Origin of the sequence: uncultured Imperialibacter sp. (assembly GCF_963974565.1) — a bacterium.
Lineage (GTDB): Bacteria > Bacteroidota > Bacteroidia > Cytophagales > Cyclobacteriaceae > Imperialibacter > Imperialibacter roseus.
The window spans coordinates 57,672-115,342 of sequence record NZ_CAXBCJ010000015.1 but is presented as its reverse complement, the minus strand read 5'-3'; the positions used below and the strand labels follow the sequence as shown (position 1 = coordinate 115,342).

Sequence of the window (57,671 nt, the reverse complement as noted above, 5' to 3'; positions counted from 1 at the left end):
TGACTTCAATGGCACTTTCTACCACCAACGTTGCCAATAATGTTCTTGATTTTGCCTCACTGGAATTCAATATGGGACTTGCTTCTTTCACGTTTTCGCCGCAGTCTGCGCTCCTTACTTTTACGGACACCCTTCAGGAGAGGGGCGAAAGCCTGATCTTGGATCGCCAGGTCGGAGGAAGTGCAAACAATTATCAGTGGTTTAAAAATGACCTATCACTAGAAGGTGCTGCCGGGTTCAATCATACAATCGATTTCCCAACATTTGCGGACGAGGGCAATTATTATGTAGAGGTTACCAGTAGTATTGTTCCGGGTTTGACGCTCACAACTAAGCCGGTAGCACTCAGGGTGAGCTCCCTTGAGCGTGATAGGTTATTGTTGGAGGAGTTGTATAGCTTAACCAGTGGCGAAGCCTGGATCAATAATTCGGGATGGAACACGGCCGATCTATCATCTTGGTTTGGTATAACCGTTGCCAGCGACAGGGTAACCGGGATTGACTTGCCCGCAAACAACCTTTCTGGTGACTTGCCGAAGTTTCTGGGAGATATGAGGAAGCTAACAAGTATCAATTTATCGGGAAATGAAATCACCAGCCTGCCAGTTTTGACAAATATCATTCAACTCACGATGCTCAATGTCTCGAACAACAGGCTACAGTTTGACGATCTTGAGCCAAATATCAACATTCCCAGCCTGAACTATAGTCCACAAAAATTGGCCGGAGTGATGTTGGAAGAACTGATACCAGTGGGGGCTGATTACTTACTCAGCGTATCGATTGGTGGCAGTGCCAATAGTCATCAGTGGTTCAGGAATGGCGTGGAGGTGGAGGAAGGCAATGCGGCAGAGTATACTATTGCTGGGATAGATTTCGCTACGATGGGCGATTACCAACTGGAAGTTACGAATGCCAGGGTACCTGGCCTGACTATCAAAAGTAGCGTACAGCAAGTTTTAGCCACAGCCAATCTTTCGGGTAAAATAACAGACAAAAGCGAGCTCCCTGTCAATGACGCCTTTGGGGCACTACTTATAGTTAAGGCGGGCGCCTACGATACCACAGGTCACTTCAGAAGCGGGCCAAACGGGACATTTGTCATCGAAGATGTGGTGCTGGGCGATTATCTGCTTTATGCTGAGCAGGATATAGAGGTCTTTTTACCAAGCTTTTACAAAAGCACCATCGATTGGGCCTTTGCCGATCTACTTCAGCTCCGTGGCAATGTTGGTGAACTTGTGCTTACCATGGAGGGTGTTCTGCCAGTGTTAACCCCTGTAGATGGAGACAATACCTTCAGTGGATTATTTGAATCTGATTTTGGCGACGATGGGGCACGGGTGTTTGATAGAAAACGGGTAAAAGGTGCGGGAGTAAGTTTGAGTCGCTCAAGGTTTAGGGCGAAGGATAACGATGAAGGCTACGAGTTGATCGCCTATGTTCAAACAGATGAAACGGGTCAGTTTGAGATGAACAACCTGCCTGATGGTGACTATCGTGTTAATATTCAGTATCCGGGTATTCCGATGGATCCTACTTCTTTTATCGATTTTCAGCTTGGCGGTGGCACAGGCGTTGAGCAGAACAGAATCCGTATCAATGCGTTGGCTACGCCAACCAGCATTGTGGTGACCAAGGTGGAAGAGACGGGCATCTATTTGGATTACTTCAAGGGGCTGACGGTGTACCCTAACCCGGCCAATAAATTCTTGACAATCCGTTATGAGAAATTAGTGAGGGGCGAAATAGTAGCCGACTTGATAGATTTGACGGGTCAGACAATAAGAAGCGCTAACCTTGAGCCGGGCTCTGATAGACAGGTTCTTCTTGACGTTGACGACGTGAAAGCAGGCATGTATATTTTGAGATTTTATGATACAACGGGAAATGGGGGGAGTGTTATTTCACTAAGAATAATAATAAGCAGATAGCTGGCATAAACCGGCTAATACCAACTTTACCACTTAGGAAGTTTAAGTGATATTTTTTATTGATAAATTCTTATATTGGGGTGCTGCCTATAGCCCAATTTGCGGGCCTTTTTTTAATTATTGTATTTTCTTGAGCCGAGTATTGGCTCAACCGATCTAATCGAACATGAAATTTAAAATTTTGGTGTTCTCAATAGTACTGGTAGGTGCTATTCAGAACTTGTATGCCCAAAACTCAGTTGGCATTGGCACAGAAACGCCCAATCAAAATGCTGTCCTTGAGTTAATTGCTATCAATGGAAATCAAGGCTTTCTTGCTCCCCGGCTAACCGCTGCCGAGCGAACAGCCTTCGCAGCCAATCTGACGGCTACCGACAATGGTATGTTGGTTTTCGACAGCGATGATGGGACATTGTATGTTTGGTACAACTCAACCTGGAACGTCATTGGATTGTCTCAACTTGTGGCTGGCAATGGCATTTCAATTTCCGGTCAGGAGATCACTAACTCAGGAGATATTGATGCGACAGATGATGTGACCATCACAACGGCATCTGCCGGTGATGTGTTGGGCCGCTTCGATTCTCTGGTAGTTTCGGGGCTCAAAGGACTGCCGCTCGACAGCATCGCCCCATCCACAGGATTTAGCCTCGTTTGGAATGGAAGCCTTTGGAAATTCGCCCTGGATTCGGCGTCTAATCAGACAGTTATTCCCAATGCAAACCTATTAGCTACCAATACGCAGGCAGCACTCGAAGAACTACAGGTGGAGATATTGTCTATCACCAGCGGCCCAAACAGCATTAGCAGCTCTGAGATAATAGATGGATCGATTGCTGACGCAGACATAAATGCGACGGCCGATATAGCAGGAACAAAGGTTAACCCAGACTTTGGTTCGCAGAATGTTTTAACCACAGGCACAGTAACTGCTGCTTCTTTCTCTGGAGACGGAAGTGGTTTAACCAATATACCAGCGACGCCAGGGCCAAATACGGTAGGTAGCCCTGAACTTATTGATGGATCGATTGCCGATGCGGATATCAACGCTGCCGCCGCAATTGCTGGTACTAAGGTTACTCCAAACTTTGGTGCTCAGAACATATCGACCACCGGATTAGTGACGGCAAGCTCCTTTTCTGGCGACGGGAGCGGATTAACGAACATTCCCGCCACCCCAGGCCCGAATACTGTCAGCAGCGCAGAAGTTGTAGATGGCTCAATCGCATTTTCCGATTTGAACACCGCTGTAGTGGATGGAGTTACACTGGCTTCGAACGGCTCGTCGTTTGAGGTGCGTGACAATGGTGTGACAACGGCTAAGCTGGTGAATGGTTCGGTGACAGACGCCAAGGTAAGCGACGTAGCGCCGGCAAAGATTACCCAATCGGGCGCAACCACAGGTCAGGTATTAAAATGGACTGGCAGTACCTGGGCGCCTGCGACTGATGTTACAGGTTTGGCTTCGCTTACCAGCGGCACGCTGCTGATTGGCGACGGCACCAATACTCCTCAGGAGCAGGTAATTACTGGCCATATCACTGTTGATAACACAGGAATAGCTCAAATCCAGTCGGCAGTTATTACGCACGACATGGTCAACGACCTGTCCTTCGTGGATGGTATTACATTGGTGTCGAATGGGTCAACGTTTGAAGTCCCGGCCGGCGGGATTTCCAGCCTGGAAATACTTGATGGAACAATTTCAGACATTGACATCAGCGATGTTGATGCGGGAAAGATAATAGGCCTGGGCACTGCGGCGACACTAAATGTTGGTACAGGGGCAAGCAATATAGTTCAGCTTGATGGAACAGGTGCTCTGCCTGCAATTGATGGCTCTAATTTGATTGGCGTTGTCCCAGTAATTGGAGCGGGCACTATTGGTGCCACGGAATTGGCAGCAAATGCAGTCACTAATGGAAAAATAGCAGATGGTAACGTCACCGGAGCGAAAATCGCCACTGACGCAATAAGCAGTGATAAAATTGTTGATGGCTCAGTCATCACAATCGATCTGGCAGATGGTAATGTGACCACTGCAAAGCTTGCAAATAATGCAGTTACTGGCGTAAAAATAGCTGATGGCTCCATTGCGGATGCCGATATTGCCGATGTTGCCGTGGGCAAAGTGACAGGCCTTGGCACAGCCGCCACGCTTGATGCAGGGGTCACTACAAACGACCTGGTTCAGCTACCATCAGACGGCATGCTTCCTGCGCTTGATGGATCAGCGCTGGTAAATATGTCGGCGGCTCAAATCTCTGGCCTGGGAACTGCTGCGTCACTTAACGCTGGCACGGCCGCCAACAACGTTATTCAGCTTGACGGAACGGGTGCCCTCCCGGCAGTTGACGGCAGTGCCTTAACTGGCATAACGGTAGCTGGCTTTACCGGCCCTTTGGCTGGTGATGTAACGGGCACTCAGGGAGCCACCGTTGTGGGGCAGGTAGGTGGTGTAACTGCAACAAATGTGGCGTTGGGGGCAAATGCAGCCAATACCGCAACTGCCCTCAACACATCAGGAACCATAGTGGCCAGAGATGGCTCAGGCAACTTCGCTGCCAACAACATCACCGCAACCAGTTTTGCTGGAGATGGTGCTGCGATCACGGGGCTCGATGCCAACGCTATCAATGACATGGAGGTTAATGCTACCGATAATGTGGTTTCACTTGGTGCAGGTGGTGGAAAAACGGCTGCACAGGGTGGGTCGGCAGGAACGGACAACACATTTTTGGGAGCAAATGCTGGCCAGGCAACCTCTGGCAACGGAAATACTTTCGTGGGATCCAATGCTGGGTTGGCTAACACAAGTGGAGCTCACAATATCTTCATTGGCGGCGATGGTGGAACCAACACAACAGGCAATTTTAACACACTGATTGGGGATAACGCCGACGTTGGCGTGGATGGTCTTACAAACGCAACAGCTATCGGTGCAAATGCCGTGGTGAGTACCGATAATTCAATCGTATTGGGTAGTGGTGGTGTGAAGGTAGGAATTGGCACGAGCAGCCCTGTGAGCGGATTACAAATCTTTGATGATTATCATTTATTTCATTTTGATAATGGCTCGACAGTCGACGGCGAATTCTTAAGTGAGAACCTCTACCCTGATGAAGGTGCCAACCTGATGAAGTACACAAATACAGGCCCGGCAAGTGCAATTTATCAGCATGCTGGCAATATTCAGTTCTTGATTGGAAGCAGCCAACCAGCGGAGACCGACGCATTGACAGGGGTTGTTCAATCCGCTCTCGTGCTGGACAATGCTGGCGACGCCCAGTTTGGAGGCGCAGTCGAAGTGGGGGATGTTAAAGGTACACCAACATCGGGAATGATCCGTTACAATGGTAACTTCGAGGGGTTCGATGGTGTCTCCTGGAATTCTTTCTCAAGCTTGGCCTATCCGGTAACCGATATAGTGGCTGATGGTGGTACCCTTATTGATATTGTCAACACTGGCGGGGGAGGAGCGGCGTCCTTTTCTATTAATAACACTTCTGCCATAAGCAGCGCTGTCAGCATTTTTAACGATTCTGATGATACTGGCTCAAATGGGCTCAGTGTTTCACATACGGGGCTCGGCGGAGGGGCGGAAGTTATTATTGGCAATGGCTTAAACAATCAGTATGGCCTGCTCGTAGAGACGGTTGGAACCAATTCAGCTGGCCGGTTTCAGGTAAACAACGTATCGAATACAGCTGCGGCATTGTCGAGCGAAGTAATTGCCGGAGCAGGTGCGGGCCTTGAGGTAACGACCAGCGGAGATGGTTATGTAGCTAACTTTAGGAACCTCAATGCTTCCAACAGCGTGCCTGCCCTCATCGTAGGCAACGATGGAACAGATCAGGTAGCAATATTTCAAAACACAGGCAATGCAACCGCACCCGCCGTAACCATCAACAACAGCGGCACTGGAGCCGCATTGGAGATACAATCAGGCAATACATCTAGAATTGGCCAGGACGCTAGTTTTGGGGGATTGGTGTCGATAGGTCACTTCGCTCCAGGCGTTTCACTCGACATTGCAGGCAACGATGCTATCAGAATACCTTCCGGTACTACCGCTCAAAGGCCAACTCCAGTGGTGGGCATGATTCGCTACAATACCACCCTCGGTACTTACGAAGGATATGATGGAAGCGCCTGGCAAGATATGGCAAGCCAGGGGATTACGGGTGCGCTTACCCAGGACTTGCAGTTTGATGGCGCGACAAACAGAACTATTCAGGTGAATGCAGCTTTGAGTGGAGTAGGCAGCGATCTGATTTTGAAGTCAGGTGATGGAGCCACTAATAGCGATGTCGGTGGCGATATAGTGCTGAGTCCGGGCGTTCAACCAGGCTTTTTAACCCCGTCGGATGTGATTGTGAACGGAGCCATGAGACTCAACGGCCCAAGTGGTTCGCCGGTGGCTTTTGCAAATGGCGATTTCCAGTTTGAAACTGGTGGCAACAGAAACCTCAGAGTGGGTACTGTTCCTTCCGGCGCTGGAAACAACTTGTCGATTCAGGCTGGCGGCACTTCGGGAGGAACTGGAGGTAACCTTGGATTAAACGCCGGCACGGGAACTGTAAGTGCCGGTTATATTTCAATGTCAGGAACAAACCTTATTTATGGGGCTTCGGATCTGACTCACAAAGTTGAGTTTACTGATGGCACGGCCGCTGGATCCGTTTACAATATGCTTTCGCTGACAAACAATAACACATCAGGAACAGGAACAGGTGTTGCCTTGTCATTCAGAGGATCAACAAACGGAAGCAACCGGTTTGACCTAGGGAAGATATCAGCCGCTAAGAGCTCTCCTACCGCCGGCGGCATGAAACTTAGCGTTCTTACCAATACAGCAGGACCTACTTATGTGGATGCGATCAATATAAATGGGTTGGGCCGAGTAGGAATTGGTAACCCAACGCCGGCAGAGGCATTGGATGTGACGGGAAATATACAAGCTAGCGGAACGGTGGACGCTGCCGACTTTACGTTCTCGTCGGCTGTTACAAGATATGCAAGCTACAGTGCTAATGTGTTTGATGTTTTGACGATGTTGGGCTCTGATACAAAGTTTGCGACACCCAATGCAGTAACCGGGTATCATTACTTTAATGGAGTTTCGGGCGCATTGGGCTACGCCGTAGCATCAATGAACTTGCCCGATGGTGCTGTGATTACTGAGCTTGCTGGCTGGGTTTGGGACAACGACGCCACGTCACCCTCAAGAATAGAGCTTGTAAGACATGAAAATGGAACTAGCAACTATTTGGTAATGGCTACGGTAGAAAGTGATGTTCCCACAGCATTGGCTTCAGTTCAAAGCGTTTCTACCGTGTCTGTTTTCTCCGGTGCGATCGACAATTCTCTGTACTCATATTTTGTGAGGTATACTGGTAAAGACGACAATACCCAGAACACCAGGCTGTATAACGCAAGAATACAGTACCAAATAACCAAACCATATTAATTGAGGCAGAATGAAAAAGCTTAGCCTTTTTATGGTAAGTCTTTGGGTGCATATAGCAGCCTCGAACTGTCTTGCCCAATTTACCACCAGCCCGGGCACCACTCTCGGTATAGCCGTAGCCACCAAAGTGGGCGTGCAAGCCAATGTGATCAACCAGGGCACCATTTCAAATACCGGCACTTTGTATCTCCACAACGACTGGAGCAACGTCGGCACTTATGGAGGCGTAGGTATCGTAAACTTGTTTGGGGCAGATCAATCGTTTGCCCACAATGGTCAGGCGCTGGCCTCTTTGTTTGTGAACGGGGGAGGGTCAAAGCAAATTTCATCCGATGTTTTAATTACTGAAGGTCTTGTACTTGCGAACGGGTTGATAGATGTAAATCCAGCAGCCAATTTTGTTGTGAAAAGCACCGCCAGTATTTCCGGCGCATCGTCGTCCAGCTACGTCCGGGGAAGAATGCAAATTTCGGGGCAGGGCAATCAATACTTTCCCATTGGCATTGGTTCTACCTTCACTCCGGTTGAGTTGATAAAAGTAAAGGGCAATGCTCCGGTAGTTTCCATGGAGGTGAAGGAACCACACCCAACTGGCCAAAGTGGCCTCGGGGTTGTGGAAATCTCACAGGCAAGGTACTGGGAGAAAACTGTTATTTCTGGCGAAATGACGGAGGGGCAAATTACCTTACCTGCAATCAACGAAAGCTTTATTGGCACGATGAACAATGCTTCGATAGTGGCATCAGATGAACTTGGTGGTACTTACGAAAGCCTGGGCCAGCAGTCTACCAGCGGCACTGTCGATAATGGCACTGTTACCAGTTTCGAAGACGCACTTTTCAGCTTTTATGCACTAGCCAGCGAAATCAACAATAGCAGGGAAGCCGACTCCGTGGCTTTGGTGAAGCTTTACTCAAGAGCAAACGGCGACGACTGGATCAACAAAACAGATTGGTTAACTACCCCGATAGACACCTGGCACGGCGTCAGCGTTCAGGGAGGAAGGGTGGTAGGCATCAACCTGGCCGACAACAACCTTACAGGCCGCCTCACAGCTGACGTTAGAAAGTTGTCTTTGGCGGCCAGTTTGAACTTTTCAAATAACCAAATCACACAGGGATTACCAGCTTCCGCAGCTCAGCTTACCAACCTTCAAACGCTCAACCTGGCCGGCAACAGGCTGGAAAATCTTCCCAACCTTTCAACACTGCCTAATATTCAGCTAATAGATGTTTCGGGTAACCTTTTGCAATTTGATGACCTTGAACCGAACATCGGTCTTTCCAATTTTAACTACGCTAACCAGGGGAGGTTCGGAACAGCGCTGGACTCCCTTCAGCCAGTACATACAGCCTTTGTCAATGATTTGCCCGTGGGGGGCTCAGCCAACGAGTACCAATGGTTTCGGAGAGGCGAGCCGGTTGCTCAAGCCAACTCATCCACCCTCACCATCGATGATTTGGTCTACGACAATATGGGAGAATATGAGCTTCGTGCTACCAGTTCGCTGGTACCTGATCTTATCCTGGCCAGTAACACACAGCGGATAAGGGCAACAGCCAGCATGCAAGGTCGAGTAACAAACGCAGATGGAGCCAATGTTGCCAACCCTACCGGTGCTGCGCTGGGCATTAGACCCGGGCGTTACGACACCCTTGGCAATTATACCGGAGGGGCTGATGGATTATTTTTTATCCCTCAGCTTGTGTTAGGAGACTATCTGCTCTATGCCAGCCAAAACAATAGTGTTTATATTCCGACTTATCATAAAAGGACGATAGACTGGGCATTTGCCGACGTGGTAAATGTAAGAGAAAACATCTCCGGGGTTGATGTAACAATGGAGTATCTTCCAAGAGAGCTGACACCTGATGATGGCGATAATGTTGTGCTGGGATTTTTGGATGAAGATTTTGGCAATGGCAAAATGCTGGACAGGAAACGGGTGAAAGGGGCAGGTGTCAGTATCAGCCGTTCAAGGTTCAGGGCAAAAGACCATGAAGACGACTATGAATTGGTGGTGTACATTCAGACCGACGAGAACGGAGAGTTTGAAATTAGCAACCTGGCTGACGGCGATTACAGGATCAATATTCAGTACCCGGGCATTCCAATAGACCCAGCGTCATTTATCGATTTCCAGCTCGGAGGCGGAGCAGGCCTGGAGCAAAACAGGATCTCACTGGAAGCACTGGTGACGGAAGAATCGCTCCTTATTACGAAGGTGAAAGAAACAGGCATCTATTTGAGCTATTTCAAAGACCTTGAAGTGTATCCTAACCCGGCTGACAAATTCGTTGCCATCAAATATGAGCAGCTGGTTAAAGGAAAAGTGGTGGCTGAGTTGATGGACCTGAACGGGAACAGCCTGAAAACTATGGCGCTGAAAAACGAAAAGAGCTACACGCAATTGTTGGACGTTGCGGATGTCAATAATGGGATATACGTCCTTCGTTTTCATGATCAACTGGTTCCTGGCAGGCCAATAATTACCTACAGAATAATTATTTCCCGGTAATTTTTGTTGACTAGCTTTACGGGGAAAAAGCAGCAAAATGTTCAATACAGAGGAATTCAACAGACTCATTAAGCACAGGAGATCAATTTACACAGGGCAATTTACCGGCGAGAAGGTGGACGAAGCTGTTATTCACCAAATGCTGGAAAATGCCAATTGGGCACCAACTCATGGGCTTACCGAGCCCTGGAGATTTACCGTTTTCACTGGTGATGGCATTCAAAAATTGGCAGCTTTTCAGGCGGAGTTATTCAGGAAAGTAACAACCGCCCAGGGCAATTTTAACGAAGGAAAATACGAGGGGCTTAAAACCAAGCCACTGTCGGCATCTCACATTATCGGCATAGGAATGAAAAGAGATGAAAGGGGAAAAATCCCCGAGATAGAGGAAATTGAGGCGGTTTCATGCGCTGTGGAGAACATGTACCTGACGGCTGCTGCCTATGGCGTTGGCTGCTATTGGGGCTCTGGAGGAATCACTTATATGGAAGAAGCAAAATCATTTTTTGGCCTTGGCGAGAATGACAAATTTCTCGGCTTTCTCTTTATTGGAGTGCCCGGTTCAAAATGGCCCGAAGGGAAACGAGGACCCGTGAAAGAGAAAACAACCTGGGTGCGCTGACCTGCTTAACAATCTTCATATTCGCAAACGTCGTCCCTTGTCTCCACCTCAAAGGTCTGATGGTTGATGCCAAAGGAAGCGGCTACTTTTCGGGCCTCCCTTTTAACAGCGGCAACAACCTGGGCTGAAGCATCATCTTCCACTACCAGGTGGCAGGAAAGTACATTGTATTGTCCGTCCATCGTCCACACATGAATATCATGAACATCGCTCACGTGATCGATGGTCATTAGCTGATCGTGGATTGCCTTCACGGATAGATCGTCTGGCACAGCCTGCAAAAATATAGTGATGGTTTCGCTCAATGTGCGGTACACGCCAAACAAAATGAAAACCGCTATGCCTATTGACAACAAAGGATCGATAAAATACCAGTCGGTAAAATGAATAACAATGGAGCCAATCAGCACTGCTACCCAGCCAAGCACATCTTCCAGGAGGTGCCACCGTACTACTTTTTCGTTGGCGGTTTTCCCGCCCCACATTTTCCACGCAGCAGCACCGTTGACCAGGATACCCAACACAGAAAAAATCAGCATGCCAAAAGTTTGCACCGGCTCTGGGTTCCAGAAACGTGGAATGGCTTCGATGATGATGATGACCGAACCGGCAAAAAGAATGAGGCCACTTATGGTGGCCGAAATAAGAGAGAAGCGCTTGTAACCGTAGCTAAAGTTTTTGTCTCTTTTTTTTCTGGAAATCCGCTCAAAAATCCAACTGAGCCCTATGGCCATAGAGTCGCCCAAATCGTGAAGGGCGTCCGATAAAATAGCCATGGAATTTGTCAGCAGCCCACCTATCAGCTCGAGAATGGCAAAGATCAGATTGATGAAAAAAACAGCCCTTAGCTTACCAGAGCTGTCGTGCTCGTCGTGGTGGTGATGCCCATGATGGTGTCCGTGCTGATGCGCCATGCTCAAATATCAGGCATATATGACTAATTCCCAACGGAACGCCCATTTCCATTGAATATCGTAGGACTGAATGCCGGCTTTGTGAAGAATATGCTCAAGGTCTGCCTTGAGAAACGACCTGAGTACCGATAGCCGGGCGTCGTATTTCACCATGGGTGAGCGGGAAAACATTCTTGTTAACCAATCGATGGAGTGGTACGCAAACCAGTGGCGGTGCAGGTCATTGTTGATAATGCCCATATTCACCTGCCCGACCCACTGTGAGTAAAAGGCAACAAGCTCTGGCTCGGGAAAATGATGTGTGAACAAGCTGGTGTGGATGATGTCAAACTTTAGTTTGGAAAATGCCTTCGAGTAAATGTCAATCTGTTCAAACCTGATTTCAGGAAAATCTTTCGTGTTCTGCCGGGCATATTCCAGCACATGAGGATTGGCATCAATGCCTATCAACTCCAGCTGTAGATTGTTTTTTCTACCCCACCCGGCCAGCAGCTTCATGATATCGCCACCTCCGCAGCCAATATCGGCAATCACTATTTTTTCCTTTCGTTTTTCGGGGTGCCGACTTAGTAGCTTTTTTAGCCCAGTCAGGCTGATATTGTTTCCGCCAAGTAATCTGTTGATGGTGTCGAGCTCTTTGAGAGTTTGCACAATAATGTCTCCTGAGGAGCTCAGGTCATCCATCCATTCTAATGCTGTTGAGCGTTGGGAGAAATCAGGCATGGCCCTCGACGTTGATTTCAAGCAGCATACTTTCAAGTGTTAGGCCAGGCCCAAATGCAAAACTCAACACCTTTTTTCCGTCATCTTTTTCCGAGAGGCTTTCCATGATCCTTTTCAGAACGAATAACACGGTCGGGGATGACATATTGCCGAACTCACGCAGTGTTTCATAAGCCGCCCAGTTTTGCTCTTTTTTTATACCGACTGCTTCTTCTATGGCTTCAAGTATCCGTTTGCCACCCGGGTGAATGGCAAAATAGTCGACTGTAGCCTCAGAACCACCGTGTTGTTGCAGAAGCTTTTGGGTGAGTTTGCTGATGCCGCCCTTAATAATGTCGGGTACATAGGAGGAAAGCTTCATCTCGAAGCCAAAGTCGCCAATTTGCCAGGCCATGTCATTTTCTCCGGTTGTGTCGACATCACAATGGAAGTTTGCCAGGGTGAGATTGACTCCGTTCTTCTTTTTTCCGGATATAAGCATGGCTGCCGCTCCATCAGCGAAAAGGGCATTGGCCAGTAGGTTGTCTTCCGTGGGCTGGTTCTGAAAGTGCAATGTGCACAGCTCCACGCAAACGACAAGTACTTGTGCCCCATTATGCGAGCGACAGATGTTGTCGGCCACTTTCATGGCATTGAATGCAGCGTAGCAACCCATAAAGTTGATGGCTGTGCGTTGCACATCACCTGTTAAACCGAGCTGTTTTAGCAACTCAAGGTCAAGCCCCGGAGCATACATGCCCGTGCAGCTAACAGTAACAAGGTGCGTTATCTCCTCTTGCCAGTTTGCCTTCAGCCCGATGGCCTTCTCAAGATTGCTCACGGCCTCTAGGCAAAGAGGAAGTGCCTCCTGCCTGTACCGCTCCATTCTTGGGCTGATAGTGGGAAATGGCTCCAGCCGCTCATTTTTGGGGTAGAAAGTGAAGTCATCTACTGCCGCACCATAGTCGTCGAGCACCGAATGGCGGTATCGAATACCGGAGGCCCGATAGAGTGCCTCCAGTCTTGTGGCATCTTTCCCGGTTAGCCCGTGCGCTTTAATCATAAACCCCAGAATCTCGCTTTGACAAAAGCGATGAGCGGGGGTAGCAGTGCCTATTCCGAGAATATTAGATTCCATAGATGGTATAATAAGCTAAATTTAGCCTTACTTGTTTAAATACTCTTGTCTTATATGTTACAAAAGTCTTATACGCTACAAAAGTCTACCTGGCTTCATCTTCGAATCCCGTTTTCTTTTTACTTATTGCCGGTATTTGTATTTGCCTGTGCAACTGTAAAGCCAAATGGCCTTTTATTGACAGGGCTTATTTTTTTAATTCTTCACCTTTTTCTTTACCCCGCCAGCAATGGCTTTAACTCCTATTTTGATAAAGATGAAGAAAGCATTGGTGGTTTGGAGCATCCACCAAAAGTATCTGAAGAACTTTACTGGACGTCGCTGATCTTCGATGCCGTAGCCCTTATTGCTGGGTTCATGATTAATTGGGTATTTGCAATGATGCTTTTTGGCTACGGACTGGCGTCGAAAGCCTACAGCCATCCGCTTACTCGTTGGAAAAAGAAGCCATTACTTGGCTGGCTTGTGGCTGGCTTTTTTCAAGGGTATTTCACGTTTATGCTGGTAGTAGTAGGCTTGAAAGACTTTTCCCCTGATTTATTTCTGAACGCCAAATATTTCGTGCCGGCTTTTTTATCCTCTGCCTTGCTTTGGGGTTCGTATCCTATGACCCAGGTGTATCAGCACGAGGAGGACGGAAGAAGAGGAGATGAGACGCTGAGCCGTAAGCTTGGTGTTTTGGGCACTTTTCATTTTACAGCCATCTGTTTCACTGCGGCGAGCGGCGGCTTTTTCTACTATTTTTTGACGAGCTACGGAATGACCACCGCATTGGCTTTTGCAGTGGCCATGGTGCCGGTGCTCGCCTACTTTCTCTGGTGGTATGCAAGTGTGCGAAACGATAGAAAGCAGGCAAACTTTAGGAATACCATGCGGCTGAACTTCTATTCTGCCATCTGTCTCAATCTGTTTTTTTCCTGGCTTTGGTTGTTTACCTAGAAAGGTCGGCCATGTGTTTGAGCGATGATGCGTTTGGCTAAAAATGGCAAGCCACCCACCAACCCCACTCCAATATTGGAGGTAAAATGAGTACCGAAAAGATTTTGTGACTGTCGGCCTACCCAAAGCCGGCCGGCAAATTGCTGCTTCCACTTCTGAGCATATTCTTTTTCAATGGCCGCCAGGCCAAAGCCATCATTCCGGCGCTGAGAGATAATTACTTCCGAGAGAATTTTAGCCGAATGAATGGCCATAGCCATACCGTTGCCACACAAGGGTGTGATCAGCCCAGCCGAGTCGCCCGACATCAGGATGCTGTTGCTGACTGTCTCTTTCTTCTCAAAAGAAATTTCGTTGATCACCTCAGGGGCGTCAAATAGGAAGTCGGAATTTTCGAAAAGCTCTTTGAGCCTCGGGTTTTGGTAAAGCACAGCCATTTCCATTTCTGATATACTTCCAAAGGCCTTCAGGTTTTGGGTGCGGCTCAGGTAGCAAACATTGTAGGTATCATTTTCAACCTTACTTATCCCGCAATATCCTCCCGGGAAATTGTGAAGGGCTATCAAATCCTTTGGGAAATCAGTTTTCACGTGGTACTTCACACCAACAAAGGGCGACCTTTTTTCAATAAAAGGCCTGTTGAGTTGCTTGTCAATTTTAGACCGCTTGCCGTGCGCCCCAATCACCAACCTGCTGCTGGCCGATTGACCATTGCCATAGCTTACGACAAAATGTTGGCCCTCTCTTGATACGTGGTCAACAGATTGATTGAGCGCAAACTCTACGCCACTCTCCAGAGCCTTCTCATAAAGGAACTGATCGAATTGAAACCGGCTGATACCAAAGCCACCCATAGAAAGGGACACTGAGGCCTGCTTGCCAGAGATGGCCGATAGGCTGAATTGTTTGAGGGAGGCTGGTTCGAAATCATCGGGATAGAGCCCGTTGCGCCGCAAAAAAGGCACCACCTCATTCGAAATGTATTCTCCGCATACCCGATGAAAGGGGTAGCTTTTTTTCTCTATCAGGAGCACGTCAAGCCCTGTCCTGGCCAGCAAAATGCTGTTGACCAGTCCTGCAAGCCCACCTCCGATAATTATTACGTCTCTCATGAATAAGAAATATAAGTTAAAATGAGCTGGCAGCACTTTTTGTTTTCGTCTTTGTTGCAGACTGACAAAAATCAGTGGATAATAAAGGCAATATCATAACCTTTCACTGTATTGTCCACGAATTTTGGAGCATGCAGACAACCCTCCCAAAGAAACCTGTTGCAGAGAAGACTTATTGCTATCACTGTGGTGATGAGTGCCTCTTTGAGCCTATTTTGGCCCACGAAAAGCACTTTTGCTGTGAGGGCTGCAAAACGGTTTACGAGCTGTTGCAGGACAATGGCCTTTGCGATTACTATGAACTGGAGCAAACCCCTGGCTTGAGCTTGAAGCAGCCAAAATCCAGCGAGGCCTACGAATTTCTTGACGAGGAGGTAATCAGTAAAAAACTGATCGACTTCACTGACGGCAAGACCACAAAAGTGACCTTTTACATTCCTGCTATTCACTGCAGCTCTTGCCTTTGGCTACTGGAAAACCTTCCAAGGTTGGAGAGTTCGGTGATAAGTTCAAGGGTTAACTTTGTGAAAAAGGAGCTTACTGTTGCCTTTCAGCAGGATAATGTAACCCTGAGAAAAATCGTAGAGTTACTGGCTTCTATTGGGTATGCGCCGCTCATTACACTCGAAGACGAAGCAAAAGAACAGAAGAAAACTTCCTCACCCAATCAGAAGCTCTACGCACAACTCGGTGTAGCGGGTTTTTGCTTTGGCAATATTATGTTGCTAAGCTTTCCTGAATACCTCGGCTTCGATGGCGACGAAGAATATCTCAAGCAATTTGTTGGCTATCTGAATTTCCTTTTAGCACTTCCCGTCGTGTTCTATTCTGCGCAGGACTATTTCGTTTCTGCGTTTAAGAGCCTGCGAAAGAAGTTTGTCAATATCGATGTGCCAATTTCTCTTGGTATTGCCGCCCTCTTTCTGCGGAGCTCCTATGAGGTGTTTTTAGGAGGAGAGGCGGGGTATTTCGATTCGCTTGCGGGCCTGCTGTTCTTCCTGCTCATTGGCAAGTGGTTTCAGAGCAAGAGCTACGACCATCTTTCATTTGAGCGGAATTATACCTCCTACTTCCCCCTGGCAGTGCTAAAGTGGGTTGACGGTGCAACCAGAAACATCCCCGTTTCTGACATTAAGAAAGGCGATATTTTGCTGATTAGAAACAAAGAACTGATACCAGCTGATGGCATTCTCATCAGCCCTGCGGCCTCAGTAGACTACAGCTTTGTTACTGGCGAAAGCGATCCGGTAAACAGGACACAGAATGACTTGCTGTATGCCGGCGGCCGCCAGCAGGGCGCTTCTATTATGGTGCTGATAGAAAAGGATGTGTCGCAGAGCTACCTTACTCAGCTTTGGAACCATAGCTCCTTTGTAAAGGAAAATGAGGAACAGTACCAGCAGCTGATCAATGTAATCGCCAGGTATTTTACTATGGCTGTCATGGTGCTGGCCACCGGAGCGTTTATTTTTTGGTGGCAGCAATCGCCCACGTTGGCGGTAAATGCTTTTACAGCAGTGCTCATTGTTGCGTGCCCCTGTGCGCTGGCGCTGGCCACACCATTTACCCTGGGCAATGCTATGGTGATGATGGGCAAAGCCGGACTCTATTTAAAAAACACGCACATCATTGAGAAAATGGCGACTATCAATCGCCTGGTTTTTGACAAAACGGGCACGCTCACTTATGCAAAGGACGGGGATGTAACGTTGGGCGGTCGCTACTCGGACGACGAGCTTCAGGCCATTTTTTCGGTGACCAGTCACTCCACCCACCCGTTAAGCCGTAAATTGCACGAGCACCTTTCGCAACGCTTTGCTCAAAAGCTGCCGGTTGATAAGTTTAAAGAAATTGAGAACAAAGGTATTGAAGCAGCCGTCAACGGGAAGGTGTATCGCATAGGCTCTCCATCATTTTGCTTTGAGGAGGCCAGGGTATCAACCACGGAAGGCAATGTTGTTTATTTGGCCATTGATGGAATTACCCGGGGTCTCTTTTCCATTCGCACAAAAACGAGGGGAGGACTGAAGGGAGTAATACACAAACTGGCACACAGTTTCGAAACTACGCTGCTTTCCGGCGACAGATCCACCGAACAGTCGTTGATGAAGGAGGTTTTTCCCGACGAAACGCCCATGTACTTTAATCAGACACCGGAAATGAAGCTGGAATATGTGGCTGGTTGCCAGGCTAGTGGTGAAAAAGTGATGATGCTGGGTGATGGCCTGAATGATGCGGGGGCGCTTCAGCAGGCCGATGTGGGCATGGCCATCAGCGAAGATGTGGCCAGCTTTTCGCCAGCCAGCGATGCTATTTTGGATGCTGGAAGCTTCGAAAAACTCCCGACGTTTCTGCTGTTCGCCAGAAGAGCCAGGCAAATTATTTTTGTCTGCTTCGGAGTGTCATTTGCCTACAATATTGTGGGTTTAAGTTTTGCCATGACGGGCATGCTCACCCCCCTGCTGGCGGCCATTCTTATGCCCGTTAGCAGCATCAGCATAGTGGCACTCAGCACTGTATTAGTTCGATTGGTAGCAGGCCGCCTTAAACTTACCTAACAGATGAAAATTATTATCCTTCTTATCAGCGTCAGTGTAGTTGTGGCGATCGTTTTTCTTATCGCATTTCTTTGGGCAATGAAAAGTGGCCAGTACGAAGACACCTACGGGCCATCTGTGAGAATGCTGTTCGACGACAACATCAAAAAAGACGAGAACAAAACCGAAAAATAGCCGTAAGGTAATCGTTAACTAAAAGTTACCTTTGCGCAACCAAGAGGTTAACGATAGACACTTTAGCAGACGGATAAATGTTGTTTTCACCTGAGGGGAGCACCCCGGTTAAGAGTTTTCTGAACATTGGAGCCTTTGTTCTCAGGATACTCTCCTTTTTCTTCATCCTCTTCTTTTTCGAGCGCTTGCTGTTCGTTGTCTTCTATTTTCCGGAGATGTCGGGCGAAGCTGGATTCCAGGAAACGCTCAGGGCCTTTTATATGCCCTTCAGGCTTGACCTTTCTGCGGCTGCTTACTTTACTATTATCCCCTTTTTGCTAAGCCTGGGTTTTCTCTTTTTCAGGCGTCAGCGGGCGAGAACCGTGCTGACCAAAGTCATCACCGTGTTAATTCTGGCATTTGCAGCCCTAACGATTCTTATTCATGTAGGTGAAACAGTTACGTACCAGGAGTGGAAGTCGAAGCTTTCTTCACGGGCCTTTGTGCACCTTGCTCACCCTACCGAGGTGGTTCGCACAGCGACTCCAGCTTACATGGTTGAGTTTGCTGCAATGGTGCTGGTATTGGGGTTTGTTGTCTGGCAGCTGTACCGCCAACTTTTGAAGAGAGCAACTCCCGTAGCTGCTCCGAGTTCCTGGTTCCGGCGTTTTGCCATTGGCCTGCCAGCACTGCTTTTTTATGCCTTTCTGCTTATTGTAGCTATAAGAGGAGGCCTGGGAAGATATCCGTTAGGCATATCCAATGGCTATTTTTCTAACTACCATATTGTCAACGATGCCTCGGTTAACACCATCTGGAACTTTGGAGATAAATGGTTGCGCTACCGCAAGGGGAATCTTGATCAGTTCTTTGGCAAATATCCGCAAGAGAAGGCGGAGGATATAACAAGAATGTTGTTGAGTGACCACGATAGCCTGACTACGAAGGTGGTTAAAAAGGACACCTTCAATATTGTATTCATTGTGCTCGAAAGTTGGTCGGCCCAAATGGTGGAGGCGCTCGGCGGAGTGGGTGCTCCCAGTGTCTCGAAAGTGGCCGGTGAAGGCATCCTTTTTGAGCGGGTATATGCTGCGTCATGGACATCTCAAAAAGGGAACGCATCCATTTTTAGCGGCTACCCCGCCTTGCCTCGCAGCCCCATCAATCAGCAGGATGAGAAAATACGCAGCCTGCCTTCTTTGCCCAGAAGCCTTGACGAATACAATTCGGAATACCACTACGGTGGCGACCTCGATTTTGGAAATATCGGTGGGTATCTGGTGAATGCCGGGTTTAACAAGTTGTTCGACGAAGATTCGCTTAGCACCTTGCAGCCACGGGGCCGATTGGGGGCACACGATGAAGCTACCCTGCCTTATTTCTACGATCAATTGGAGCGAGCAGGCAAAGGAGATGAGCCTTTCTTCTATTCACTCTTTACGCTAAGCAGTCATTCACCTTACGACATACCCGGACTGACCGACTGGCCAACCGGCGGGGAGTGGGCGGCCTATGCAGCCACAGTGGCCTATGCCGACGAGCATTTGGGCAAGTTTTTTGAAAAGGTGAGATACTCGGCCATTTACGACAATACCCTGTTTGTGTTGATAGCAGACCATGGCCGCACCAATGAATATAATCCGTTTCCTTATAATGACAAGATGTACCACATTCCCATGATTTGGTGGGGTGGAGTGATCAAAGAGGAGTTTCGGGGAGCCAAAGTGGATAAAATAGGTTCTCAATACGACCTTGCCAAAACGCTATTGAGCCAAATGGATCGGGAGGTTTCCGGCTATCAATTCAGTAAAGATTTGCTCAACAAAGGGTCGGTGGGCTTTGCCATGTATGAACACCACAATGGCTACGGGTGGGTGAACGCCAATGGCTATTTCGCTTTCGACTTCGACAGGAACAAAGTGGTGGAAAGTGAATTTACCGACGAGTCTGCTTTTGCTGATGCATACGAAAATAGCAGAGCTTTCATCACGGCGGTGTATAGGGACTTTCTTTTCTAGATCATTCGTTCCAGGCGGAAAGTGACCTTTACCTCTTCTGCGTTTCTCAGCAGCCTCAGCGTAACTTTTTTCCCTTTTTTAAGCCGCATGAGCGTGGTAAGAAAGTTGAGGCTTGTGTTACTTATGGTAAGGCCGTTCACCGTTTTGATAATATCCCCCTCCATCACACCGGCCTTTTTTGCTGGCGAATCTTCCCTCACATTAACAACCCTGATGCGATTGAGCTCTGTGCCGTGCGCCACCACTTCCAGCCCGCTCATATCGTACTCAAACTTCTTTTGGTACTCAACGCTTTTTGAGAGATAAAGCGTTTGGCTGAAGTAGTCGTAAATGTGATTGAACCTGCTGAGGATTTCACCACCTACGGTCCCATTTCTTCGCTCAGCTTCTTCGGGAACAAGGCCGTATGAACCTTCATTTGGGTAGGAAGCGATCACGTCGTCAAAGCTGTATTTACCAATCTTCACCTTGTCGACCCTGGCGACCACACCTTCGATATCTCCACCAAGTCCTTTGCCCAGGCTCGCTTCAAGTTTTTTTTCTGGTATATGAATCAGCTGACTGGTACTTTGATCAAGCAAAATAGCGTGACTGGCGCCGCTATCTACCATCAAAGCCACGTTCATTTTGGTCCCGTTTTTTTGAGTGATTTCGGCAGCCATATACGGCTTGGTGCCTCGGACAATGAGTGGTACTTTTTCATAGTATTTTTTCGGGTTGAAAAAATTAGGCTCGTAGAATTTTACCACCTTCTTGTCATAATTGACTTCGATGATAAAACGGCTGAACAGCTCATATCCTATGATACCGAATACCTCGGTGCCAAGCTGATTGCTCAGGTTGAGGTAGTCCTGATCAAGCACCAACATGGAGATGCCTTGCCCTTCAATGCCAGGGAGCTTGAGCTGCACATTTTTTGCCACGTGAGCCAAAATGCTATCCGCCTGCCCCGGTGCGGTAAAGGTGATGGTGCGGTCGTAGGTAAGGTTGAGGAGAGAGGCAACAAGTGGCTCCGTGAGGATACAGTTTTGAACACCGCTGTCGAGGATGAACTTGACGGTAATTCTCCCATTGATAGTTACCGGGATGATAATCAGGTTATTATATCGCTCGAACGGGAATTCAATCACCTTGGCACCTGTGCTCATTCGAAAGCCCAAAAATTGGGCATGGGTCTGGGCCGAAAGAACAAGCAGTAAAGAAACACACAGGATATGAGAAAAAGCTTTTCTCTTTATCATTTTCAACCAGTTCGTCAAGTAGGGTAGTGGTTTAACGTAATGTAAACATTTCTGTTTTTCAATACACCTATTGGCCCAAGTCTTATTTACTCACGGGCAATTATGACAAATATCAGTTTTGCCGGGAAGAATAGTCATTCATCCCCCGGCGCATGGCAAATAGCTTTGTCTCTGTTTCCATTTGCTAACCCTCTATAAATATGGAATTAGAAAAATTTAGCTACGACAACAAAATAGTAAAGTACTTTGCTATTGCCACGGTTGTCTTTGGTATCGTGGGCATGCTGGTAGGTCTTACTGCAGCCATTCAGCTTTTTTACCCGATATTCAATTTTGATTTGCAGTACACCACTTTTGGTAGAATCAGACCGCTGCACACCAATGCGGTGATTTTTGCATTTGTGGGCAACGCTATGTTTGCCGGGGTGTACTACTCCTTGCAGCGGCTGTTAAAAGCCAGAATGCTGAGCGACACCTTAAGCTGGATTCACTTCTGGGGCTGGCAGCTTATTATTGTGGCTGCGGCCATCACATTGCCGCTCGGCTTCACCTCTTCCAAAGAGTACGCTGAGTTGGAGTGGCCCATCGATATTGCCATCGCACTTATCTGGGTAGTGTTTGGCATCAATATGATAGGCACCATCCTCAAAAGGCGGGAGCGACACATGTATGTGGCCATCTGGTTTTACATTGCCACATTCGTCACCGTTGCGGTGCTTCACATTTTCAACTCGTTTGCATGGCCGGTAAGCCTGTTCAAAAGCTATTCAGCCTTTGCTGGTGTGCAGGATGCGCTGGTTCAGTGGTGGTATGGCCACAACGCCGTGGCTTTTTTCCTTACCACACCCTTCCTTGGCTTGATGTACTATTACCTGCCCAAGGCGGCTAACCGACCAGTTTACTCTTACAAGCTTTCTATTATCCACTTCTGGTCGTTGATATTTATTTACATTTGGGCAGGCCCTCATCACCTGCTTTATACCTCTCTTCCCAACTGGGCTCAATCGCTGGGCACCGTATTTTCAATCATGCTTCTGGCTCCTTCGTGGGGTGGCATGCTCAACGGCCTGCTGACGCTCCGTGGCGCCTGGGACAGGGTGCGTGAAGATGCAGTGTTGAAATTTATGGTGGTAGCTGTGACTGCCTATGGCATGTCCACGTTCGAAGGGCCTATGCTTTCACTGAAAAATGTGAATGCCATTGCTCACTTCACTGACTGGATCATCGCACACGTGCACATTGGTGGCCTGGGCTGGAATGGCTTCCTTACTTTCGGCATGCTCTACTGGATGATCCCAAGGATTTACGGCACTAAGCTATTCTCAGATAAGCTCGCTAATTTCCATTTCTGGATTGGCACCCTTGGTATCATTTTCTATGCTTTGCCACTCTATTGGGCCGGTATCACCCAAAGTTTGATGTGGAAACAATTCACTGAAGATGGTTTCTTACAGTACCCTAACTTCTTGGAAACGGTCACTCAGATTGTGCCCATGTACATGTTAAGGGCTGTTGGTGGCTTGCTTTACATCATTGGAGTGCTGGTAATGGCTTACAACCTTGTGAAAACAGCCTATGCAGGTAAGTTGATTGCCAACGAGCCAGCTGAAGCGCCAGCGCTTGAAAAGAGGGAAATTGTTGGAGGACATTGGCATGCTGTGCTGGAGCGCAAGCCGATTATTTTCACCAGCCTGGCACTTGTTGCCATTTTAATCGGTGGGGTGATTGAGTTTGTACCGGCATTTCTCATCAAATCTAATGTGCCCACTATCGCCAGCGTGAAGCCTTACACACCACTGGAATTGCATGGCCGGGATATATATATCCGTGAAGGCTGTAATACCTGTCACTCTCAAATGGTGCGCCCATTCAGGGAAGAAACGGAGCGCTACGGAGAGTACTCTAAGGCCGGAGAATTTGTGTACGATCATCCATTCTTATGGGGCTCGAAACGTACCGGCCCCGATTTGCACCGGGTAGGCGCCAAGTATCCCGACACATGGCATTTCAATCACATGCTTGACCCCACATCCATGTCGCCTGGCTCTATCATGCCCCGCTATCCCTGGTTGTTTGAGCAACAGGTAGATGCCGACTTAACTCCGGCCATGATCAGTGCATTACGCCATGTAGGCGTGCCTTACGAGGAAGGGTTTGAGGATCAGGCCAATGCCTTGATGAGTAAACAAGCTGCATTGATAGCCACAAACCTGAAAAAGGATGGCATAGAGATCGCTCCTGAGGCAGAGATCATTGCACTCATTGCCTATTTGCAACGCCTGGGCACTGACATCAAAGTGAAGGGAGTTGCCAATCAAAATGTATCGTCAACCCAAGAAGGAGGAAACTAGCCATGTATAAGGAAGTATTAAGATCAATCACGGGCATAGAGATTTGGCCACTAGTTTCACTGGCCATCTTCTTCGCCTTCTTTGTCGGGCTATTACTGTGGGTCTGGTTGGCAGACAAAGACTATATCGATGAAATGAGCCACCTCCCTATGGATAGCGATCAAAGTTCCACACCTAACCAGTTGAATCATGACACACTTAAATAGACTTTTGGCGATACTAAAGAAAAAGCCGAAAACGTGGTTAACACTTTTTGGACTGCTGATGCCTGCGGTGGGCTTTGGCCAGGATGCAAGTGCTTCATCAGCCACCTCCGACAGCCCTGAATTGCTGCTCTACACTGCCATGGCACTTGTGGTCATTGTGGCCGTTCTCGTACTCGTAGTAGCGCTCTATACCCTTACCATTATTAAAGTAATTATCAGGAAGGAAAAAGTGAGCGAGCGAGCTGACCAGGGGCTGACCTATGAAGAAGGCCCCAGCTTCTGGGCAAGGTTCAATCAAAAAATGACGGATGCAGTACCACTTGAAAAAGAGGACGCCGTATTGCTCGATCATAACTACGATGGCATCAGAGAGCTCGACAATCACCTGCCACCTTGGTGGAAGTACATGTTTTATTTGTCTATAGTTTTTGCAGTGGTTTATCTGCTTGCCTACCATGTCTTCGATACGCTTCCACTTCAGGAGGAGGAATATCAAAACGAGTTGGCGGTGGCCAGTGAAGAAGCCGAGGCCAGAAAGCTGCTCGCCGTAAATGAGCTGGATGAGAACAGCGTTGAAACAACCACTGTAGAGGCAGAATTAGCCAACGGCAAGAATATCTTTGAAAAAAGCTGCGCTGTATGCCACGCTGCTGATGGCGGCGGAGGCGTTGGCCCTAACCTCACAGACGTGTATTGGCTGCACGGCGGTTCTATCAACGACGTATTTAAAACCATCAAGTACGGTGTGCCTCAGAAGGGGATGATCGCCTGGCAGGCTACTTTGAAACCAACAGACATCAGAGATGTGGCGAGTTATATACTGACTATGCAAGGCACCACGCCGGCGAGCCCCAAAGAGCCGCAGGGAGACCCTTATGAGCCGGGAGCCGCAGGGCAGGAATCTGGAAACTAGAGCCAAGACGTGAGTATCCCAAAAAAGCGATGGAAGATTTATATGAATATGATGAGCTGTACCGTGATACGATTGCCACTGTAGACGAACAAGGCAAGAGAGTGTGGATTAATCCTAAAAAGCCCAAAGGGAAGTACCACACTTACAGGATAGCAGTAACAGTGCTTTTGTTGGGTTTATTATTTGGTGCCCCTTTCCTTTCCTGGAAGGGGCACCCAATGTTCCTGTTCAATATTTTCGAGCGCAAGTTTATTTTATTCGGCACGGTATTCTGGCCCCAGGATTTCATCATTTTCGGGATAGGCATGATCGCCTTCTTTGTTTTTGTGATTCTTTTTACCGTTGTATTCGGCCGTATTTGGTGTGGCTGGATGTGCCCTCAGACTATCTTTATGGAGATGGTTTTTCGGAAAATAGAGTACTGGATTGAGGGGGATGCCAATCAGCAGCGTAAACTGGCCAGACAAGGCTGGAATTTTGAGAAGATTTGGAAGAAGGGCCTCAAGCTTTCCATCTTTTTGGCGATTTCAGCGCTCATCGCCCATACCCTTATGGCCTATCTGATAGGGATTGACGAGGTGGTTACCATTGTATCGCAGCCGCCCACAGCACACATGGCGGGTTTCATTGGGCTTATTGCTTTTACAGGGATCTTCTTTTGGGTTTTTGCCTATTTTAGAGAGCAAGCTTGTATCGCTGTTTGTCCTTATGGCCGTTTGCAGGGTGTGCTTCTCGACAAAGAGTCAATCGTTGTGGCCTACAACTGGTTGCGGGGCGAGCCCAGAGGAAAAATAAAGAAAGAAGTACCCGGAGCGAAAGCTGAACCACCTAAGGGCGATTGCATCGACTGCAAGCTTTGTGTGCACGTGTGCCCAACCGGAATTGATATCAGAAACGGCACCCAGCTGGAGTGCGTCAACTGCACAGCTTGCATAGACGCATGCGATGACGTAATGACGAAAGTTGATCGCCCAACGGGCCTCATTGGTTACTACAGTCACAGTATGGTCAGTGAGGGGAAAAAGTTTTCCTTCAACACCAGGATAGCCGCCTACACTACAGTTCTTGTGGGAATTTTGGGGCTATTGGCCTTTCTGCTTACCACCCGAACAGACGTGGAAGCTACCATGCTGCGTGTTCCGGGGATGCTGTATCAGGAGAAAGAAAACGGAATGATCTCCAATCTTTACAATATTCAGTTTGTGAACAAAACCTATGAGGATATTCACATAGAAGTGAAGCTGAAAGACGCCAACGGAGGCACGATTGACCGGGTGGGGGGCGAAGGCCTGGTGATACCGGCAGCCAGCAACCTTGAGTCCGTTTACTTTATTGACCTGCCCAGAGAGAACGTGACCGAAACCAGTAATAAGCTGGTGATACAACTCTATAGAGATGGGGAGTTGCTTGATGAGATAAAGACAAACTTTTTAGGACCCTTTAAACAGAAAAAGCCATGAACTTCGGGAGCTGGATTACAGTAGCCTTTGTGCTATTTGCTGGCCTTATTATCAGCCTTGTGGTGGTTTGTGTGCGCCAGGATGTGTCGCTGGTTTCAACAGACTACTACCAGCAGGAAATCAAATACCAAACAAGGATCGACGATATTTCTAATGCACAGGAATCACGGAGGAAAGTTGAGGTAACCCGAATTCCGGGAGAGAACCGACTGGAGCTGTCATTCGGCGAGCAAGGAGCTGCGTTGACTGGCGAAGTCGTTATGTTTCGTCCATCTGATGCCAAACTTGATAAGAAGTTTTTGCTGCAGCTGGACGATACAGGAAGTTTTCAAATGGACACTTCTCGGCTAAAGAGGGGACTTTGGAAAATGAAAATTTCCTGGCAGCAGGGGGGGCAGACTTTCTTTGAAGAGAAAACAATAGTGATCTGATATGCCGCTCTGGTCAGCTTTTGTGCTTGGACTATTTGGCAGCCTACACTGTGCAGGCATGTGTGGCCCGCTTGTTTTTGCCCTTCACAAAGGAGGTAGCGGCTATGGAAAAATCACCTACCACACGGGTAGAATTCTTTCCTACGCTTTGCTGGGCCTTATACTGGGTGGCCTTGGCTTTGCCGCCCGACTCGCAGGTTTGCAAAAGTGGTTTTCTCTCCTGTTAGGCGTTGGGCTGCTTGCGTCAGTGATATTTCCCCTGATTTCTTCCCGATTTCACAGTCACTACCTTAGTACAAAAACCAGCGGATGGCTATCAGGCGGCGTGAGAAAATGGATCGGTAGAGCTGTGGCCTCCCATAGCCCGTTTCGCCAACTTTGGCTCGGCGGATTGAACGGCCTTCTGCCCTGTGGCATGGTCTACATTGCCATAGCCGGTTCACTCTCCATGGCCGACTATTTTCAGAGCAGCCTTTACATGATCTTCTTTGGCCTGGGCACCTGGCCCCTGTTGTTGGCCATTTCCTATGGCAGCACATTTGCCAATCATCTCAGCTGGCTGAACATAAGAAAGCTGGCTCCCATTTTTATAGCCTGTCTGGGCCTGTTGCTCATTTGGCGTGGGCTCAATCTTCGCATTGAATATATCCCGGGGGCATCTGGCAGCAGTCCTTTTGCTGGCATTACAATCTGTACGACTCCCTGATACTTCTACAAGCATATCTGCAGATTTACTATCTTTGAGTAAAAGGCAAGAAATGGACTCTTTCGAACTCAAATTTCCGGATAAAGTACTTGACTCCTTTACTGAGGAGGAGTTTTATCTGTTTTGCCAGCAAAACAGAGACTTGAAGTTTGAGCGAACTTTTGATAAAAGAATTATCATTATGACACCAAGCGGGGGCTTTATTGGTAATAAGGGAATGCGCATTGGTGCGAGGCTTGATGCGTGGAATGAGCAAACCAACCTTGGATACACGTTTGATTCGTCTACCGGATTCACGCTGCCAAACGCAGCCATTCGTTCCCCCGATGCATCATGGGTTGCAAAAGCCAGATGGGAGGCACTTTCACTTGCAGAGCAAGAAAGGTTTCCGCCAATTTGCCCCGATTTTATCATTGAACTGATGTCTCCTTCTGATCGGCTTTCCGAGCTACACAAGAAAATGGAAGAGTATCAAAGCAATGGTTGTCGTCTTGGCTGGTTGATCGACTCCGCAAAGAGGGCGACATACATTTATCGCTCTGAAGGAATGATTGAAACTCCATTCAACAAGGTTCTTGATGGTGAAATGGTGCTGCCAGGCTTCAGCCTGAATCTGACAAAGATATTTTAAGAGCCTCACTGGTCTTTCAATGAGGCCACCGGATTCCCCGTAGCCGCTACCAGGCTGTGGTAACCGACTGTAAGCAGCGTGACAATCAGAATGAGGCCAGCCGAAGAAATAAAAGTGATTGGGCTGGGGCTGATCCTGAATTCAAACTCCTGAAGCCAATTGCTCATGGCATAATAGGCGATAGGGAAGGCGATCAAAATAGAAACGCCAACCAGCTTCAAAAAGTCCTTCGAAATCAATAGCATGATGCTCGAAACCGAGGCACCGATCACTTTTCTCAGGCCGATTTCCTTTTTCCTTTGCTCTGCCGTGTACGACGCAAGGCCAAACAAGCCCATGCAGGCAATGACAATGGTAAAAATGGAGAACGTGGCAAAAACCTGACCTTTCGACTCATCTGCCTGGTATTTCTCGTAGAAATCCTGCTCAAGAAAGGAATACTGCAGTGGCCTGTTGGTAATAATATCTTTCCATGTTTTGTCGATAAAGCCTAGCACATCGCCAGTGTTGGCCGTGTTGATCCTCACCAGCAAAATACCGTTTTGGATGCTGTTGTGAATAATCATGGGCATGATAGGCTCCTGAAGAGCTCTCTGGTGAAAGTTCTTAATAACGCCTACCACTTTTACTTCCCGGGTTTGCAGGCCGTCACCAGTCATTACCTTGAACCGCTTGCCTATAGGCTCCGTCCAGCCCATTTCCCGGGCCAGCTCCTGGTTCACTATCACAGCGTTGGAAGTATCGCTCTTTGTACCTTCGGAAAAATTGCGCCCCTCTACCACTTCTATTTCAAGCGTTGGGAGGTAGCCAGCATCCACCTGACAGCTCATAAACCCCTTTTCCGTAAAACCTCCCTGCTCCATTTCCACAAATATGCCGTTCAGGTTGAAATCACCTCCAGGAGTAGCCCATCCAGACCCTACACTGTAAATGTCCGGGTTAGTCAAAAGCGCCTGTTTTAGCACATCGAGTTTTTTGCGTGCTTCTTGCCCTTCCAGCGGAATACGGATGACCTGATCCTTGTTGAAGCCCAGGTTCTTCTCTTTCATAAAGTTGAGCTGGTCGTATACCACCCAGGTGCATATCACCATAATGATCGAAATGGAAAACTGGAAGACCACCAGAGCTTTCCTGAGTGCCGGATTACCCGATTTGGAGGAGGCCCTGCCCTTTAGTACCTGCGCCGACTGGAACCTGGACAGGTAGAAAGCCGGGTAGCTTCCCGACACCAAACCTAAAAACACCAAAACCCCGCTCAAAGCAAGCAAAATAATGGGATCCTTGTAGAAATCTCGGGTGATTGCTTTGTCAGCAAGATCATTAAAATAGGGCAGAAGGAAGAATGCTAAAACAACGCTTAACACGACAGAAAGAAGTGTCACCACTATGGCTTCTACAGTGAACTGGATCATGAGTTGCTTGCGATAAGAGCCAAGCACTTTTCTGATGCCCACTTCTTTGGCCCGCATGGTGCCCCGTGCAGTGGCCAGGTTCATATAGTTAATGGAGGCAATAAGCAGTATGAAAATAGCTACGATAGAGAAAACATAGATATAGGTGATGTCTCCTCCAGGCTCGATTTGCCCCTCGTTTTTTGAATAAAGGTGAATACTGAGGAGCGGTTCAAGGTAAAAATCGGCCTTTGCATTGAACTGTCGAAACAGCTCTCCTGTATATTTTTCCATAAACGCTGGAGACCTTGCTTCGACTATTTTTGGATCTGTGCCGGTAGCTAATTGAAGGTATACCCAGTCGTTGATATTGCCCCACGCTGATGGGCCTTGTGCAGGCAGGCTGCTATAAGAGATGAGTGCCTTGGGTCGAAAGTGAGAATTGACTGGGGCATCTTTCATTACGCCCGTTACGATTCTTTGCCATTCTTCCGAGCCGGTTTTAATCACTTTGCCCAGGGGATCGTCCTCACCGAAGTATTTCTTTGCTATACTTTCCGTTAATACGATAGAATTTGGGGCAACGAGCGCCTTTCTTGGATCACCTGTTACCAGCTGAAAGCTAAAAACGCTGAAGAAAGAGGAATCGGCGAAATAGAACTTCTCCTCATAAAACTGCTGGTCTTCTTTGGTCACCAGTTCTCTTCCGGGGTAGTTGATACGGACAAAATTTTCAACCTCGGGAAAATCTGTCTTCATGGTAGGCCCAATCGGTGACATGGCCTGGCAGATGTCCACCTTGGTATCCTGAATGGAGGCGTGCATGCCTACACGGTATATTTGATCAGCGTTTTTGTGGAAGGCATCAAAGCTTAGTTCATCCTTTATGTAGAGCAAAAGAAACAGACTGGAAAGCACGCCGGCTGTTAAACCAAAAATATTGATGAAGCTATAAAAGCCCTGGCGACGCAAATTTCTTATGGCTACAACTACATAACTTCTTAGCATAAAGAGAAAATTTATATAAAACCAGCAACAAGTTACGTACCTGTTTGCATATCTTTCTGGTTAACAGCGCTTTATAAAAATACTCAATTAGGAGTATTGTTTAATTGTACGCTTATGAGTCAATTAGCTGTTCGACTGTGTACACAATTTGCCCCATCAGTCAAACTTTCGATGGCTTTGTGGTAAATAGTTTTTATTGTTACAATATCTTAAATTGTATTAGCGCTAGCCTGAGTATTATGCCAACCAAACCAAACACTCCCAAGACGAAGTATGCCTTTCTGGCAGTAGCAACTGTAGTTTTTTTCTTTTTGCTGATTTCCAAACCGTCGCATGTCAAGGCTCAGGCAACCTATGAGCCAGACTCACTGGTGATAAGAGAGCTATATGCCACGCTGGGTGGGGCAACCTGGACATCGGCTACCAATTGGGAAACATCGGCGAGCATAGGAACATGGCAAGGTGTCACCACAGCCTTTGACGGAGTCACAGGTTTCAACAGAGTAACCTCTATCTCCTTGCCTTCAAATAATTTGATAGGAACTCTTCCCTTTTCAATTGGAACCCTTGCAAACCTTTCAAACCTTGACCTTAGTTCTAACTCAATAAATGGCAACATTCCTGTCGAAATAGGCAACCTTACTTCATTGGCCTCATTAAACCTCGGAGGTAACCAACTGACGGGTGCGCTACCTACAGAAATTGGCAACCTCACAGCTTTGGTCGATTTCCAGCTTTGGAATAACCAGTTGTCAGGGCCACTGCCAACGTCGATTGGTAACTTAACCAATTTGACCTATTTAGATCTGGCTCCCAACCAGTTTTCGGGAACGATCCCAACTGAAATAGGGAACTTGGTGAATTTGGGCACTTTATGGCTGAATAATAACCAGTTTTCAGGAGATGTGCCGGCGTCATTGGTTAACCTTACTTCACTCACCGCCCTCTATCTGCAAGGCAATTCACTCACGAACTTACCTGATTTGTCCGGTATAGTATCACTGGCTACTTTGGATGTTAGCGACAACAATTTTCAATTCCTTGAACTTGAGCCTCATACTTCGATAGCAAGTTTCACTTATGCGCCACAAAAGGCATTTGGCGCACTTAACCCGACAGAGTTATTGTTGAGAACCACTGAGCCGCTAACACTCTCTTTTCCTGCCGTTGCAGGCACTGGCGTAACTTATCAATGGCAAAAAAATGCTGTGGACGTTGGTGGTCAAGTAGCCACTGCTCTTAACATCCCCTCCTTCACAGTGCTTGACACCGGTACGTACACTTTGCTGGCTAACCACCCCACTTTGACTTTATTGACTTTGGTATCTCAACCCAGAGAGGCGATGTTGGCCAATGAATCTTTGTTTCAGATTGATAACACCAATTCCATTTTTGGTGAAACCGTATCAGGAGTTGTTTACGGCCAGGCGTGGGCGGATTTTGATCAGGATGGGGATGAGGACTTATTTATAGGAACTCTTGACATCGGCGGCCCGGGGTCTGTAAACAAACTATACCAGAACAATGGAGACGGCACGTTCACCTCCATGTCGGCGGGCGCTATAACGACGGATTTGGCAGATGTGAGAAGCGCCACCTGGGGCGATATCGACAATGATGGATACCCTGACCTGTTTGTACCTGACCTAGGCTACAGGATAGGGGCTCCGGTGCCAGCCACTTCGGTTATATATGTAAACAATGCTGACAATACATTCACGTCGGTGCCCCTGCCTGTAGTCACCAATCTTGACAACATTGAAAGTGGGGCCTTTGGAGACTACGACAACGATGGTTTTATTGACCTTGCAGTGTTTGGTAGCTCTAATGTGTCAAGTCCTGTGACACTTTTTAAAAACAATGGGGATTTAACCTTTTCGGAGGTGCCGGGTGCATTCAATTTGCTATTAGGATCTTTGGGAACAATTTCCTGGATCGATATTGATAGCGACGGTTTTCTTGATTTGTTTCTTTCGGAAACAGCTGGCAGATATTATTTCCGGAACAATGGAGACGGAACTTTCACACAAAATACGACAAACCCACTAGTAACAGAAGCAATAACCAGCACCAGAGGCCATTCATGGGGCGACATCAACAATGATGGATTTGTTGATTTAGTGCAGTTAAGCCAGAATCCAGGATCCCAAACTACTTTTTTTATCAATGATGGTGCCGGGAACTTCGCATCTTCAGACGACCTGACGAGAACCGGAACAGAAATTATTGGGCGAACTTCCGCCCTTGAAGACATTGACAATGATGGCGACCTTGATCTAATGGTGATACAGTCAAGCAATGAACAACAGGTATATCTGAATGACGGCCTTGGTAATTTTACCCTGGTCACGCCATTGCAACAAAGCTTTTACTCTGCATATACATTTGGTAGCCTTTCTGTTTCCGACTTCAACAATGATGGTTTTACTGATCTTGTGAATTTTTCAAGCACAAATGACGATGCATTCGTGCATATTGAAGACATACCAAGGGCGTATACAAATGTTACTAATGCAAATAACTGGACGAAGGTAAAGCTGAATGGCGTGGCATCCAACCGACAAGGAATCGGAGCGAAAATAACACTAGTTTCTGGGGCAGGGTCTCGTATCAGTACGGTGAAATCTGGATCTGGATTTGCTGTATCAAACTCGATGATCACCAAATTTGGTCTCGGAGCACAAACAGCAATTACCTCTGTCACTGTGGACTGGCCTTCAGGCAATACCGACGTAATTCTAAATCCGGGGATTAATCAAGTTTTGACCGTGACCGAAAATAGCACTGTACCAAAGGGGCTATTGGCCGGTACCAAGTCGGAAAATAGCATTGAACTGAAATGGACACCTTACCAATTTGCCAATGGGGGCTCTCTCTATTTGGAACGTGCTACCAGTGATGCAGGCCCTTTTCTGACAGTTGGTATACTTAGTGACACGATATCTAGTTATTCAGATGTTGGGCTGTTTGCCAACACTGTATATTATTATCGGCTCAAGCATGAAAACGGACTTACCGTATCTGCATATTCGCCGTCCGTTTTTACAGCCACTTTCACCACCGGCCTGCCCGACACCTGGAATATCCAACAGGAGTTCACAACCCCGGGTCGGCTAACCCTTCTTGATATGGCAGTCGATAGCCTGGGCAACACCTATCTGGCTGGTAATTTTGCGGGCACTTTGTTTTTGAATGGAGACAGTATTTACTCCAACGGCGCCAACGATGCCATTGTCATTAAAGTGAATAGTACCAAAACCATCGATTGGATAAAAACATTTGGAAGCCCAGCGGTGGATCTTGCCGTAGATGTGGCTATCGGTCCTGGAGGAAGTGTTTATGTAGGGGGTTACCATCGTGGGGCCTTTACGGTGGACAGCCAGACGGCACCGGCGCCGGTTGGTGGCGCACAGGATGGCTACGTTGCCCGCCTTTCGCCGGATGGAACGGTTACGTGGATCACAACCCTGGGCGCTCCCGGAGATGCTACCGTAAACAAAATTGCTACTGATGCCGCCGGGAACGCCTACCTGGCAGGTTACTATAACGGCGACTTCACATTTGGCGCCACTACTTTTAGCGGAGGAGGAGGAGGAGCGGCTCTGTTTAAAGTGGGCCCCGACGGCAGTAAAATTTTTGCACGTTTTGGTACACTTGTGGGCAATACCCGATTTGTCAACACTTTTAACTCGGTGGCAGTTAGCGGTAGTAATGTTTATGTTACCGGTGAAGTAGACGGCCAGTGGTCTTTTGAGGGCACGCCCATCACTCCCAATGCACTTAGAGATGCGGTGCTGATTAACTATGGGACCGACGGCTCTCTCAAATGGGTAAAAACCATGGCTGGGCCGGGAGAAGTCTTTGGCAACGAGGTGGTTGTTGATGCTGCCGGTAATGTTTTTTGGACGGGAGACTTTGATGGAGGCACGGCTACTGTCGACGCTGTAAGTGTTACTAATTCCGGAACGGGATATGATATTTATCTGGCTAAGGTCAATGGCTCGGATGGAACGGTGCTGTGGGGTAAAAGTGCTGGCACGGCCAATGAAAACGACACACCATATAGCTTGACTACAGACGGAAACAGCGCATTCATAGCAGGCACCATGGGGTACGGTGCTACCAACTTTGACGCTTCCACTCTCGGCAATGGAAAGCTTTTCATAGCTTCCTACGGAACCGATGGTGCTGTGCGGTGGGTAGATAAATCAGAAGGCTCGTTCGGTCTCCCCTGGGGGCTGGAATATTCGCCTGTTGATCAGGGGATCCTAATGACAGGCTCTTTCGAATATACTCAGCGCTTTGGTGTCACTGACTTAACAGACAAGGGCAATAGAAATGGGTTTTTGGTTTTTCATAACGACTCTGGTTTGCCGATTCCGGCAGCGCCTGGTGCCTTTCAGGCATTTGCCACCTTCAATGGGCCGGTGAGCGCAAAGTGGGCCGCCGTTCCGGGTATAGCAAGTTATAGTTTGGAAAGAGCAGATGATTTCATTGGTCCATATAGCCAGATAGCATCCTTGCCTGATTCGGTGCTAACCTATTCCGATGCATCAGTAGCCTCGGGACAGACCTATTACTACCGGTTGAGATCTCTGCAAGGTGTATATTCCGACTATACCTATACTGAAGAAGTATTTACGTTTTCGAATTCTTTGGCCGATTCCTGGGACAATACGAAGTTTTTTAAGGGACGGGGCAGGGAAAACTTTCTTGATGTAGTCACTGACGCATCGGGTTCTTCCTATTTGGTTGGTTATGCCACAGACACTACCACATTTGGAGCTCTGCAAGTCACCAGCAAAGGAGCACATGACCTTTTGGCTGTCAAACTTGATTCGCTAGGCAGCCCAGTTTGGGCAAAAAGTTTCGGCAGCACTGGAACCGATATTTTAGAGGGAGTTCAGATTGATGGACAGGGAAGTGTGTATGTGACGGGTTATTATAATGGTGCGATGGCCATTGGGGCAGATTCGCTCCCTGCTCTGGGCCATACGGACATGATAACCATTAAGCTCAATGCGGCAAACGGCGACGTTATTTGGGCCAAGCCGGCCGGCGGAAGTGGCGATTCCGGGGGACTGTCAGTCGCCGTCGATTCGGTTGGAAATGTTTTTGTGGCGGGCTATTTCAACGGTAGTCTTACTCATGGGGCCACAACCTTAAACGGAGGAGGTCATGCGCTATTGAAATATGACGCCAACGGGGCACCACTGCTGGCTTTGCAAGGGGCTTTGGTCTCCGCTCAAACATCCTTTGTTAACCAGTTCCAAAGAGTAAAAGTCAATAATGCCGGAGTATATGTTCTGGGGAAATACAACAACGACTGGACTTTTGGCGGACTTCCTGCCACGGGCATTGGTGGAACAGACCTTTTTGTAGCTCACTACGACCTCGCAGGAAACATACAATGGCTTCGATCTATAGGTGGTACAGGCGACGATGAGGCCAGGGACATTGCCCTTGATGCAAATGGAGATGTGTTGGTGTTGGCCTTCCCCAAAAGCAGCTCGATTTCGATAGACACGATAACTGTAAGCCAAAATGGGCAATTAAACTTGATTGCGAAGTTGAGCGGCAGCACAGGTGCGGGCATATGGGGGAAAACTTTTGGAACGCCACAAGGAAGTGACTACCCGTATAAAATAGCCTCAGACCCCACAGGCTTTTTTGTGGCAGGTGCAATGGATATTGAACCGACACAGTTTGGAGGCCCGGTTGTCAATGGAGGCCTTTTATACCTTGCTTCTTTTGATACCAATGGCACTATTAAATGGGCAGATGCCGGTGAGGGAGAGCTATATTCCTGGGCAATGAATTACTCAGCCTATCATAATGCGGCTGTTGTGGCAGGCGGGGTGCATTTTAATGCACAAATTGGGTCAGCAAAATTTGAAGGAGTTGAAGAAAGGGATCTATTCTTCAGCATGCACGGTCAGTCGGCTACGCCACTGGCTCCTGCTATCAGCAGGGCTGTTGCCGCAAACAACACGTCTGCCTATATCGAGTGGACGCCAGTAGTTGATGCCTCTTCGTACCTCGTGCAGGCCAAGCTTTTAAGCGCAACTGCTTTTTCAAATGTCAAGGTGGTACCCTCCGACACATCACAGGTGCTCGTAAAAAACCTTTTGCCTGACAGTGTTTACAATGTGAGGGTAATTGCCTACGGACAAAGTGTGAGCCAGTCTGCCGTGTCAGCTGCCGTGAATGTTACAATGTCCTGTGGGGCACTTCCTTTATCGGATGGAGATTATCTGGTGAAGTATGGTGCAAGAAAAAGAGACGGGGTCATTATACCAAGCGAGGAGTCTTATGCCGCCATTTATTCCACAGCGCCCGGCACCTACATCGTTAATGGATTAACGGGCGGCTACTACAAGAAGTATTTCGGCTCGGCGGCGGTTATTGACACACTTAGCAGAGTATGCAACGTGGCATCAAAATCCTCCCTTACAGACCCTACCGGAATTTTGGCGTCTGTGTCCTCCGTTGTTTATGCGCCCGATACATTGTGGATGGAGTACAAAACCGCAAGTGGTGATTGGCTTAATTTGCGCTTTTTCAAGACGGCCAGCCAAATGGACTCAACGGATCGGGCGGCTATAGTTAAGTTGTATGACACTACCGGTGGCGATACCTGGACGAACAAAACCAATTGGAAGTCGGCTTTGCCGGTTGGTTTCTGGCATGGCATAAAGACCTCTAATGGCAGAGTAGTAGAAATCGATCTTCCCGGAAACAATTTGATAGGGGAGCTGCCCGCCGAGCTATTTGCCATGGATTCTCTGCGCATATTGAACCTGGGAGCCAACCAATTGACCGGATCCATTCCTTCAAGCATTACGGGGATGAAAAGGCTCGAAATGCTGTACCTGAATGACAACCGAATAGGCGGCGAGATTCCGGATGACATCGGTCTGCTTCAGTCACTCAGCGCACTTGATTTGGGGCGAAATCAGCTAATAGGTGGTCTGCCAGCATCAATTGGCAACCTCACCAAACTGGAATCTATTTTTGGAGTGATGGGCAACCAATTGGAAGGAATAATACCACCTACGATTGGGAACCTCAATAAACTGAAGGTTCTTGCGCTTGATGCTAATCAGTTTGATGGATCGATACCAGCAGAAATTGGTAATATGGCCGCCCTGGAGGCGCTGTATCTGCATCAGAACAAGCTCACTGGTGCATTGACCGACTCGATTGCCAAGCTTAAAAGCTTGAAGTCGCTCTACCTCTTCGACAATCAGCTTGAAGGTTCGGTGCCAGCAGGAGTTGCTACCATGGACAGCTTGCAGATTCTTATTTTGCAGCAGAACCAATTCACGTTCGTGCCAAACCTCACTGGGTTGGCCAGTCTCGACACGCTAAATATCTCAAATAACAAGGTTGGCTTTGGATCCATAGAGCCAAATCTGGCTGTGAATGGCTTTGTGTACAGCCCGCAAGGAAGATTTGGGCTCCCACTCGACACATTGCATAGTGCTGGAGACGCTTTTTTGTTTGAGTTAGAAATGGGCGGATCCACGAACAGCTATCAGTGGTTCAAAGATGATGTGGCGATTGCTGGGGCAGTTGAACAGGACTACTTCATTGCAAGTGCAGGCGAAATAGATGAAGGAACATACTTCTCTCGTGTTGCCAATGCCTCGGTACCTGATTTAATACTGGACACAGATGAATATGTTTTGAAGATTTCCTCCCGTAAAAGAGACAGTTTAGCCCTGGTGGCAATCTATGAGGGAACCAACGGGCCTAACTGGATAAACAAGGCCAACTGGCTGCAAGGAGACTTATCTACCTGGGGCGGGATAACGCTTAAGAATGGACGAGTGAGCCAGCTTGATTTGCCAAACAACCGCATGGTTGGTCCTATGCCTGCTGCCATCAGAGACATTGGCGAGCTAGCCGTAATTAATCTTTCTAACTCTGCTCCTTCGTTCGACCCGGCAATTGATAACCAAATAAGATTCCTTCCCAACCTGAAACGATTGGATAGCCTGACCGCAGTGGATATGACTCGCAACAGGCTTGGTTTTGTCAGCATTGAGACAAACCTGGCTGCCCTTGGAGAGAAGTTCTTATTCAGTCCGCAACGGAGGTTTGGTGAAACCCGATACGACAGTGTCCCTGTCGGGCAGGCTCACAAGGTTGCGATTGAGGTCAGCGGTCTTACCAACAGCTATCAGTGGTACTTTAACGACCAGCCTATTGAAGGTGCAACAAAGCGATTCCACATTATCGACAATGTTAACTACGATAAAATGGGGTCATATTTTGTCGAGGTGAAGAGCCCGAAAGTGCCTGATTTTAGCATTCGAAACAGAAATCAGAACGTGCTGGCCACAACAACGATCTCTGGTTCGATAAATTCAGCTTTCGATCAAAGCCCATTGACCAGCGGCGTCGCTATTGTATACAAAATCAAAGACGGCCCCTACGACTCCATCGCAGCAGCACAAGTGTCGCCTGAAGGGGCGTTTATAGCTGAAAAAATTGTGCTTGGTGATTACATCATTATTGCCAAGCCGGATTTAGAGTTGTTCCCCGACGCTCTGCAAACCTATTATTCAAGCACTATAGACTGGGTACAAGCGGATACATTAAGAGTAAGGAATACGGTTACTGGCTTAGCCATTTCTCTGTTAGGCACCCCTCCACCCCTAAACGGTGATGGTGTGATTGGCGGGTCACTTGAATCGGATTTACCTGACAATACGATTCCGGATGAGGAAGCTCGAATTCTTGACAGAAAGCGTGTGGCCGGGGCTGGGGTAAGCTTGAGCCGCCAGCGATTCAGGGCAAAGGGCAATGAGTTCGACTATGATTTTGTAGCGTATACTGTGACAGATGAAGAAGGGAATTTTAGTTTTGGCACACTGACTGACGATACATATTTGATCAATATTCAGTACCCGGGTGTTCCAATGGATCAGAGTTCTGATATTCTGCTGACACTAGGCACACAGACGGATTTCAACGAGATTTCGGTGGCTGCACTTGTGACCCCCGAAGGAATTGTAGTTGACAAAGTATCCGTAAAAGGGATTGCAGCTCCATTCCTTCGTGATCTCAACGTGTATCCTAACCCAGGCGATGACATCATCAATCTCGACTATTTCGTAAGAAGAAAGGTTGAAAGCCTTAACATGAGGGTGACGGATATGACCGGTAGAGAGCTGATGTTACATGCCCTTCCATATAGCCAAGGGCCTCAAAGAACAGCAATGGATATATCTGGACTTACACCGGGAATGTATATTCTGGTTATTTCTGATGAAGCTGGAAGCTTCACCGAGACATGGAGGATTCAGAAAAAATAGAAAAGTGATCGACTTTACCTGTTTGCATGCTGAAAAGGCATAGGTTTCTATGAGACATAATTAACAAGCAAGGCCACACAGCGTGGCCTTGCTTGTTATGCCACATGATGCAAAGTCCGGACGGGCATGGTATAGTCCATTAGCAATTGATGCAAATGGGCCGGATTAAATGGCTTCATCATCACGTCATTCATTCCAGCTGCATATACCCTGCCTTCAACTTCTTTTCTTGTGGAGGCAGTTAGGGCAATTATCGGTGTATCACAATTGAAATTACTTGTTCCCCTGATTTCGTGGCTAGCATGGTAGCCATCAATAACCGGCATTTCAAGATCCATAAGAATAATGTCAAACTTCTCCCGGTTAGCTAGCTCAATGGCTTCCTTGCCGTCGCTTGCCTGCTTGAAAGTGACGTTCCATTTTTTCAGAAAGCGATCTAGGACCAATTGATTGATTTGGTTGTCGTCAACCGTAAGAACACGGATTTCTTCCAAAGATTCGAGTAGGTGGGTCATATGCTGGTCGTTTTTAATTGATTGATTTGTCGTTTTTAGTGGGATATCGAAGTAGAAGGTAGAGCCTTGATTGTTCTTACTCTCAACCCATATTTTGCCGCCCTGCTGCTCTACAATCATCTTGCAGATGGCCAGGCCAAGGCCCGTTCCACCATACTTTCGTGACGTGGAGGCATCTGCCTGGCTGAACTTCTCAAAAATGAGCTGGAGCTTGTCTTTGCTCAGCCCGATGCCATTGTCGGCTACAGAGAACCGTATCCAAAGCTTGTTACTTTCCTGGCGCAGTAGCCTGGTGGCTACCTTTATTTGGCCGTTTTCAGTGAACTTGGTGGCATTGCCAATGAGGTTATTGAGCACCTGAACAATTCTGTGCAGGTCACCTTCAAGCAGCGTCGGAAGCTTCGTATCGCCCTCGAACTCGATAGTGTTTCCCCGTTCCTGCACTTTGAATTTCATTGAATGCACCGCCTTGGCCACTCCTTCATTGAACTTGAAGGGGATGTTTTCGAACTGGATGTTCTCCGTTGATATTTTTGAAAAATCAAGGATGTCATTAATCAGCGTGAGTAAGTTTTCCGCAGAGTAGTGGAGCGTTTGAAGAAGCTCCACCTGGTCTTTGCGAGGACCCTCATCCATAAGGATCTTGCTCATGCCAATTACAGCATTGAGCGGTGTCCGTATTTCGTGCGTCATAGTCGACAGAAACTGCTCTTTGGCCATTGACCCCTCTTCAGCATTTTTCTTTGCTTCCAGGAGTTTGGTTTCAGCAGCTTTTCTCTCGCTCACATTATTTTCGATTGATATGAATTTTATCAGCTCACCATTTTCGCTGAATACAGGGTTTATCTGTATTTCTACCCAATACGCTTCGCCTCGCTTGTTGTATTTGATGATTTCTCCTCTGAAGCTTGCACCGGAGTCGAGCGCCTCGTTCATGGCTTTTCTAACCTGGGCATCGGATTCCGGACCCTGGAGAACTTCTGCTGGCCTTTTTCCTTTCATTTCCTCCAGGCTGTATCCTGTCATTGTAATGAATGCTTCGTTGACCCATTCCACTAGCCCATTCTTGTCGCTTATAATGGTGCCGGAGCTCGAATATTGAGCCACCATAGCAAGCTCTTTAAGTGCTTCTTCGTTTCTCTTCCTTTCGGTAATATCGATTAGGCTGCCGATGACTTTATGTAAACGGCCGTTTTCTAATTTGGGCTCAGCGACTATTCTAGCCCATTTGGTGGCATGCCCTGCAACGGTGAGCTGGGCCTCAATATCGAAACTGATATTTTTGTGGTACACGTTGCTATAGGCTTTAGCAATTTTTTCGGCTGACTCTTTCGTGAACAATTTCAGTATTTCAGGCATGCCGGGAATTTCGCCGCTTTTGAACCCTAGCAGCTCGGCCAAACTGTCTGTATATGTACTTCTTCCCGACACTACGTCGGTCTCCCAGCCACCAATGTGTGCCAGCTGTGTCGTTTGCTTAAGTACTTCGTTCAGCCACTTTTGCTCGGTCACGTCTCTAAGAATGGCCTGGGTTTGAATATGCGCTCCTTTTTCGTCAGATATCTTCTGTATAGCCGCTTCCAGCCAAACGTAGTTGCCAGTTTTGGTTCTTACCGAGAAGTCGATGTTGGTACCTTCAGTAGCCAATCCTTTGGCACTGGGGTCTATAAACAGCTTGATGTTTGTACCTATTACTTCAGAGGGTTGGTAACCTAATATGGCCTCTACTGCAGGCGAAACGTAGGTGATATCTCCCCGCATTGAACAAAGCAGGATAATATCTTTTGAATGTGTAGCTAACAGTTTGTAGATGTTTTCTTGCTCCGTGATATTGTTCTTGATCAGCTTAAGGCTGCTGGTCGAAAGGCTGGAAAAAGGGTTTTTTTCCTTTGAAGATGACCTAAGCAAGGCATCCAACACGGTTTGTACCTGACGAACTTTTAAAATTGTTGACCCAAGTCCGAAGGCAATGGCAAATATTCCCAGTGTTGTGAGCACAATCCTGACGGGCAGGTGGGCAAGAGTGATGTCGCTGACAACGGCTTGAAGGGCGGTGGTCGTTAGCAGTAAAAAGGGAACAGAGAACCAAAGAATCAGGGAGTTTCTCTGTTTATTACCAAATAAGAGGGAAGAAATCCCGATGAGCAGGACGAAGAAAAGAATTTGAACAATCAGGATATCTTCGAATGCGTAGCCGATAAGTATTGCAAAGAGATTGGCATTGAATAGCGAAGTGTATCTTTTCCATATTCTTCCCTTCAGATTAGTGTAAAACGTAAGAGAAAGGTGGATCAGGCTGATCAGAAAGAAAGTAAAAGCTGGGTCGTTGTTGCCTGAAAGAAACAGTGTCAGGGCTACAAAGGTGTTAATGGCGCCAAAAAAGTAATTGATAATATTGGTGGTTACAAAGGCCTTTGAATCCTTCGCAGCCATCGGGCCTTTTTTCTCGTAACCGTTTAAAATTTCAACTAGCATAACCAGAGAGAGTAAAGTATAATCCAAAAGTAACGGGTAGCAGTCTCTCAATTTTCGGAAGCTGCCACCGCCCCTTACATGTATGTTTTTTTCTACAATTCAATCGAAAAGCAACCCTTCTATGCGGTCAAATGGTCACTATCAGCGCCTATAATTGGATTAATTCAATATTTTATATGATCTAAGTAATAGGATGAAATGTTTGGTTTTTGCTACTTTTGACATATAACTATGAGAAAACTTCTTTTTGCGCATGAAAATCTTTCCGGGCCTGTTGTGGCGGGGTTTGTATTGACCTTGATTTTCCTTGTCCAGACTGCGCTTTTCGCACAAAATCAGGTAGTTGAAAAACATTTTGGTATGATCGGGGAGGCAAGTCTTCAGCAGCTTCGCACGGCTTGCATCAAGGGTCGCTACGTCCCGCTCACCATGGAGCCGGTCACCTTTGTGGCCTACCTTAAGTTTCCGGATAAGATAAAGATTGAGTGGACACAGGGTAGAGTCAAGTGGACGGACACCTATGCCAATGGAAGGGCTGTCAGCAGGCAGGGTGGTGTTACTACGGAGTTGGAGGGAAAGGAATCATTCGACCTGTTTTGGATGCTAAGGTCAACGTCGCCTTTGCGGGAGGCAGGAAATGGCCAATTCAGTTTGTCCGCCGAAAAATGGAATAACAGGGAATTTTACAAGCTCGTAACTGACACCGAAGAATCACAATTGGAGTTTTTAGTTGATAAAGGAACCTACGAAATAGTGCTCGAAAGAATTATCAGTGTGTCAAAGTCGTCAAAAAAAGACGTGCAGGAAATCAAATACCTCAGATACATGGACCTCGGGGGCGTGAAAGTACCAGCGGTGTTTGTGATGGACACGGAAGATGGCAGTGCCGATCTGATCTACGACGAGGTGCTTTTGGGCTACCCCCTCAACGATAGCTTTTTTAACTGACAGCGGTCAAATGAAAGTAGCCATTATTCAACACGCCCCCGAGTATCTTGACAAGAAGCGGAGTTTGGAAAAAGCGCTTGTGCTTATAAGGGAGGCGGCCAGCGGTGGAAATGTGTTGGCCGTTTTTGGCGAAAGCTGGCTAAGCGGCTACCCAGCCTGGCTCGACTATTGCCCGGGTGCTGCACTGTGGAACCACGAGCCAACAAAAGAGGTCTTCGCAAAAACCCATGAAAATGCGATAGTGATCGACGGGCCTGAAATGACTGTTTTACAACAGGCTGCGTCCGACCTCGGTATAGCTATATGTATCGGAATCAATGAGAAAACCGGCAGCGGAAGCGCCAATGGAACGTTGTATAATTCAATGGCTATTATTAGCCCGGCGGGTGAGCTGGTTGTGCACCACCGAAAGCTGATGCCGACTTTCACGGAAAAATTGATCTATGGCGTCGGTGATGGAAACGGATTGCGGTCAGCTGAAGTGGCCGGTGCAAGAGTAGGCGGGCTCATTTGCTGGGAGCATTGGATGCCACTTACCAGACAAGCCATGCACGAAACATGCGAGCTGGTTCACATTGCGTTGTGGCCCACGGTACACGAAATGCACCAGGTAGCCAGCCGTCAATACGCTTTTGAGGGCCGGTGTTTTGTGCTGGCCGTTGGGCAGATACTGAGAGTCAAAGACATTCCCGCAGCCTTTGAGCTTCCCGAAGAATTAAAAGCCAACCCCGAAAGCTTGCTCCTGAAAGGTGGGAGTTGTGTGGTGGGGCCTGATGGATTTTACATGCGGGAGCCTATTTTCGATTTGGAAACTACGATTGAGGTAGAGTTGCCCTTGCGTGAGGCTATAAAGGAAAAAATGACCCTTGATGTAACGGGTCATTACAAACGAGAAGACGTTTTCGACTTCAAGGTAAACAAGAAAAGGAACCAATAGATACTATTGGTTCTCCTTCTGCTCCATTTTGTGTGAGATAAAAAGCCCGGCTCCTCCAAAGATAAAAATCATGGAAAAATAGGCTACCTCTTCGTCTCTGAAGAAGCCTTCAATAAGCCCCCCAAATAAAATTCCGCAGCCTACACCAATAAACAACAGCCCAAATTTAAGCGCAATGCTATTGGTTGACTTCCCTCTGAAAATATTGGGGTCGGCGCCTTTTTCAATGGCGGCTAGTCGCTCGTCGTTTAGAAACTTCCTCCAAAAGATAATGGTGATAGCAATGGAGGTAAACAACGCTAATGGGATTAATACTTCCGGTCCGTGCATATTATTTTAAGTTTTGATTTGCCCCTATGACGCCCCACTCTTTGCAGCGGTTACAAATGAAAACTTATTATTTTTTTCGGTAACTTCTGTACTCAAAGATGCGTCATAGGGGTGGTGTCAGAAACTAGTTATACAGAAGAGGAGCTAATCACCTTTATCAAAAAGGGCGAGTCTGCCTACTTTCGCCATTTGGTAGACAGGCACAAAAGCTATGTTTACACGCTTGCCCTCAGGGTGGTGTGCTCACATGAAGATGCTCAGGAGGTGGCACAGGACTCTTTTATCAAGGCCTACAACAATATTTCATCGTTCAAAGGAGACGCTAAATTCAGCACATGGCTTTATAGAATTGTTTTTAACACTGCTATAAGTAAAAAGAGAAAAAAGAGACTACCTGAAACAGATATTGAGAAGGCTTCTGGCGTTTTGGATGCGGACGGCATGAACTCCAGTGAACTGTTGTCGCAAAAGGAAAGGAGGGCCTGGATCAATAAGGCGATTGAACGGCTGCCTGAGGATGATGCGTTTTTGATTACACTATATTACTTTCAGGAACTGACGCTGGAGGAGATAGAAAAAATTACTGGGTTTGCCCCCAACAATGTTAAAGTAAAAATTTTCAGGGCACGAAAAAAGCTGGCCGAATGGTTGGGCAAGTGCTTGCAGGAGGAAATAACCTCATTGACCTAAAAAGAAAAGGCAATGGAAAACATGGAAAAAAGATTATTCGACTATTTAGAAAATAAACTTCCAGCCGCTGAGAGGAAAGAGCTGGAAAAGCAAATAAGCAAGGACAACGTTTTGCAAAAGCAGTTGATAAGCATGCAAAATGCCGACAAGCTCATGGCCAGGCATAACATGATGGAGCTCGATGATGTATTTTTCACCGATGGCATCATGAATAGGATAGAGGCCGGAAAGGCCAGGGCCAGTAAAAGCAATCGCCTTCTTTGGATGGCACTGGGGATTTTTGCAGCTATGTTCGCTGCTGTACTGAGCATACTGCCTTTATTTCAGGAAACGGTACAGAGCCCATCTGTAAAGCCCGATTACCTTCCTGAACTCCCAGCGTTCGACTTTGCTCCTATGCTCGAAGTAATCGACAATCCAGCGCTGATTCAGCTCGTGGTGATTGCCACGGCCATTGCTGTGTTGCTGGTGGCAGATAAATTACTAGGTGGGAAATTCAAACCTAACCTGCCGTCTCTCTTTTAGCTTCGAGCTGCCGGTTGCGGAGGGGCAGGTCAGAAAATATTACCGAAGAGCATTCATTAGCTCCCACAGCCCACGCACTCAAACTCAGAGTTGCTCGGGCGAACTCCTTCAAGTGTCATTTTGAGGTTGTGGATTTTATCCCTGATCTCCATGTCCTGAAACATGTCGCCGGTAAGCTTGCCTTCCAGTGTTGCGATTTCGCCTTCAACGGCGGTTTTTTCCTGATCAGTCATTACTAGTGGTTTTTAGGTTAATAGATTCTGGATATCTTCTTTCGAAAGATTTTTTACAAAACTCTCTTCGGTGCTAATTAATTCCGTAGCCAGCTTCATTTTCGACTGCTGAAGCGCCAATATTTTCTCCTCCACAGTGTTCTTCGTGATGAATTTGTAGGTAAAAACCTTGTTTTCCTGCCCAATTCTGTGCGCTCTGTCCACAGCCTGTGCCTCCACGGCCGGGTTCCACCAGGGGTCGAGGAGGAACACATAATCGGCCTTTGTTAGGTTGAGGCCCAGCCCGCCAGCTTTTAGGGAAATCAGAAACACCTGAATAGATGGATCATTTTGAAACTTCTCGACTTGCGCTTGTCGATCCTTCGTTGATCCATCGAGATAACAATAGGTAATTCTGTTTTCTTTCAGGTAATTTTCCAGCAAAGCCAAATGTTTCACGAATTGACTAAAAACCAAAATTTTATGGTCTTTGCCTACCGCTGTTGCCAGCATGTGGGTCACGTCCTCCATCTTTCCTGAGTCGCCACCATAGTCGGGATCAACGAGCTTGGGGTGGTTGGCTATCTGCCGGAGCTTTGTCAGGCCCTGTAGCAAAATCATGTGCGACTTGTTGACGCCATCCGTTTCTATCTGATCCATGATTTTGTTTCTGAACAGTGACTTGGCTGTTTCATACTCCTCTTCCTGCATGGCAGTCATGGTGCAATACTGAACGTTTTCAACTTTCTCAGGCAGCTCAGTAGCCACCTGGTTTTTCTTCCTCCGCAGAATAAACGGTTTTATAATGGCGTAAAGCTTCTGAACCTTCTTTTCGTCGTTCTTTTTTTCAATAGGGTTAAGGAACTCATTTTTGAAAAATGCCTGATTTCCCAAAAGTCCGGGGTTGATAAAGCTCATTTGCGACCACAAGTCCAGCGTAGTGTTTTCGACTGGTGTTCCCGTCAGAATAAGTTTGTGCTTCGATCGAAGTTTCTTCACCGACTTGGCAATGTTGGAAGAAGGGTTCTTAATGGCTTGAGACTCATCAAGTATAATGTAGTTGAAGTAAAACTTTTCCAGCAAGTCGATGTCAAGCCGCACGATGCCGTAGCTGGTGAGCACCAGGTCGTAGTCAGCAAATTTGGTTACATCTTTCTCTCTTTGTGTGCCTGTGTAGTTCAGCACTTTGAGGCCGGGAGTAAACTTTATTGCTTCTTTTTCCCAGTTGTAGATAAGCGATGTGGGCATGACAAGCAAGCTGGTGCCGGTGTTGCCGTTTTGTTCTTCTTTCACGGCTTGAAGCATTGCGAGCGTCTGCACGGTTTTGCCCAGGCCCATGTCGTCTGCCAGGCAGCCGCCAAAGTTGTAGCTGTTGAGGAACCTTAGCCAATTGAACCCAGCTTTCTGGTAGGGTCTTAACGTGCCCTTAAAATGCAATGGGGCCGGGAAGTCCTCGATCTCCTCAAAGCCCCGCAACTTCTCCAGTTTTCTGCTGAGTGTAACGGTAGCCAGGTCGCTATTGCTCAACTCCTTAACCAGCGCCAGGTGATGTTTTTTGAGTGAAACGGCACTTCCGTCAGCTTTGCCATCTTCGGCAAAATTGAAAAGCTCTGAATATTCCGTAAACCAGGCTTCGGGGATAACGGCGATTTCCCCATTGGGGAGCCTGATTTCCCTTTGCTTCCGAATGATATGCTTTCTGATGGTTTGAAACGGTATTTCAAACTCCCCGAACCGGACCGTGGCAAAAATGTCGAACCAGTCAATGTTTTCTCTTACCTCAATCGAGATTTGTGAAGTACCGATAAAGTACCGCTTGTCTCCCTTTTGGTTTTGCTGGAGCTTGACTCCAAGCTCTGCCAGCTTTGGGGCGGTAAAGGACATCCAACTGAACGCTTCCCCTTTGTTCAGGGTGGCCTTTGCATGCTTCAACTCCAGCCCCGACTCTTTCAATAGGGCGATAATTTCCCGTTCTCTTGTCAGGTCACGGTTGACCCTGTGAAATGTGTAATCGTCTCCGTTTTGCTCTACCGACACACTCACTTCTGTCAGATTTTCAGCTTTGAATTTGTACGGGCCGTATTGAAAGACGAGCTCAAAAAGCATTTTTTCATCGTTGGGATCACCTGCCACAGCCACATTGCCCTCGTCGGAAAAGAGTGATAACTCTTTTGTTGACGCAAGTTCAGAAAAAGTGATGACAGCCTTTGGAGGGAAGCTAACAGTGTTGATGGTAAAGCCTTTGGCATATACGTCAAAAGCTGCAACGAGAGGAGCGACGAATTTCCTGTAGTAAGTATCCTCCACCGACTTGGGGATCACAATAAACTTTTTGTTTAAGAACGGGAGCAGTTTGTGACCATCTACTTCTTTTTTGAAGGTGAACAGCATATTGTCCATCACCATCCAGGCAGGCTTTTTACTTACGATGTAGGCCCCCTTGTTGTTGAATTCAAGCTTTTCGCCGTTCAATTTTAATGTTGGGAAATAGTGGGTGTTGTCCTCATTCCGCCTAAAGTGGAAGAGAACAGTTGCCGGTTCGTCCTGCCATTCCAGCTTTTTCCAGGCAGGGTCACCATCTCGCCCCATTTCGTACACCTCCTTGTTCACCATCAAGGGCAGTAGTTTTCCTCTCCTTCTTTCCAGGTACTGCTCAATTTCCTGCTGTAGTAGCTTGTTTCCTTTTTCGGTGTCGTAGGTTTTCAAAAAGAATTCAGCCGGCTTGATCTTTTTTTTATGAAAGTGACTCACCACCGCATCCTGCTGCATCGAGTCCATCGTCTTTATGAGTTCGTAATCGACTTCGTCCAGCCCGGAAGCAAACTCCTGTGCGTTCTTGAAGGAAATATTTTGAGAAGCCAAAGAAAGCCTGCCTTTTTCATCTACTTGTACCACGAACGATTCCGCCAAATAGCCGAGGTACTCGTGCTGGAACAGAGAATAAATTAATTTGAATGGTTTTGCTGGTGAAACGTTCATTAATAGATTCAAAAAATTTTCAAACCTGAAAACTAACCATTATCGGTCAAATAAGCATCAAAATTCTGTAATCTGTTTGACTCTAAAATCAACGAAGTTTCCCCAATCAGTTGAAAACTAAAACATTGATAGCCTTATTCGTGAAGCACCCGAGAGCGATTCATTTTATATACGGCAAAAATGAACCGCTGATGGGTTCACAAGTCAGCGATAAACTTTGATTTGCTGGCCAGGTAGGCGGGTCTGTAGGAGGCAAGCAAGGTGACCAGGATAGAAAGCACTGCAGTAACGGCAACGTCCAGGGGATCGATGAGCACAGGATAGGCGTCTACAATAGAGCTTTGCATACCCAAAGAAACAACTCCAAACTGCTGCTGAAGATAGCTTAAAGTAAGGCCCAGCACGAGGCCGATAGAGGCACCGATAAGTCCGATCAGTGCACCTTCCGACACGAAGATTCTCCTGATAAGCTTATCTGTGGCACCAAGCGCATAGAGGATCGCCACATCTCTTTTCTTTTCAAGGGCAAGCATGGAAAGCGAGAAGAAGATATTAAATGAGGCGATGGCCACAATAAACGAGAAGGTGAGAAAAACGAAAAGTTTCTCCCACTTCAGTATTTTAAACAGATCGGAGTGTTGCTCTTCTGAAGTTTGGATTTTGAATTGGCCACCAAGTAGTTTTTGTAAAGCCGGCTTCACACCTTCTGGCGTGAAACCCTCCTGCAGTTGCAGCTCCAGGCTTGTTCTCTTGTTGCCAAACTCTGTTAGGGTAACAGCGAAATCTAGCGGAACGAAGATGTATGTCTCGTCGTACTGCTTCTCAATCGCAAAAAAGCCACCTGGCATAATGCTTTGCTTATTGAAATAGCTGGATGGGCTTAACGAACCCGGGTTTACATTTTTTGGATAATGAAGCTGTAATGCCAGAAATTCGTTGTTGGCTGAAATAGAAAGAGTGTACTGAAGACCACGACCAATGATAGCCCTTGGAGCGTTGTCTTTTTTAAGCAGGAGCTCGCCCTGAACAAGGTGCTCATCAAAGCGGTGGTTACTAATGAAATTGTCGCTAACACCCTTTATTTTGGCCACCATGTCGGTGTCGTTGTAGGAAATGAGCACAAAGTCTTCGATTACTTCCGATACTATCGACACACCCGGAACGGCCGCTATTGAATCAATCAGGCTTTTGTTGGCTACAAAACTTTTCCCCTTTGAAGCCTCTACTTTTATCTGCGAGTCGAATGTGCCGTACAGGTTTCTGAGAATATGCTCCAGCCCATTGAAAAATGACAGACCGATGATCAATGCCATGGTGCCAACGGCCACCCCCACCATAGAAATAATGGAGATGATATTGATGAAATTCTTCTTTTTCTTGGTGACGAAATACTTCCTGGCGATGAATAGAGGTAGATTCAAAGTAGTAGTTCGTTAATCTTCTGTATCGTCAGTTTCGTCCGCCGGTGGAATCTCAAGGCTGTTGATCAAACTATCCATCTTGTGAGCATGATCCTCAGTGTCATCAATAAAGAAAGCAATTTCAGGAATTATTCTTACCTGCTTGCCGATCCGTTGCCCAAGCAGCTTCCGAACCTGGCTCTTGCGTTCGTTGATCTGTGTCAGCATTTCGTTTCTGTCCTCTGCCATGAATATACTGAGGTACACTTTGGCAAAGCCGAGGTCTGGGCTCATTTTCACCAGCGTAATGGTGATAAAGGCCTTTCCAAACATGTGTTTTGTGTCACGCTGGAAAATTTCCCCTAATTCTTTCTGTATTAAGCGGGCGTATTTTTGTTGTCTGGTGCTCTCCATAAGATGGCAAATATCCGCATTATTTTGCACAATCGGCGTTATAACACGTATTTTCGTGGCAAGACAATAACCTTGAGAAAATCCGTTGCTATCTTTTTTTAGAATAAACGACCCTTACCGCCTCATTTTTGTGCTGCTACTTTTGGTGCTGGTAAGGCTGCCATTTTACATTTGGGGAATTCCACTCACGTTGCCGGAGCTGCACTGGAGGCTTATTGGGGAGGCAATGGCTCAGGGTGGCCACCTTTATCTCGATATTTGGGACGACATCGGGCCGCTGTCAGGCGTCATGTATCAGGCGATCTTCTACCTGTTTGGCGACTCCCGCTGGCCTTACTACGTCATCTCTGCTTTGCTGGTAATTATTCAGGCTGGGCTATTCAATCAGGTGCTGCTCCGGAACAAGGCCTACAAGGAAAACACCTACGTGCCTGCATTGTTCTACATGATGTACATGAACCTTTCGTTCGATTTCATCACGCTACCGCCCATTCTGTTCAGTATTACGTTCATCTTGTTAGCGATCAACAATATTTTCCGGCGCATAGACAACAATACCCGGGATGAGCTTTTTCTGTACACAGGGCTTTACTTGGGCATTGCAGTATTATTCTATCTGCCACTACTTCCCTTCCTTTTTACCACAGCTTTATCGCTGGCCCTCTTTACGGGATCCATACCACGGCGGTACATCCTGCTCTTTTTTGGTTTTTCGGTATTGATTTCTGTTAGCTATGCCTACTACTATTGGTTCGACGCCGTGGATGAGTTCCACACGCAGTTTATGAAAGGACTTTGGAGAACGAGAAAGCATTATTTGATGTCCTCGTTTCAGCTTTTGGTCATCGGCGGATCCTCACTGTTGATCCTTGTGGTCTCTCTATTTCGGATTTACACCAAAGCGAGATTTGCCAACTATCAGGTAAAATTTCAACAGGTCATGTTCATCAATATTATTGCCGGGTTCATCACGCTGGCTATTTCAAACCAAATCGTTCCGCAGCTGCTCCTGATTTTTGTGCCCCCACTAGCCTTTTTTACTGCTCACTATATATTGGAAATGAGGCGGAGAATTTGGGCTGAAATATTTACTACTTTGGTTTTTGTTTTGGTGCTCGGCTGGAGCTATGCAATGTTTAAGCTGCCTGCCAGGCTCAGTGAGACAATTACTTACGATGCATATTTCGCTCAAAAGGAGTTGTTGCCAGCCAGCTACTCAGGCAAGAAAATATGGGTAATTGGCGATAAGGAAAGCTACTACGAAAGCGCCGTATTGGGCAGTAAATACCTGAACTGGAACCTGAGTGAGGAGGAGGTAACACAACTCGATTTTTACAGCAATGTTGAAAACGTATTCAACAATATCGATCAAATCCAGCCCGAGGTAATCGTAGACCTCGAAGGCCTGATGCCTAAGTTAATAAATCGGGCACCTGCTATAGGCGAAAGATATGAGAGCGTGGAGGGGACGAACCTCTACATAAGAAGGGAGTAGTCAACAGCTTATTTTGCCCACCCTTCGTTCGTGTCTGCCTCCCTCGAATTTAACTGAAAGAAAAGCCTTAACCATTTTTTCAGCTTCTTCATAGTCAACGAATCGCTCTGGCATGCACAATACGTTGGCATTGTTGTGCTGTCTGGCGAGCGCAGCTAGTTCTTCTTTCCAGCAAAGGGCTGCTCGTATTTGCTGGTGTTTATTGGCTGTCATGGCCACACCGTTGCCACTGCCGCAAATAAGGATACCAAAATCAGATTCATGACTTTCGACGGATGTGGCTACAGGATGAGCGAAATCCGCATAGTCTATTGAATCAGCACTGTGGGTGCCAAAGTCCTTTACTATGTGACCTTCACGTCGCAAAAAGGCAAGTATCTTTTCTTTGTAACCGAAGCCAGCATGATCAGCTCCCAGGGCAATTTTTAAGCTCATGATTTCGGGTTTCGTTTCAGCGCTTCTTTTGCTTCTTCTCTCGCTTCTCTGCGTTTGATTCTCTTCGAAATATAGATACTCACTTCATAAAGCCCGACGATCGGCAGCGAAACAAGCATTTGGCTAAAAGGATCTGGTGGAGTAATCACAGCGCCAACAATGAAAATAACAACAATAGCATGTCTTCTGTAGGTGATCAGGAATTCCGGTGTTACAATTCCGGCCTTTGTTAGGAAATACATCACAATCGGAAGCTGGAAAATCAGCCCGCTTGAAAGTACCAACGTCACTACCGTGGAAACATAAGAGATAATATCAAACTCGTTGAGAATGGATGGATCCAGCTGATAGTTGGCAAGGAAGTACACTGACACTGGCGTCACTATAAAGTAGCCAAATAGCACGCCAATCATGAAAAGGAAGCTCACAAAAAAGGTGGCCCCACGGGTCAAATTTCTTTCATGTGAGTAAAGTCCAGGCGCTACAAAACGCCAAATTTCCCAAAAGGCATAAGGGAAGGCACAAATAAGCCCCACTACCAGTGAGGAGGTGATGTGCATGGTAAACTGCCCGGTAAGCTGTCGGCTTTGGATAATGAAAGGAAGCTCATTGATGCACAGGGCATCAATCTTAACAATCTCGGAGAGCTTGCAAAGCATTCTGTACGACCAAAAGTCAGTTTTGGACGGGCCAAGAATCAGCACGCCAAATATGAAGCCCTTGGAAACAAAGGCTGCCACGGAAAAAACCAATACTGATGCTACTGAACGCACCAGATGCCACCTGAGCTCTTCCAGGTGGTCGATAAACGACATTTCTTTCTCTTCACTCTCCGCCACGGCCGGTATAGTTTAATTATTTGTAAAGTGGGAAGTTGCTCATCCAGCTATTTACCTCCTTCTTGATAGCGGAAAGTTTGGACTCATTTTCATGGTTCATCAATGCGTCGTCCACCAGTTCGGCGATTTTCAGCATGTCATTTTCTTTGAGTCCTCTTGTGGTCATGGCCGCAGTTCCGAGCCTCATGCCCGAGGTTACAAACGGAGACTTGTCGTCGAAGGGAACCATATTTTTGTTGATGGTAATATCTGCTTTTATAAGGCCATTTTCAGCCTGCTTGCCGCTTAAGTTTTTAGGGCGCAGGTCGATCAGCATCATGTGGTTGTCGGTGCCATCCGAAATCACTTTGTAACCTTTGTCGACAAATGCCTGAGACATTATCTTCGCATTTTTTTGTACCTGCAGCACATAGTTCATGTAGTCGTCCGACAAAGCTTCCTGAAAGGCAATCGCTTTGGCTGCTATCACATGCTCCAGTGGGCCGCCTTGCGTGCCAGGGAAAACACCGCCGTCCAGCAGCGAAGTCATCATTCTCAAGTCGCCTTTAGGCGTCTTCAGCCCAAACGGATTTTCGAAATCCTCCCTCATCATAATCATGCCACCCCTTGGGCCCCGCAGTGTTTTGTGAGTGGTGGTAGTTACTATGTGGCAATAGTCAAGCGGATCGTTGAGCAAACCCCGGGCAATGAGCCCCGCAGGATGTGATACATCTGCCAGCAATAGGGCACCTACTTGATCGGCGATGGCCCTGAGCCTTTCGTAGTCCCAGTCTCTGCTGTAAGCTGAAGCACCACAAATCATCAACTTAGGTTTTTCCTTCTTTGCTGTAGCTTCTACCACGTCATAGTTGATGACGCCGGTTTCCTTTTCAACGCCATAGAAATTGGCCCGGTACAGCTTGCCTGAAAAGTTGACGGGGGATCCGTGAGTTAAATGCCCACCATGTGAGAGGTCAAACCCAAGGATAGCGTCACCGGCATTAAGCACTGCCAGCATCACAGCGGCATTTGCCTGAGCCCCTGAGTGGGGTTGCACGTTGGCCCAGGTGGCGCCAAACAATTCCTTTGCACGCTCAATCGCAAGAGTTTCTATTTCATCAACGACTTCACACCCACCATAGTATCTTTTACCAGGGAGGCCCTCGGCATATTTGTTGGTTAACACGGTACCCATCGCCTCGATTACCTGCGGAGAAGCAAAGTTCTCAGAGGCTATCAACTCAATGCCGTCTTCTTGTCTTTTCTTCTCTTTTTGGATGAGGTCAAAAATCAATGTATCTCTCTGCATTTCAGGAATTGTTTGCGGCCAAAGTTAGCGCAAGCAGTAGAATTTACCAATTGAAATACCAGACGTATTACAATGCCTTTTTTAGCATGCGACAACCAAAAGAAATATGCCTTGACGAAGCCCGCCGTTTCGGCCAACTGACACAGCTGCTATATGTTGTTTTACCCAAAAAAAACGTACATTTTTGTTCCCATTTCAAAATAAAGGCAACATCCGCACAGCGCATACCTGTTGGATCAGGAATTAATTATAAGGCAAAGGACATGGCACTAGAAGAATACCGGAAGCAGATAGATGACCTCGACAACAGGATTTTGGACTTATTAGCTCAGAGGATGGAAGTGGTGAAGCAGGTCGGCGATTTAAAAAGAAAGACCAACGCCACGATTTACCGCCCCGAAAGAGAAAAGGCGATCATCGACAGGCTTGACAAAATGAACAAAGGCTTGCTCAACAGGGCGGCCATTGAGGCCATCTTTCTTGAGATTTTCGCAGTAGCGAGGAATCTGGAGCTGCCCGAACGAGTGGCTTACCTGGGGCCGGAAGGAAGTTTTACCCACCAGGCAGCAGAAAGCCGGTATGGGGCAATGAGCACTTACACTTCACTTAACTCCATTGAAGCGGTGTTTGAAACCGTTAAGAGCGATAGGGCGAGGTTTGGCGTAGTGCCTATTGAGAATAACCAGGAGGGGGTGGTGCAGGAAACCATTGACCTGCTTGGCCGCTACGACCTTAACATCATTGCCGAGCTGCCTTTGGCCATCCACTTCGCTTTTGCCACTGAAGAAGAAAACCTGAAAAGCATTAAGAAAATTTATTCTAAAGACATTGCTTTCAGGCAGTGTAGTGCTTTCATCGAGGATCACTTCGACAAAGGAGTGGAACTGGTGCCGGTCAACTCTACTAGCACGGCTGTAAAAATAGCCAAGGAAGAAAAAGGTGCGGCGGCCATTTGCGCTCACATTGCAGCCAAGGAATATGACCTTCCGATACTGTTTGAGAACATTGAAGATTCCGGAGAGAACTCTACCCGGTTCATCATTCTTTGCAAGGGGCATTTTAACGAGCCAAGCAACAACGACAAGACATCCATTTTGGCACGCCTGGAAGATAAGCCGGGAGCTTTGGTTACGTTCCTGCAAGAATTTCACAAGGCCAAGATCAATCTTTGCAAAGTTGAGAGCCGGCCAGCTAAAGAGGGCTCTAATTTTAAGTATATTTTTTATATCGACTTCGATGGCCATTTCAATGATAGACGGGTCCAAAAGGTGGTGAAGAACTACTGGCACAACATTAAGTGGTTGGGCAGTTATGTGAAGCTGGTTTAGTCAAAAAAATAGTGCCGTTGGAAAGAACGAAACGCACTTTTAGATCGTTTTAAACTCATCTGGGAAATATTTGAGGCCTCAAATTCCAAAGCGTGACAAACAGCCACGCTTGCCTGGAAAAGAACACAAAAAAACCATCGAAATGAAAAAGTTATCAATGCTGGCCGCAGTGGCTATAGCTTTTGGAATTGTGGTTGAGGCCAATGCCCAACAAATTGAAATAGGTAAGAACACCAAAATTGAGAGGAGCGAAGTGCCCATTCGAATCCTCAAAAGCCTGGAGAATGAATTTCCGGAAACGAGTAATTTCCAGGATCAAACCTGGTACCTGCACTACATGGAAGGCAAGGGCAGCGTGACGGCAAAAGTGTATAAGGTAGTCATCGAAAACAGTGATCTGGATTTCACAGCGTACTACAAACCCGATGGGGGGTTTGAAAAGGCTAATGAAATAAAGAAGCACGCCCAACTGCCCGAGGCAGTAGAAGCTACGATACACTCGCAGTATAGCAATTGGAAGGTGGTTGATCGAAATGAAATCATCTCGGTAGGCAGGTTCAACCGTGATAGGTTTGAGATACAGCTGGAAAAAGGCAACCTGGAGCGCCTGATTGTGGTATCGCCCGATGGCAAGGTGATCCGGGACAGGCATTCATGATGAGGCGAAGAAATCAGATCAATAAAGGGGGCGATGGCTCCCTTTTTTTATGCCGTAACGTTCATCATTTCCAGCAGGTCGTCAATATACTCCCGGGAATTGGAAAGCCGTGGCACTTTGTTTTGGCCGCCAAGCCTCCCTCTTTTTTTCATCCACTGATAGAAAGTGCCTTCTTCTACCACGTAGAGCACAGGCGCTTCGAGGGCAAGGCTTTTATACCGTTTGGCGTCGTAATCTGAATTGATTTTTCGAAGGGTGCTGTCCAAAACCTCTATAAACCTGGTTCTGTCGCTTGGAGGCTTAATAAACTCCATCACCCATTCGTGAGCTCCCTTTTGTCCACCCTCAAGGTAACGTGGGGCGGCCGTAAAATTGCTGATCACCGCCGAGGTTTCCCTGCATGCTTCAGTAATCGCCGTTTCTGCATTCTCAATAATCAGCTCTTCACCAAAGGCGTTAATGAA

General features: G+C 47.2%; 38 protein-coding genes (2 of these 38 cut by a window edge). 22 read left to right on the top strand and 16 right to left on the bottom strand.

Going from position 1 to position 57,671, the window contains the following annotated elements; translation table 11 throughout:
- The 4 genes from AAC052_RS19505 to AAC052_RS19490 all read left to right on the top strand — a co-directional run.
- On the top strand, window positions 1–1,934 hold the 3' end of the coding sequence (locus AAC052_RS19505; protein ID WP_339815136.1) for a T9SS type A sorting domain-containing protein. Its footprint begins 3,274 nt before the window's first position; the window shows 1,934 of its 5,208 coding nt (coding positions 3,275–5,208); its start codon lies off the left edge, out of view; its stop codon occupies window positions 1,932–1,934.
- A 166-nt stretch (window positions 1,935–2,100) separates the two neighbouring features.
- Window positions 2,101–7,404, top strand: a complete 5,304-nt coding sequence (locus tag AAC052_RS19500) for a hypothetical protein (RefSeq protein ID WP_339815135.1) — start codon at window positions 2,101–2,103, stop codon at window positions 7,402–7,404.
- 10 nt (window positions 7,405–7,414) lie between these two features.
- Window positions 7,415–9,922: a T9SS type A sorting domain-containing protein gene (locus tag AAC052_RS19495; protein ID WP_339815133.1), complete on the top strand. Its 2,508-nt coding sequence runs from the start codon at window positions 7,415–7,417 to the stop codon at window positions 9,920–9,922.
- 37 nt (window positions 9,923–9,959) lie between these two features.
- Window positions 9,960–10,544 carry a nitroreductase gene (locus tag AAC052_RS19490; RefSeq protein ID WP_317488843.1) on the top strand — a complete coding sequence of 195 codons (585 nt, stop codon included), beginning with the start codon at window positions 9,960–9,962 and terminating at the stop codon, window positions 10,542–10,544.
- 5 nt (window positions 10,545–10,549) lie between these two features.
- Here the strand turns inward: AAC052_RS19490 and AAC052_RS19485 are convergent, their stop codons facing one another.
- Genes AAC052_RS19485 through AAC052_RS19475 form a run of 3 tightly spaced genes read right to left on the bottom strand, consistent with a single transcriptional unit; the run spans window position 10,550 to window position 13,298 of the window.
- The gene (locus tag AAC052_RS19485; RefSeq protein ID WP_339815132.1) at window positions 10,550–11,458 is read right to left on the bottom strand and encodes a cation diffusion facilitator family transporter; all 909 of its coding nucleotides are present in this window, start codon (window positions 11,456–11,458) and stop codon (window positions 10,550–10,552) included.
- Between the two features lie 9 nt (window positions 11,459–11,467).
- Window positions 11,468–12,181 (bottom strand): methyltransferase domain-containing protein, encoded by a 714-nt coding sequence (locus AAC052_RS19480; RefSeq protein WP_317488841.1) that lies wholly within the window; start codon window positions 12,179–12,181, stop codon window positions 11,468–11,470.
- A complete protein-coding gene (locus AAC052_RS19475) occupies window positions 12,174–13,298 on the bottom strand; it encodes a type III polyketide synthase (protein ID WP_339815130.1) in 1,125 nt (374 codons plus the stop codon). The genes AAC052_RS19480 and AAC052_RS19475 overlap by 8 nt, the downstream gene beginning before the upstream one ends.
- A gap of 54 nt (window positions 13,299–13,352) precedes the next feature.
- Between AAC052_RS19475 and AAC052_RS19470 the strand changes: the two genes are divergently transcribed.
- Window positions 13,353–14,237 carry a UbiA family prenyltransferase gene (locus AAC052_RS19470; RefSeq protein WP_339815129.1) on the top strand — a complete coding sequence of 295 codons (885 nt, stop codon included), beginning with the start codon at window positions 13,353–13,355 and terminating at the stop codon, window positions 14,235–14,237.
- Here the strand turns inward: AAC052_RS19470 and AAC052_RS19465 are convergent.
- Window positions 14,234–15,349, bottom strand: coding sequence for an NAD(P)/FAD-dependent oxidoreductase (locus AAC052_RS19465; RefSeq protein WP_339815128.1), 1,116 nt, complete (start codon window positions 15,347–15,349; stop codon window positions 14,234–14,236). The genes AAC052_RS19470 and AAC052_RS19465 overlap by 4 nt on opposite strands.
- Before the next feature lie 131 nt (window positions 15,350–15,480).
- Here AAC052_RS19465 and AAC052_RS19460 point away from each other — a divergent pair, with 131 nt between their 5' ends.
- The 3 genes from AAC052_RS19460 to AAC052_RS19450 all read left to right on the top strand — a co-directional run bounded on the left by AAC052_RS19460 (window position 15,481) and on the right by AAC052_RS19450 (window position 20,078).
- Window positions 15,481–17,907: a heavy metal translocating P-type ATPase metal-binding domain-containing protein gene (locus tag AAC052_RS19460; RefSeq protein ID WP_339815127.1), complete on the top strand. Its 2,427-nt coding sequence runs from the start codon at window positions 15,481–15,483 to the stop codon at window positions 17,905–17,907.
- A 3-nt stretch (window positions 17,908–17,910) separates the two neighbouring features.
- Window positions 17,911–18,081: a cbb3-type cytochrome oxidase assembly protein CcoS gene (gene ccoS / locus AAC052_RS19455; RefSeq protein ID WP_339815126.1), complete on the top strand. Its 171-nt coding sequence runs from the start codon at window positions 17,911–17,913 to the stop codon at window positions 18,079–18,081.
- Between the two features lie 77 nt (window positions 18,082–18,158).
- A complete protein-coding gene (locus tag AAC052_RS19450) occupies window positions 18,159–20,078 on the top strand; it encodes an LTA synthase family protein (protein ID WP_339815125.1) in 1,920 nt (639 codons plus the stop codon).
- Here the strand turns inward: AAC052_RS19450 and AAC052_RS19445 are convergent.
- Window positions 20,075–21,319: an aspartyl protease family protein gene (locus AAC052_RS19445; protein WP_317488834.1), complete on the bottom strand. Its 1,245-nt coding sequence runs from the start codon at window positions 21,317–21,319 to the stop codon at window positions 20,075–20,077. The two genes, AAC052_RS19450 and AAC052_RS19445, sit on opposite strands and share 4 nt — an antisense overlap.
- Before the next feature lie 200 nt (window positions 21,320–21,519).
- Between AAC052_RS19445 and ccoN the strand changes: the two genes are divergently transcribed.
- The 6 genes from ccoN to AAC052_RS19415 all read left to right on the top strand — a co-directional run bounded on the left by ccoN (window position 21,520) and on the right by AAC052_RS19415 (window position 28,017).
- A complete protein-coding gene (gene ccoN / locus AAC052_RS19440) occupies window positions 21,520–23,670 on the top strand; it encodes a cytochrome-c oxidase, cbb3-type subunit I (protein WP_339815124.1) in 2,151 nt (716 codons plus the stop codon).
- 189 nt (window positions 23,671–23,859) lie between these two features.
- Complete coding sequence (locus tag AAC052_RS19435) at window positions 23,860–24,789, top strand: cbb3-type cytochrome c oxidase N-terminal domain-containing protein (protein ID WP_339815123.1); 930 nt, start codon at window positions 23,860–23,862, stop codon at window positions 24,787–24,789.
- A gap of 29 nt (window positions 24,790–24,818) precedes the next feature.
- Complete coding sequence (ccoG, locus tag AAC052_RS19430; protein WP_317488831.1) at window positions 24,819–26,249, top strand: cytochrome c oxidase accessory protein CcoG; 1,431 nt, start codon at window positions 24,819–24,821, stop codon at window positions 26,247–26,249.
- Window positions 26,246–26,680 carry a FixH family protein gene (locus AAC052_RS19425; protein WP_317488830.1) on the top strand — a complete coding sequence of 145 codons (435 nt, stop codon included), beginning with the start codon at window positions 26,246–26,248 and terminating at the stop codon, window positions 26,678–26,680. The genes ccoG and AAC052_RS19425 overlap by 4 nt, the downstream gene beginning before the upstream one ends.
- Window position 26,681: 1 nt before the next feature.
- A complete protein-coding gene (locus AAC052_RS19420) occupies window positions 26,682–27,386 on the top strand; it encodes a sulfite exporter TauE/SafE family protein (protein WP_339815122.1) in 705 nt (234 codons plus the stop codon).
- Window positions 27,387–27,438: 52 nt separating this feature from the next.
- Window positions 27,439–28,017, top strand: a complete 579-nt coding sequence (locus tag AAC052_RS19415) for a Uma2 family endonuclease (protein WP_317488828.1) — start codon at window positions 27,439–27,441, stop codon at window positions 28,015–28,017.
- Between the two features lie 5 nt (window positions 28,018–28,022).
- Here the strand turns inward: AAC052_RS19415 and AAC052_RS19410 are convergent, their stop codons facing one another.
- Window positions 28,023–30,416, bottom strand: coding sequence for an ABC transporter permease (locus AAC052_RS19410; protein ID WP_339815121.1), 2,394 nt, complete (start codon window positions 30,414–30,416; stop codon window positions 28,023–28,025).
- 239 nt (window positions 30,417–30,655) lie between these two features.
- Between AAC052_RS19410 and AAC052_RS19405 the strand changes: the two genes are divergently transcribed.
- Entirely contained in the window at window positions 30,656–39,739 is a 9,084-nt protein-coding gene (locus tag AAC052_RS19405; protein WP_339815120.1) for an FG-GAP-like repeat-containing protein, read from the top strand.
- 95 nt (window positions 39,740–39,834) lie between these two features.
- On the opposite strand, the gene AAC052_RS19400 is transcribed toward AAC052_RS19405, so the two are convergent.
- The gene (locus AAC052_RS19400; RefSeq protein ID WP_339815119.1) at window positions 39,835–42,729 is read right to left on the bottom strand and encodes a PAS domain S-box protein; all 2,895 of its coding nucleotides are present in this window, start codon (window positions 42,727–42,729) and stop codon (window positions 39,835–39,837) included.
- A 231-nt stretch (window positions 42,730–42,960) separates the two neighbouring features.
- Here AAC052_RS19400 and AAC052_RS19395 point away from each other — a divergent pair, with 231 nt between their 5' ends.
- Both AAC052_RS19395 and AAC052_RS19390 read left to right on the top strand, forming a co-directional pair.
- Window positions 42,961–43,677, top strand: a complete 717-nt coding sequence (locus tag AAC052_RS19395) for a hypothetical protein (protein WP_317488824.1) — start codon at window positions 42,961–42,963, stop codon at window positions 43,675–43,677.
- A gap of 10 nt (window positions 43,678–43,687) precedes the next feature.
- Window positions 43,688–44,614, top strand: a complete 927-nt coding sequence (locus AAC052_RS19390; protein WP_339815118.1) for a carbon-nitrogen hydrolase family protein — start codon at window positions 43,688–43,690, stop codon at window positions 44,612–44,614.
- Window positions 44,615–44,617: 3 nt separating this feature from the next.
- On the opposite strand, the gene AAC052_RS19385 is transcribed toward AAC052_RS19390, so the two are convergent.
- Window positions 44,618–44,944, bottom strand: a complete 327-nt coding sequence (locus AAC052_RS19385) for a DUF6249 domain-containing protein (RefSeq protein WP_317488822.1) — start codon at window positions 44,942–44,944, stop codon at window positions 44,618–44,620.
- Between the two features lie 114 nt (window positions 44,945–45,058).
- On the opposite strand from AAC052_RS19385, the gene AAC052_RS19380 reads away from it, so the two are divergent.
- Both AAC052_RS19380 and AAC052_RS19375 read left to right on the top strand, forming a co-directional pair.
- Window positions 45,059–45,634: a sigma-70 family RNA polymerase sigma factor gene (locus AAC052_RS19380; protein ID WP_339815117.1), complete on the top strand. Its 576-nt coding sequence runs from the start codon at window positions 45,059–45,061 to the stop codon at window positions 45,632–45,634.
- Between the two features lie 21 nt (window positions 45,635–45,655).
- A complete protein-coding gene (locus AAC052_RS19375; RefSeq protein ID WP_339815116.1) occupies window positions 45,656–46,159 on the top strand; it encodes a hypothetical protein in 504 nt (167 codons plus the stop codon).
- Between the two features lie 56 nt (window positions 46,160–46,215).
- Here the strand turns inward: AAC052_RS19375 and AAC052_RS19370 are convergent, their stop codons facing one another.
- The 4 genes from AAC052_RS19370 to rbfA form a co-directional block, all read right to left on the bottom strand.
- Window positions 46,216–46,392 carry a hypothetical protein gene (locus AAC052_RS19370; protein ID WP_317488819.1) on the bottom strand — a complete coding sequence of 59 codons (177 nt, stop codon included), beginning with the start codon at window positions 46,390–46,392 and terminating at the stop codon, window positions 46,216–46,218.
- Window positions 46,393–46,404: 12 nt separating this feature from the next.
- Window positions 46,405–49,350, bottom strand: a complete 2,946-nt coding sequence (locus AAC052_RS19365) for an SNF2-related protein (RefSeq protein WP_317488818.1) — start codon at window positions 49,348–49,350, stop codon at window positions 46,405–46,407.
- Window positions 49,351–49,547: 197 nt separating this feature from the next.
- Window positions 49,548–50,771, bottom strand: coding sequence for an FtsX-like permease family protein (locus AAC052_RS19360; RefSeq protein WP_339815115.1), 1,224 nt, complete (start codon window positions 50,769–50,771; stop codon window positions 49,548–49,550).
- 12 nt (window positions 50,772–50,783) lie between these two features.
- Window positions 50,784–51,164: a 30S ribosome-binding factor RbfA gene (gene rbfA / locus AAC052_RS19355; RefSeq protein WP_339815114.1), complete on the bottom strand. Its 381-nt coding sequence runs from the start codon at window positions 51,162–51,164 to the stop codon at window positions 50,784–50,786.
- A gap of 85 nt (window positions 51,165–51,249) precedes the next feature.
- On the opposite strand from rbfA, the gene AAC052_RS19350 reads away from it, so the two are divergent.
- Complete coding sequence (locus AAC052_RS19350; protein ID WP_317488815.1) at window positions 51,250–52,659, top strand: hypothetical protein; 1,410 nt, start codon at window positions 51,250–51,252, stop codon at window positions 52,657–52,659.
- Here the strand turns inward: AAC052_RS19350 and rpiB are convergent, their stop codons facing one another.
- Genes rpiB through glyA form a run of 3 tightly spaced genes read right to left on the bottom strand, consistent with a single transcriptional unit; the run spans window position 52,660 to window position 55,221 of the window.
- Window positions 52,660–53,094 carry a ribose 5-phosphate isomerase B gene (gene rpiB / locus AAC052_RS19345; protein WP_317488814.1) on the bottom strand — a complete coding sequence of 145 codons (435 nt, stop codon included), beginning with the start codon at window positions 53,092–53,094 and terminating at the stop codon, window positions 52,660–52,662. It lies immediately after the preceding gene.
- On the bottom strand, window positions 53,091–53,909 hold the full coding sequence (tatC, locus tag AAC052_RS19340) for a twin-arginine translocase subunit TatC (RefSeq protein ID WP_317492379.1): 819 nt from the start codon (window positions 53,907–53,909) through the stop codon (window positions 53,091–53,093). The genes rpiB and tatC overlap by 4 nt, the downstream gene beginning before the upstream one ends.
- Window positions 53,910–53,949: 40 nt before the next feature.
- Window positions 53,950–55,221, bottom strand: coding sequence for a serine hydroxymethyltransferase (gene glyA, locus AAC052_RS19335; RefSeq protein ID WP_339815113.1), 1,272 nt, complete (start codon window positions 55,219–55,221; stop codon window positions 53,950–53,952).
- Window positions 55,222–55,484: 263 nt separating this feature from the next.
- On the opposite strand from glyA, the gene pheA reads away from it, so the two are divergent.
- Together pheA and AAC052_RS19325 are read left to right on the top strand one after the other, a co-directional pair.
- Window positions 55,485–56,549 carry a prephenate dehydratase gene (pheA, locus tag AAC052_RS19330; protein WP_152001544.1) on the top strand — a complete coding sequence of 355 codons (1,065 nt, stop codon included), beginning with the start codon at window positions 55,485–55,487 and terminating at the stop codon, window positions 56,547–56,549.
- A 142-nt stretch (window positions 56,550–56,691) separates the two neighbouring features.
- Window positions 56,692–57,207: a hypothetical protein gene (locus AAC052_RS19325; RefSeq protein WP_339815112.1), complete on the top strand. Its 516-nt coding sequence runs from the start codon at window positions 56,692–56,694 to the stop codon at window positions 57,205–57,207.
- Between the two features lie 47 nt (window positions 57,208–57,254).
- Here AAC052_RS19325 and AAC052_RS19320 read toward each other — a convergent pair whose 3' ends face one another.
- A protein-coding gene (locus AAC052_RS19320; RefSeq protein ID WP_317488810.1) for a GH3 auxin-responsive promoter family protein crosses the window boundary here: on the bottom strand, window positions 57,255–57,671 show its final stretch. The gene runs 1,077 nt beyond the window's last position; the window shows 417 of its 1,494 coding nt (coding positions 1,078–1,494); the start codon falls outside the window, past its right edge; the stop codon is at window positions 57,255–57,257.

Excerpts from the sequence above, each read along its gene's own strand:
- ccoG (WP_317488831.1), top strand. The coding sequence starts at position 24,819 with ATGGAAGATTTATATGAATATGATGAGCTGTACCGTGATACGATTGCC.
- ccoS (WP_339815126.1), top strand. The coding sequence starts at position 17,911 with ATGAAAATTATTATCCTTCTTATCAGCGTCAGTGTAGTTGTGGCGATC.
- tatC (WP_317492379.1), bottom strand. The coding sequence starts at position 53,909 with ATGTCGTTTATCGACCACCTGGAAGAGCTCAGGTGGCATCTGGTGCGT.
- AAC052_RS19390 (WP_339815118.1), top strand. The coding sequence starts at position 43,688 with ATGAAAGTAGCCATTATTCAACACGCCCCCGAGTATCTTGACAAGAAG.
- AAC052_RS19365 (WP_317488818.1), bottom strand. The coding sequence starts at position 49,350 with ATGAACGTTTCACCAGCAAAACCATTCAAATTAATTTATTCTCTGTTC.
- AAC052_RS19370 (WP_317488819.1), bottom strand. The coding sequence starts at position 46,392 with ATGACTGATCAGGAAAAAACCGCCGTTGAAGGCGAAATCGCAACACTG.
- AAC052_RS19405 (WP_339815120.1), top strand. The coding sequence starts at position 30,656 with ATGCCAACCAAACCAAACACTCCCAAGACGAAGTATGCCTTTCTGGCA.
- AAC052_RS19420 (WP_339815122.1), top strand. The coding sequence starts at position 26,682 with ATGCCGCTCTGGTCAGCTTTTGTGCTTGGACTATTTGGCAGCCTACAC.
- AAC052_RS19500 (WP_339815135.1), top strand. The coding sequence starts at position 2,101 with ATGAAATTTAAAATTTTGGTGTTCTCAATAGTACTGGTAGGTGCTATT.
- AAC052_RS19410 (WP_339815121.1), bottom strand. The coding sequence starts at position 30,416 with ATGCTAAGAAGTTATGTAGTTGTAGCCATAAGAAATTTGCGTCGCCAG.
- AAC052_RS19490 (WP_317488843.1), top strand. The coding sequence starts at position 9,960 with ATGTTCAATACAGAGGAATTCAACAGACTCATTAAGCACAGGAGATCA.
- AAC052_RS19325 (WP_339815112.1), top strand. The coding sequence starts at position 56,692 with ATGAAAAAGTTATCAATGCTGGCCGCAGTGGCTATAGCTTTTGGAATT.
- AAC052_RS19445 (WP_317488834.1), bottom strand. The coding sequence starts at position 21,319 with ATGATAAAGAGAAAAGCTTTTTCTCATATCCTGTGTGTTTCTTTACTG.
- AAC052_RS19470 (WP_339815129.1), top strand. The coding sequence starts at position 13,353 with ATGTTACAAAAGTCTTATACGCTACAAAAGTCTACCTGGCTTCATCTT.
- AAC052_RS19495 (WP_339815133.1), top strand. The coding sequence starts at position 7,415 with ATGAAAAAGCTTAGCCTTTTTATGGTAAGTCTTTGGGTGCATATAGCA.
- rpiB (WP_317488814.1), bottom strand. The coding sequence starts at position 53,094 with ATGAGCTTAAAAATTGCCCTGGGAGCTGATCATGCTGGCTTCGGTTAC.
- AAC052_RS19450 (WP_339815125.1), top strand. The coding sequence starts at position 18,159 with ATGTTGTTTTCACCTGAGGGGAGCACCCCGGTTAAGAGTTTTCTGAAC.
- rbfA (WP_339815114.1), bottom strand. The coding sequence starts at position 51,164 with ATGGAGAGCACCAGACAACAAAAATACGCCCGCTTAATACAGAAAGAA.
- AAC052_RS19385 (WP_317488822.1), bottom strand. The coding sequence starts at position 44,944 with ATGCACGGACCGGAAGTATTAATCCCATTAGCGTTGTTTACCTCCATT.
- ccoN (WP_339815124.1), top strand. The coding sequence starts at position 21,520 with ATGGAATTAGAAAAATTTAGCTACGACAACAAAATAGTAAAGTACTTT.
- AAC052_RS19375 (WP_339815116.1), top strand. The coding sequence starts at position 45,656 with ATGGAAAAAAGATTATTCGACTATTTAGAAAATAAACTTCCAGCCGCT.
- AAC052_RS19435 (WP_339815123.1), top strand. The coding sequence starts at position 23,860 with ATGACACACTTAAATAGACTTTTGGCGATACTAAAGAAAAAGCCGAAA.
- AAC052_RS19395 (WP_317488824.1), top strand. The coding sequence starts at position 42,961 with ATGAGAAAACTTCTTTTTGCGCATGAAAATCTTTCCGGGCCTGTTGTG.
- AAC052_RS19400 (WP_339815119.1), bottom strand. The coding sequence starts at position 42,729 with ATGCTAGTTGAAATTTTAAACGGTTACGAGAAAAAAGGCCCGATGGCT.
- AAC052_RS19415 (WP_317488828.1), top strand. The coding sequence starts at position 27,439 with ATGGACTCTTTCGAACTCAAATTTCCGGATAAAGTACTTGACTCCTTT.
- AAC052_RS19475 (WP_339815130.1), bottom strand. The coding sequence starts at position 13,298 with ATGGAATCTAATATTCTCGGAATAGGCACTGCTACCCCCGCTCATCGC.
- AAC052_RS19425 (WP_317488830.1), top strand. The coding sequence starts at position 26,246 with ATGAACTTCGGGAGCTGGATTACAGTAGCCTTTGTGCTATTTGCTGGC.
- pheA (WP_152001544.1), top strand. The coding sequence starts at position 55,485 with ATGGCACTAGAAGAATACCGGAAGCAGATAGATGACCTCGACAACAGG.
- AAC052_RS19485 (WP_339815132.1), bottom strand. The coding sequence starts at position 11,458 with ATGGCGCATCAGCACGGACACCATCATGGGCATCACCACCACGACGAG.
- AAC052_RS19460 (WP_339815127.1), top strand. The coding sequence starts at position 15,481 with ATGCAGACAACCCTCCCAAAGAAACCTGTTGCAGAGAAGACTTATTGC.
- AAC052_RS19465 (WP_339815128.1), bottom strand. The coding sequence starts at position 15,349 with ATGAGAGACGTAATAATTATCGGAGGTGGGCTTGCAGGACTGGTCAAC.
- AAC052_RS19480 (WP_317488841.1), bottom strand. The coding sequence starts at position 12,181 with ATGCCTGATTTCTCCCAACGCTCAACAGCATTAGAATGGATGGATGAC.
- glyA (WP_339815113.1), bottom strand. The coding sequence starts at position 55,221 with ATGCAGAGAGATACATTGATTTTTGACCTCATCCAAAAAGAGAAGAAA.